The following is a 56,716-nucleotide window of genomic DNA, read 5'->3' as shown; positions in this document are numbered from 1 at the left end:
GTCGGTCTGACTACGTTCAGGCGGCCTTGCGGCGGCCTGCCGCGACGAGGCGGACCTCGGCGCGTCGCTCGGCGTGCGCGTCGCTCTCGCCCTGGGCGAGTTCGAGCGCGCGCTCCGCGCGGGTGACATCGATCTCGTCCGCCAGCTCGGCGATCTCCGCGAGCAGAGAAAGCTTGTTGTCGGCGAAGGAGATGAAACCGCCGTGGACGGCGGCCACGACGACGTTGCCGTCGGTGGTCCGGATCGTCACCGGGCCGGACTCCAGCACGCTCAGCACCGGGGTGTGGCCCGGCATGATGCCGGTGTCACCGGAGGCCGTACGGGCGACAACGATGGTGGCCGCACCGGACCACACCTTGCGGTCGGCTGCGACCAGCTCGACGTGCAGCTCAGCCAACGTGGGCTCCTAGGCTCTTGCAACGCCCGATTACTCGGGAGTTTCGGTAAGAATAACGGGCCCGCGCCCCGGAGATGAAACCGGCGGCGCGGAGATGACCGGAATCACAGTGAGTGCGCCGTGAGGGGTGGTCCCCAGGGCTCGGGGCCACCCCTCACGGTCACTCAGCTGCTACCGGCCGGTCGCGACTACTTCTTCGCGAGCTCGGCGGCGTTCTTCTCGAGGTCCTCGATGCCACCGCACATGAAGAAGGCCTGCTCGGGGACGGAGTCGTACTTGCCGTCCGCGATCGCGTTGAAGGCCTCGATGGTCTCCGACAGCGGCACGGTCGAACCCTCGACACCGGTGAACTGCTTCGCCACGTAGGTGTTCTGCGAGAGGAAGCGCTCGATCCGACGGGCACGGTGGACGGTGAGCTTGTCCTCCTCGCCCAGCTCGTCGATACCGAGGATCGCGATGATGTCCTGGAGGTCCTTGTACTTCTGCAGGATCCCCTTGATGCGGAGCGCCGTGTCGTAGTGGTCCTGCGCGATGTAGCGCGGGTCCAGGATGCGGGACGTGGAGTCCAGCGGGTCGACGGCCGGGTAGATGCCCTTCTCGGAGATCGGACGGGAGAGAACCGTCGTCGCGTCGAGGTGGGCGAAGGTGGTGGCCGGCGCCGGGTCGGTCAGGTCGTCCGCGGGGACGTAGATCGCCTGCATCGAGGTGATCGAGTGACCGCGGGTCGAGGTGATGCGCTCCTGGAGGAGGCCCATCTCGTCGGCCAGGTTCGGCTGGTAACCCACCGCGGAGGGCATGCGGCCGAGCAGGGTCGACACCTCGGAACCGGCCTGGGTGAACCGGAAGATGTTGTCGATGAAGAGCAGAACGTCCTGCTGCTCGACGTCGCGGAAGTACTCCGCCATCGTCAGAGCGGACAGGGCGACGCGCAGGCGGGTGCCCGGCGGCTCGTCCATCTGGCCGAAGACCAGCGCGGTCTTGTCCAGAACGCCCGAGTCGACCATCTCGTGGATGAGGTCGTTGCCCTCACGGGTGCGCTCGCCGACACCGGCGAACACCGACACACCACCGAAGTTCTCGGCGACGCGGTAGATCATTTCCTGGATCAGAACGGTCTTGCCGACACCGGCACCACCGAACAGACCGATCTTGCCACCCTGGACGTACGGGGTGAGCAGGTCGATGACCTTGATACCGGTCTCGAACATCTCGGTCTTGGACTCGAGGTCCTTGAAGGCCGGGGCCTTGCGGTGGATCGGCCAGCGGACCTCGACCTGGGACTCGAACTCGTCCTTGTCGACGTTCAGGACCTCACCGAGGGCGTTGAAGACCTTGCCCTTGGTGACCTGGCCGACCGGGACCTCGATGGCCTTGCCGGTGTCACGCACGACCGTGCCGCGCACGACGCCGTCGGTCTGCTGCATCGAGATGCCGCGGACCAGGCCGTCGCCGAGGTGCTGGGCGACCTCGAGCGTCAGGGTCTTCGTGCCGCCGTCCGACGTCTCGACGTCGAGCTTCAGCGCGTTGTACATGTTGGGAATCGCGTCGACGGGGAACTCCACGTCGACGACCGGGCCGATGACCCGCGCGACGCGGCCCGTCGCCGTGGTCGGCTCAACAGTGGTGGTCATGTCTTATTCACTCCCCGCGTTAGCGTCGGCGAGGGCGTTGGCGCCGCCGATGATCTCGCTGATTTCCTGGGTGATCTCGGCCTGTCGGGCCGAGTTGGCAAGCCGCGTGAGCGCCTTGATGAGCTCTTCCGCGTTGTCGGTCGCCGACTTCATCGCACGACGCCGGGCGGCGTGCTCCGAGGCGGCCGACTGCAGCAGCGCGTTGTAGATCCGGCTCTCGACGTACCGCGGCAGCAGCGCGTCGAGGACGCCCTCGGCCGACGGCTCGAAGTCGTACAGCGGGAAGATCTCCGTCTTGGCCTGCTTCTCGTCGCTGAGCTGGACCTCGTCCAGCTTCAGCGGCAGCAGCCGGGCCTCGACGGCGGTCTGGGTGAGCATCGACTCGAACTTGGTGGAGACCAGGTGGAGCTCGTCCACCCCGCCGTTCTCCGCCGTGAACGCCTCGATCAGCTCGCCGGCCACCGTCTTCGCGTCACCGTAGGTCGGCTTGTCGGAGAATCCCGTCCACGACTGCGCTACCTCGCGGTGGCGGAAGTTGTAGTACGAGACGCCCTTGCGGCCGACGATGTACGTCACCACGTCCTTGCCCTCGGCCCGCAGGCGCTCGGTGAGAACGCCCGCCTGCTTGATGGCGTTGGTCGAGTAGCCGCCGGCCAGGCCGCGGTCCGCCGTGATCAGCAGGACCGCGGCGCGGGACGCCGCCGGGTTCTCGGTGGTGAGCGGGTGCTTGGCGTTGGACCGGGTGGCCACCGCCGTCACCGCCCGGGTCAGCTCATCGGCGTACGGAGTGGAGGCGGCCACCGCGCGCTGCGCCTTGACGATGCGCGACGCGGAGATCATCTCCATCGCCTTGGTGATCTTCTTCGTCGCGGTGACAGAGCGGATCCGGCGCTTGTAGACCCGAAGCTGTGCTCCCATGGGTCGTTACGTCCTTTCCCTCGCTACCGGACTCAGGCCTGCTCGCCGAGGAGCTTGCCGTCGGCGGTGGTGAAGCCCAGCTTGAAGGCCTTGATCGCCTCGGTCAGCGCGTCGATCGTGCCGTCCTCCAGCTTGGAGGTCTCCACGATGCCGGCCAGCAGGTCCTTCTTCGAGGTCCGCAGGTGGTCCAGGAACTCGCGCTCGAAGCGGCGGATGTCCGCCACCGGTACGTCGTCCAGCTTGCCGGTGGTGCCGGCCCAGATGGAGACGACCTGCTCCTCGACCGGGAACGGCTGGTACTGGCCCTGCTTGAGCAGCTCGACCATGCGCGCACCGCGCTCCAGCTGGGCCTTGGAGGCCGGGTCCAGGTCGGAACCGAAGGCGGCGAACGCCTCCAGCTCGCGGTACTGGGCCAGGTCCAGGCGCAGGCGGCCGGCGACCGACTTCATGGCCTTGATCTGGGCCGAGCCACCGACGCGGGAGACCGAGATACCGACGTTCACGGCCGGGCGGATGCCGGCGTTGAACAGGTCGGACTCCAGGAAGCACTGGCCGTCGGTGATCGAGATGACGTTGGTCGGGATGTACGCCGACACGTCGTTGGCCTTGGTCTCGATGATCGGCAGACCGGTCATCGAGCCCGCGCCCAGCTCGTCGGAGAGCTTCGCGCAGCGCTCCAGCAGGCGGGAGTGCAGGTAGAAGACGTCACCCGGGTAGGCCTCGCGGCCCGGCGGACGACGGAGCAGCAGCGACACGGAGCGGTACGCCTCGGCCTGCTTCGACAGGTCGTCGAAGATGATGAGGACGTGCTTGCCGTCGTACATCCACTCCTGGCCGATGGCCGAGCCGGTGTACGGGGCGAGGTACTTGAAGCCCGCGGGGTCCGAGGCGGGAGCAGCCACGATCGTGGTGTACTCCAGCGCGCCGGCCTCCTCCAGGGCGCCGCGGACCGACGCGATGGTCGAGCCCTTCTGGCCGACGGCGACGTAGATGCAGCGGACCTGCTTCTTCGGGTCGCCCGAACGCCAGTTGTCGCGCTGGTTGATGATCGTGTCGATCGCCACCGCGGTCTTGCCGGTCTGGCGGTCGCCGATGATCAGCTGGCGCTGGCCGCGGCCGATCGGGGTCATCGCGTCGATGGCCTTGATGCCGGTCTGCATCGGCTCGTGGACCGACTTGCGGACCATGACGCCGGGGGCCTGCAGCTCCAGGGCGCGGCGGCCGCTGGAGGCGATGTCGCCCAGGCCGTCGATCGGGTTGCCCAGCGGGTCCACGACGCGGCCGAGGTAGCCCTCGCCGACCGGGACGGAGAGGACCTCGCCGGTGCGGTGCACCGTCTGGCCCTCCTCGATCCCCGAGAACTCACCGAGGATGACGACACCGATCTCGCGGGTGTCGAGGTTCAGCGCGAGGCCGAGCGTGCCGTCCTCGAACCTGAGCAGCTCGTTGGCCATGACCGAGGGAAGGCCCTCGACATGGGCGATACCGTCCGCTGCGTCAGTAACCGTGCCGACCTCTTCACGCGAGGCCGCGTCCGGCTGGTACGACTGGACAAAGTCGGCCAGCGCGTCCCGGATTTCCTCCGGACGGATCGTAAGCTCCGCCATCAGGCTTCCCTGCTCTCCTAGTTTGCGATCCTCGGCCCGCCATTGAGGGCCGCAAGTATTCGACTCTCGGCCGGGTCTTTGCGAACCGGCCGTACGATTTACCGGCTCCCGCCATGCGGGGCCGGCGCCCGACCGAGGGTCGGATGTTGCTCGGTGCTCAGCCTTCGAGTGCCTGGCGAGCGCCTTCGAGGCGGCTCGACACGGTCCCGTCGATGATCTCGTCGCCGATCTGCACCCGGACACCGCCGCGGACCGCGGGGTCGACGTCGATGTTCAGGTGGACCTGGCGGCCGTACAGCCGGCCGAGGGCGCCCGACAGGCGCTCCTTCTGGCTGTCCGACAGCGGCACCGCGCTGGTGACCACGGCCACCACGCGACCGCGCCGGGTGGCGGCGAGCTTCGAGTAGGACTCGAGTCCCTGCTCAAGGCTACGTCCACGCGGGTTCGCGACCAGGCCGGTGACCAGCCGGACGGTGCCCGGGTTGGCCCGGCCGCCGAGCAGCTTCACGACCAGCGCGCCCTTGGCGGCGGCACCGGCCTTCGGCTCGGTGAGCGCACTGCGCAGCTCGTGCGAGCCGCTGACGATCCGGCCGAAGCGGAACAGCTCGTCCTCGACGTCGTCCAGGGCACCGGCCTTGTCGGCGGCGATGACCTCGGCGTACGCGGCGAGCTCCTCGGTGGCGTCCACCAGGTCACGCCCGCTCGACCAGCGGGAGCGGGCGAGGCCCGACACCAGGTCGATCGTCACGCCCGAGACCTGGCCGGCGAACAGCGAGCCGACCAGCGCGGCCTTGTCCTGACCGGACCGCGAGGGGTCGGTCAGGACACGGCGCAGCGACACCTCGCGGTCCAGCAGGACCGTCACGGCGGCGAGCTCCTCGGCCAGCGCGGCCGCATCCACCGAGGTGGAGTCGGTCAGGCTGTCGAGGTTCTTCCGCCCGGCGGCGAGGGCCTCACGGCTTGCGCCGATCACTTGGCAGCCGCCGTGGACGCGGCGGCCTTGGCCTCCAGGTCCTCAAGGAAACGGTCGATCACGCCACTCTGCCGGGCCGAGTCCTCCAGGGACTCGCCCACGATGCGGGAGGCGAGCTGCGAGGCCAGCGAACCCACGTCGTGACGCAGAGCCGCAGTCGCCTGCTTCTTGTCCGCCTCGATCTGGGCGTGGCCCGCGGCGACGATGGACTCGCGCTGACGCTGGCCCTCCTCGCGCATCTCGGCGACCAGAGCGGCACCCTGCTCACGCGCCTGCTCGGTGATCCGAGCGGCCTCGTGACGCGCCTCGGCGAGCTCGGCACGGTACTGCTCCAGCAGGGCCTGGGCCTCGCGCTGAGCGATCTCGGCCCGCTCCATACCGCCCTCGATGGCGTCCCGGCGGTCCGCCAGCACCTTCTCGATGCTGGGCAGGAGCTTCTTGCCGAGGAGGCCGAAGACGATGAAGAAGCAGAGCAGGCCGATGATGACCTCGGGCCATGCGGGGAGGAGAGGATTCATCTTCTCCTCTGCCGCGAAGGCGACCACGGGGTTCATATCAGAACCTTTCGTCGAAAAGGCGTGCGACAGGAATTAGGCGCCGGTGCCGTAGACAAACGGCATGACGATGCCGATGAGGGCGAGCGCCTCGGTCAGCGCGAAGCCGATGAACATGTTGGAGCGGATGAGACCGGCAGCCTCGGGCTGGCGGGCCATGGCCTGCACACCGTTACCGAAGATCAGACCGACACCGATGCCGGGGCCGATCGCAGCAAGGCCGTAGCCGATGGACGCGACGGAACCGGTGACCTCAGCGAGAGCGGACATCTCTGCTAATCCTTTGCGGGGTGGAGAACCGGTGGTGGTTGGCCACCGGGAGTTCAGGGGGTTGCGGCCGGGACCGCAGTGCTCAGTGCGCCTCTTCGAGGGCACCGGCGATGTAGCTGCTGGCCAGCATCACGAAGATGTAGGCCTGCAGGAACTGGACCAGCAGCTCGAAGCCGGTGAGGCCGACGGTCACCCCGAAGGAGACCGTGCCGTAGAGCGCACCGAGAGTCGGGCTGAGCAGGTACCAGGAAGCTACGGAGAAGACCACGATCAGCAGGTGGCCGGCGAACATGTTCGCGAAGGCACGGACCGCGAGCGTGAAGGGGCGCACGATGATGTTCGAGAAGAACTCGATCGGCACCAGGATGAACATGACCCAGCCGGGGATGCCGGAAGGCCAGCAGAGGTTCTTCATTCCGCCCACGAAGCCGTGCTTCTTGAACGTGAGCGACATGTACGTGATCCACACGACCGCCGCGAGTCCGACCGGGAACGCGATGCGCGACATCACCGGGAACTGCGCGAAGGGAATGATGGACATGATGTTCATGATCCAGATGAAGAAGAACATCGAGACCATCATCGGGACGTACTTCTCGCCCTTTTTGCCGATGGTCTCCAGCACGATGCTTCGCTTGACGAAGTCGTAGCCGATCTCGCCGACCAGCTGGAGCTTCCCGGGGAGGAGCTTCGGCTTGGCAAACGCCGCCCAGAAGAACACGACGACCAGCAGAGCGCAGATCATCGCGAGCAGCATGGGCTTGGTGAAGTCCACGCTGCCGACCGTGAAGATCGGCTTGAAGTCGAACTCGTTCAGGCCGGGCGCCGGGAAGCCGCAGCCGTTGTCCCCGCCGAAGTGGCAGCTGCCCTCAGAGGCGAGGGACGTGAGTACAGCACTCACCACGGACTCCTTCGTCGTGACGCATGATTACGGCAACCTCGGTGTGTCGGCGTGGCCTGCGGCCACAGTGCGGCACTGGAACTTGATGGGTTTCTCGCCGACCCTGCGCGTCGGTGCGCTGCACCGACGCGGGATCATCGAAGACTGCGCGGATCCGGGGGGCGATCCGTCCGCCGAGCGGATGGACCAGGCCTCTTCCCGTACTCCGTTGTTGCGACGGACGATAGCAGCCCGTCAGTACCGCATAAACACCGCCCCCCTCGTTGGGGGGACAGCTCGGCCTCGTCACTGTTGACGCCCCGAGTCCGAAGGCTTGTCGGCCTTGTTTTCGGAGGCGTCGGACTGGACGTAGTAGAGCTTCGCCTTCATCGCGCCGCGCACCTGGAAGCCCGTCCAGATCAGAGCGCAGCCGAGCAGCGTGAAGCCGAAGACCTTGGTGTCGAAGAGCGTCGTGTTCTTGAACACCGCGAGAACGATGCCGACCAGCAGGATCTGCGTGGTGTAGACCAGCAGGGCCGCAGCCATCATCATCTGCGGGTTGTTCCTGGTCAGCCGATCGAGGGCGACCTGGCCGGAGCTGAAGAAGGCCATCACGAGCAGCGTCGCGAAGAGTGCGCCGAGCAGTCCCTTGCCACCGACTACGGCGGTCGAGATCACCATGGCGATGACTCCGGCGACCGCAGTGGGGATTGCGGCGCCGCGAAGGATCCGGGCGTCGGGGGACGGCATGTCGGCAACTCCGGCGGCATGTCGGGGAAACGGGGGACGGGCGCACAGTGCGGTGGGTGGCACCTACCGGGAGGGATCGCCGCAGGCCGGCCGCTTGGCGGCGAGCCCGTCGAGGGAGACCCGACCAGGGACGGAAGTCCTCCACCTGTCAGGTCTTTCGGCGCGTTTCTCGGTACTCGTGAACGGTATCACAAACTATTTGATGAGAGCTTTACCATGAATGTGTGGTACCTGTCACACCGACGGCCCAACGGTGCCGCCGTACGGGTGAAGCAGATTGACACACCATCACACGCGCCGGTCAGCCCTCGCGCGAGCCCCGTCCGCGCCCGTGTCCGCCGACCGCCGAAGCCCCGGTGCCGAGCCGTCCGAGCAGCTCCTTGTCCTTCGCCGAGAGCTCCGCCATCGCCGGTGCCGCGTCGGGCGCCTCCTGCCCCGTGGCCTGCTCCTTCGCCCGGCCGGCGGTCGCCGGCGCCTTCCTCCCGGCCTTGCCGGCGGCCTTGTCCCCGGCCTGCGCCCGGACCGGCTCGCCCGCCCTCCCGTCGGCCTCGTCCGGCGTGCGCGCGGCGGTCCCGGCGGCGGCCGGCTCCTGCTCGGCCTCCGCACCGCCGCGGCGGTAGCGGGGCGGCACGAAGGCCTGCACCGCCTGCGGGGCGTGCGGGCGGAACCGCGGGATCAGCAGCACGACGATGCCCAGCAGGCAGAACCCGGCGATGGTGAGCACCACGGTCCGGCCGGTGTCGGTGACCGAGAAGGCCACCGTGCCGAAGGCGATCAGCGCGGCCCAGAAGTACATGATCAGCACGGCCCGGCTGTGCGAGTGCCCGACCTCCAGCAGCCGGTGGTGCAGGTGCTGCTTGTCGGCGGCGAACGGCGACTTCCCGGCCCAGGTGCGGCGCACCACCGCGAGCAGCAGGTCGGCCAGCGGCAGCGCGATGACGGTCAGCGGCAGCAGCAGCGGGATGTAGACGGGCACCAGGGTGTGCACGGTGACGGCCAGCGACTCGGTGCGGTCGGTCAGCAGGTCCGGGTCGACCCGGCCGGTGATGGAGATCGCCGAGACGGCCAGCATCAGGCCGAGCATCATCGAGCCCGAGTCGCCCATGAAGATCCGGGCCGGGTGCAGGTTGTGCGGCAGGAAGCCCAGGCACATGCCGATCAGCAGCGCGCTGAACAGGACGGCGGGGGCGGCGGCGGTGATCGTGTACCCGTACCAGAGCCGGTAGGAGTAGAGGAAGAAGGCGCCCGCGGCGATGCAGACCATGCCGGCCGCGAGGCCGTCCAGACCGTCGATGAAGTTCACCGCGTTGACCATGATCACCACCAGGGCGACCGAGATCACCATGCCCTGGGTCGGGCCGACCGCCACCGCGCCGTAACCGGGCAGCGGCAGCGAGATGACCGTCACGCCCTGCCAGACCATCACGCCGGCGGCGATCATCTGGCCGCCGAGCTTGACCAGGGCGTCGACGCCCCACTTGTCGTCCAGCACACCGAGGATCCACATGATCCCGGCTCCGGAGAGCAGCGCCCTGATGTCCGAGCCCTCGACGAACGCCTTGCTCAGGTTGTCGAGTTGGGAGGCGACCAGGACGCCCGCGCAGAGCCCGCCGAACATCGCGATGCCACCGAGCCGGGGGGTCGGCTCGCGGTGCACGTCGCGGGCCCGGACCGGCGGCATGGCGCCGGCCAGGATGGCGAACTTCCGGACGGGGCCGGTCAGCAGATAGGTGACGGCCGCGGTGCAGAACAGCACCAGCAGATACTCACGCACCACGAGCCTCCAGCGTCACAGTCCGACGGGTGAATACCGAAGGTACTCCCGTGCTCTTCCGGGGTTCGAGGTGCGTCGCCACGGCACATACCTTATTGAGTTGGACGCGGTCCGTGTGCATCGCGGTTCGCCTCGACGGGTACGGACCCTTGTTCGGGCCCCGCCGCGGCGGGTGCGGAGCGGGCTCCGGCCCTCAGCTCCGGCCGGCGAACTGCCATGCGAGTTCCCGTACCCGGGCACCGATCCGGGCCTGCGGGCCCCCTTCGAGCACCTGTCCGACCAGGGCGGCGATCTCGGTGAGCTCCGTCCCGGCCATCCCCTGCGTGGTGACCGTGCCCGTCCCGAGCCGGATCCCGGAGCCCTCTGCGGCCGGCGCCGGGTCGTACGGCAGCGCGCACTTGCCCAGCATCAGTCCCACCGCGGCGCACCTGCGCTCGGCCTCCGCGCCGCTGATCCCGAGCGGGGAGACGTCCGCCGTCACCAGGTGGGTGTCGGTGCCGCCGGTGGTCGGGCGCAGTCCCGCCGCGGCCAGCCCGGCGGCCAGCGAGCGGGCCCCGGCGACCGTGCGGCGGGCGTAGTCGCGGTACTCGGGGGTGGCCGCCTCGGCGAAGGCCACCGCCTTGCCGGCCACCTCGTTCATCGCCGCGCCGCCCTGGGTGAACGGGAAGACCGCCCGGTCGACCCGGTCGGCCAGCTCGGAGGTGCAGAGCAGCAGGCCGCCGCGCGGGCCGCGCAGCAGCTTGTGGGTGGCCGCGACGGTGATGTCCGCGTACGGGACGGGCGACGGGGCCACTCCCCCGGCGACCAGGCCGACGGTCTGCGCGACGGAGGCGATCAGGTAGGCGTCGACCTCGTCGGCGATCTCCCGGAAGGCCGCCCAGTCCAGGTGGCGGGGGTAGGAGATGCCGCCCGCGATGATCGCCTTCGGGCGGTGGCGGCGGGCCAGCTCGCGGACCTGGTCCAGGTCGACCAGGCCGTCGTCTTCGCGGACGCCGTAGCCGACGAACTCGAACCAGCGGCCGGAGAAGTTGGCGCGCGAGCCGCAGCTGAGGTGGCCGCCGTGCTCCAGCGACATCGACAGCACCACGTCGCCGGGCCTGAGCAGCGCGGCGTAGGCCGCCAGCATCGCCGAAGTAGCGGACCGGGGCTGGACGTTGGCGTGCGGGGCGGCGAACAGCGCGCGGGCCCGGTCGACGGCCAGCAGCTCGGCGGCGTCGGCGAGGGTGCAGCCGGTGTGGTGGCGCCGGCCCGGGTAGCCCTCGGCGTACTTGTCGATCAGCGGGCCGCCGAGCGCGGCCAGCACCGCCGGGCTGGTGAGGTTCTCCCCGGCCAGCAGCTGCACGCTCTCGGCCCGCCGCTCGGCCTCGGCGGCCAGCAGGTCGGCCAGCTGCGGATCCGCCTGCCGCAGGGCCGGCGAGGGCCGCCATCCCCCGGCGGGGTCGCGGTTCTCGGCCCGCGGGTGTGTGCTGTCAGGGTGCGCGGTGTCGGAATGCCCGCTGTCGGAGCGACCGGTGGGGGCATCGGTGACGGTCATGGCGGACTCCCGGGCTACGGGTGCGGGCACCTCCCGGCCGAAGGCGGCGGGAGAGAGGTCCCTCCAGCGTAGGACCGGCCCGCGCGGCCGTCCTGCCGACGCGAGGCGGGTGCACCCGTCAGGGCGCAGTGCCCCCGCGGCGGGTGCGGCCAGGGGCGGTCAGCGCGGTGCCTGGACCCCGGTCAGCGCCGTGACGACCGGGTCCACGGCGTGGAATATCTCCTCGCCGCAGTTGCGGAACATCCCGATCGGCGCGCCGTAGGGATCGTCCACCTCGTCCGACTCGGGGGTCGCCGCGAGCAGCCAACCGCGCAGCGCCGCGGCCGCCCGGACCAGCGCCCGGGCCCGTTCGGTGACGTCGGCGCCGCGCCGGGGGTCGGGCAGCGTGCCCGGGTCGATCCGGCGCACCAGCCGGGTGAACTCCTTCAGCGTGAAGGTGCGCAGCCCGGCCGCGTGGCCCATCGAGATCACCTGGGCCCGGTGGTCCAGCGTCGCGGTGAGCACCAGGTCGGCCTCGACCACGTGCTCGTCCAGCAGCTCGCGGCCGGTGAAGCCGCCGCTGTCCGCCCCGTACTCGTCCAGCACGGTGGCGGCGTGCGCCTCCATCGGGGCGCCCTCGTGGCCCCAGGTGCCGGCGCTCTCCACCAGGATCCGGCCGGCCACCCGGGGGCTCAGCCGGGTGTCCAGCTCACGCCGGGTGAGCCGCTCGGCGATCGGCGAGCGGCAGATGTTCCCGGTGCAGACGAACAGGATCCGGAAGTGGTCGAGCGGCCGGGGCGCCACGCTGAGGTACGGCGATATGCCGGGCCCCGCGTGCAGGGAGGTCGCCGTCAACTGCCGGCCTCCAGGTCGGGGACGACCTCCCTCAGCTGCTCGGCGCTGATCGCGCCGGCCCGCAGCAGGACCGGGACCTTGCCCGTGACGTCGACGATGGAGGAGGCGGTCGCGTGGTCGGCCCGGCCGCCGTCCAGGTACACCGAGATGGCGTCGCCGAGCTGCTCCTGGGCCTCGTCGCAGGTGGCCGGCGACGGACCGCCGGTGCGGTTGGCACTGGAGACGGCGAGCGGGCCGGTGGCGTTCAGCAGCTCGATCGCGACCGGGTGCAGCGGCATCCGGACGGCGACGGTGCCCCGGGTCTCGCCGAGGTCCCAGCGCAGCGAGGGCTGGTGCTTGGCGACCAGGGTGAGACCGCCGGGCCAGAAGGCGTCGACCAGCTCCCAGGCCTGCTCGGAGAAGTCGGTGACCAGGCCGTGCAGGGTCGTCGGCGAGCCGACCAGGACGGGGGACGGCATGTTGCGTCCACGGCCCTTGGCGGCCAGCAGCGCGGCGACGGCGTCCGGGGAGAAGGCGTCCGCGCCGACCCCGTAGAGGGTGTCGGTCGGCAGCACGACGATCTCACCGCGGCGGATCGCCGAGGCGGCCTCGCGCAGTCCGGTGGCGCGGTCCCCTGCGTCGGCACAGTCGTAGCGGCGGCTCATCGGTGCGGTCCCCTTCCGAGATGACTCATGGCGTTGACGTCCGGGTCCGCGGCGGCGCCATGGGCGCGGTGCCCTGGGGCCCGGTCGTGGTGGTGCGGCCGGTCGCCGTGCTGCGGCCGGCCGCGGTGCCCGAGGGTCACAGCGACGCCTTCCGGGCCGTGGTGAAGCGCGGGCGGTTGTTGAGGTCGCGGTGGTCGGCGGCGTCGGTCCAGCCGCCTTCCTCGTTGAAGATCCACGGCACCTGGCCGCCCTGGGTGTCGGCGTGCTCGATCACGACGGCGCCGCCGGGACGCAGCAGCCGGGCGGCGACCCGCTCGATGCCGCGGATGGTGTCCAGGCCGTCCTCGCCGGAGAACAGCGACATCTGCGGGTCGTGGTCACGGGCCTCGGGCGCGACGTACTCCCACTCGGTGAGCGGGATGTACGGCGGGTTGCTGATCACCAGGTCGAAGCGGCCGTCCCAGGAGCGGTCGTCCTCGAAGGCGCGGGTGGCGTCCCCCGCGTGCAGGGTGACCCGGGCCCGGTCGGAGCTGGCGGCGATGTTGCGCCGGGTGTAGCGCATGGCGCCCTCGTCCAGCTCGAAGGCGTGCACCTGGGAGCGGGGCAGTTCCTGGGCCAGGGCCAGCGCGATCGCGCCGGAGCCGGTGCACAGGTCGACCACCAGCGGCTCGGCCACGTCCATGTCCCGGACGGCGTCTATGGCCCACTCGACGACCGTCTCGGTCTCGGGGCGGGGCACGAAGACGCCGGGGCCGACCTCCAGCTCCAGGTACCGGAAGAAGGCCCGGCCGGTGATGTGCTGGAGCGGCTCGCGCGCCTCGCGGCGGGAGATGGCCTCCCAGTAGCGGGCGTCGAAGTCGGCGTCCGGGACGGTGTGCAGCTGGCTGCGCTTGACGTTGTGGATGTGTGCGGCGAGTTCCTCCGCGTCGAAGCGCGGCGACGGCACGCCGGCCGCGGCCAACCGCTGGGTGGCCTGGGCCACCTCGGCGAGCAGCAGGTTCATCCGTACGTACCCCTTCCGGCGCAGCCCGGTGGTCGCATCCGGGCCGGATTGCTCAGTTCTGTTGTGCCGAGGCGAGCTTGGCAGCCGCGTCGGCGTCCACGCACGACTGGATCACCGGGTTCAGCTCGCCGTCCAAGACCTGGTCCAGGTTGTACGACTTGAAGCCCGTGCGGTGGTCCGAGATGCGGTTCTCCGGGTAGTTGTACGTCCGGATGCGCTCGGAGCGGTCCACGGTGCGGACCTGGCTACGACGCGCGTCCGAGGCCTCCTGCTCGGCGGCCTCCTGCGCGGCGGCCAGCAGCCGTGAGCGCAGGATACGCATGGCCGACTCCTTGTTCTGGAGCTGGCTCTTCTCGTTCTGGCAGGAGGCCACGATACCGGTCGGCAGGTGGGTGATCCGGACGGCCGAGTCGGTGGTGTTGACGGACTGGCCGCCGGGGCCCGACGAGCGGTACACGTCGATCCGCAGGTCGTTGGCGTGGACCTCGACCTCGACCTCCTCGGCCTCGGGGGTGACCAGCACACCCGCCGCCGAGGTGTGGATGCGGCCCTGGGACTCGGTGGCCGGCACGCGCTGCACGCGGTGCACGCCGCCCTCGTACTTCAGGCGGGCCCAGACGCCCTGGCCGGGCTCGACGGTGCCCTTGGTCTTCACGGCCACCGAGACGTCCTTGTAGCCGCCGAGGTCGGACTCGTTGGAGTCGATGATCTCGGTCTTCCAGCCGGTCCGCTCCGCGAAGCGCAGGTACATCCGCAGCAGGTCGCCGGCGAACAGCGCGGACTCCTCGCCGCCCTCGCCCGCCTTGATCTCCAGGATCACGTCCTTCTCGTCGCTCGGGTCCCGGGGGACGAGCAACAGGCGCAGGTCCTCGGTCAGCTCCGCCTGGCGGGCCTCGGCGGACTTGATCTCGGCGATGAAGTCCGGGTCCTCGGCGGCGAACTCACGGGCCGCCTCGATGTCCTCGCCGGCCTGGCGCCAGGCGCGGTAGGTGGCGGTGATCGGGGTGAGCTCGGCGTAGCGCTTGGCGAGCTTGCGGGCGTTCGCCTGGTCCGCGTGGACGGACGGGTCGGCCAGCCGCTCCTCGAGGGCGGCGTGCTCGACGAGGAGCTCTTCGACTGCCTCGAACATGGGATGGCCTACTTCCGGATCGGTCTGCGGTGGCGTCGGTGCTGGTGGATGCGGCGGTGCGGCGGTGGGACGCGAACGGCGCCGGTCCCGGTGCCCCCGTGCTGGACGGGGGCACCGGAGACCGGCGCCGTGGGAGCGCTAGGCCTGCTTGCCGCTGTGGCCCTTGCCGAAGCGGGCCTCGAAGCGGGCGACGCGGCCACCGGTGTCCATGATCTTCTGCTTGCCGGTGTAGAACGGGTGGCACTGCGAGCAGACCTCGGCGCGAATGACGCCGCTGGGCTCGGTCGAGCGGGTGGTGAACTCGTTGCCACAGGTGCAGGTCACGGAGGTGACCACGTACGTGGGGTGAACGTTGGGCTTCAAGGGGTTCTCCTAGGTTCGGGAGGGCACCGGGTCGGCGTCTGATCAGCCGCACGTGAACCGGGACCGACGGACCAGTCTGCCAGGACTGCCCGCTTCTTCCCAAACCGGGAGCCCCGGGGGGATATTCCGGGCACCCGCGACCGGGCCCTAATCCCCGGCGGCGGCCGCCGCCGAGCCGCTCGGGGAGGCGCTCGGGCGGGTGCCGGGGAGACCGCTCGGCGAGCTGCTCGGGGACGCTGCCGGGGCGGTGCCGGACGAGCCCCCGGAGGGCCGTGCGGCGGCCCCGGAGGGCGAGGTGGCGGGGTTGCCCGGCTGGACCGCCAGGACGGCCTGCGGGACGGCCTGGTCGGTCTTCAGGGCCGCCCACAGCTGGCCGGCCTGCGGCTGCTGGGAGACCACCCGGTTCGGGTCGGAGGGGGCCGTCACCACCGGCAGGGTGACCATGGCGAGCTGCTCCGGGCCGATGTCCCTGAGCGACTGCGCGAGACCGACCAGGGAGTTCACCGAGGCGAGGTCCGAGTCGGTGGTGATGCTGCTGGTCAGGGTGTCGCCGACGGACCAGAGCTTCACCGGGTTGGAGAACAGTCCGATGCCGGCGACCTGCTGCAGCACGGACTTCATCATCTGCTTCTGGAGTTCGATCCGGCCGAGGTCGCTGCCGTTGCCGACGCCGTGCCGGGTGCGCACGAAGGCGAGCGCCTGGGTGCCGTCGAGGTGGTGGGTGCCGGCCGCGAGGTCGAGGCCGCTGTCCTTGTCGTGGATGGCCACCGTGGTCGTCACGGTGACCCCGCCTATGGAGTCGATGACGTGCGCGAAGCCGGAGAAGTCGATCTCGACGTAGTGGTTCATCCGCAGCCCGGTGAGCTGCTCCGCGGTCTTCACGGCGCAGGCGGCGCCGCCGGTCTCGTAGGCGCTGTTGAACATCGCCCGTTGCACGGCGGGCACGGTCTTGCCTGCCTTGTCGGTGCAGGCGGGACGGGCGACCAGGGTGTCGCGCGGGATGGACACCACCTGCGCGCCGGAGTGGTCCTGGTTGACGTGCACCACCATGGCGGTGTCGGAGCGGGCGGTGTCGGCGGTGTCGCCGCCGGCCAGGGCGCCGTTGCCGCCCGCCCGCGAGTCCGAGCCGAGCACCAGCAGGTTGAACGAGCCGTCGGTGGCGGCCGGCGGCCGGGCGGTGCCCAGGCTGGCGTCGATGTCGACGCTCTTGATGTTGCCGTTGAACTTCCAGTACGCGTAGCCGGCCACCCCGGCGCCGATCACCGCGACGGCGACCATGGCGCAGACGGCGATCCGCAGGGCGCGGCGGCGGGGGCTGCGGCCCTTCTCGTGATCGGCCATCCGGTTCCGTCCTCGACTAGGCGGTTTTTCCCTTTTCTCCCTCTTATGGCCGATATGGCCACCCGTTCGAGCATAGGCGAAGCCGGGCGAACCGGCGGCCGGGGCGGCCGGGCCCCGGGCAGCGGCGGGGCCCGGGGCGCGGCGGGGCCGGCGGCAGGAGGAGGCGGCCGGCGGCAGGAGGAGGCGGCCGCCCCGGCCGGCCGCGGGAACGCCCGAGCCCCGGACCGCGTGCGCGGCCCGGGGCTCGGGGTGGTGCAACGGGTGTTCCCGACCGGGTGTCAGTCGCCGGACCCGGGGGTCGTCTTGGCGATCTGCATCAGGAACTCGGCGTTGCTCTTGGTCTGCTTCATCTTGTCCAGCAGCAGCTCGATCGCCTGCTGCGAGTCGAGCGCGTGCAGCACCCGGCGGAGCTTCCAGGTGACGGCCAGCTCCTCCTTGCCCAGCAGGATCTCCTCCTTGCGGGTGCTGGAGGCGTCGACGTCGACGGCCGGGAAGATGCGCTTGTCGGAGAGCTTGCGGTCGAGCTTGAGCTCCATGTTGCCGGTGCCCTTGAACTCCTCGAAGACGACCTCGTCGGCCCGGGAGCCGGTCTCCACCAGCGCGGTGGCGAGGATGGTCAGCGAGCCGCCGTTCTCGATGTTGCGCGCGGCGCCGAAGAACTTCTTCGGCGGGTAGAGCGCGGTCGAGTCGACACCACCGGACAGGATGCGGCCGGAGGCCGGCGCCGCCAGGTTGTAGGCGCGGCCCAGGCGGGTGATCGAGTCCAGCAGGATCACCACGTCGTGACCCAGCTCCACCAGGCGCTTGGCGCGCTCGATGGCCAGCTCGGCGACCACGGTGTGGTCCTCGGCCGGGCGGTCGAAGGTCGAGGAGATGACCTCGCCCTTCACCGACCGCTGCATGTCGGTGACCTCTTCCGGACGCTCGTCGACCAGGACGACCATCAGGTGGCACTCGGGGTTGTTGTGGGTGATCGCGTTGGCGATCGCCTGCATGATCATCGTCTTGCCGGTCTTCGGCGGGGCGACGATCAGACCGCGCTGGCCCTTGCCGATCGGCGACACCAGGTCGATGATCCGGGTGGTCAGCACGCCCGGGTCGGTCTCCAGGCGCAGGCGCTCCTGCGGGTACAGCGGGGTCAGCTTGCCGAACTCGGGACGGCCGCGGCCGCTCTCCGGGTCCATGCCGTTGACGGAGTCCAGCCGCACCATGGCGTTGAACTTCTCGCGGCGCTCGCCGTCCTTGGGCTGGCGCACGGCACCGGTGATCGCGTCACCCTTGCGCAGGCCGTTCTTGCGGACCTGGGCCAGCGAGACGTAGACGTCGTTGCTGCCCGGCAGGTAGCCGGAGGTGCGCACGAACGCGTAGTTGTCGAGGATGTCCAGGATGCCCGCGACGGGGATCAGCACATCGTCGTCGCCGACCTGCGGCTCGGCCGGGCCCACGTCGAAGCCGTCGCGGCGGGTGCCGCGGCCCCGGCGGTCGCGGTAGCGGCCGCGCCGCCCGCGCCGGCCGTCGCCGAACTCGTCGTCGTCGTAGCCGCCCTGCTGGACCTGCGGCTGGCCGCCGCCCTGCTGGGTCTGCCGGCCGGGCTGGCCGTCGCCCTGGGCACCGGACTGCTGCCCGGACTGGGGCTGGGCCTGGCCGCCCTGGCGCTCGGCGCGGTCCCGGCGGTTGCGGCGGTCACGACGCGACTCGCGGCCGTCACCCTCCTGGCCGGCCTGCGACTCGGCGCCGTCCTGGCGCTCGCCGCCCTCGCGGCGGTCACGGCGGTCACGGCGGTCGCGGCGGCTCTCGCTGCGACCGTCCTCCTGGCGGCCGTCGAAAGCACGGGTCTCGCCCTGCTTGACGTCCGCCTGGCGGGTCACGGCCTGCTTGGCCTCCGCCTGCTTGGCCTCGGTGGCGACCGACGCGGCGGCGGCCTCCTCGGCGGTGGGGGTGCCGGCGGCCGAGGTGGCGCGGCGGCGGGTGCGCTCGGCACGGGCCGGCGCGGCGGTCTCGGCGGCGGCCTGGACCGGGATGTCGATCTGGGTCTGGGGCTCGGCGGCCGGGGCCTCGGTGGCGGCGGCGGCACGGGTGCGGCGGGCGGGCTTCTCGGCCGGCTCGGCGGCCGGGGCCTCGGCCGGGGCGGCCTTGGCGGCGCGCTTGGCGGCCGGGGCGGCGGGCGCGGAGCCGGCGAGCAGCGGGTCGCCGCCGCTCTTCTCCTTGATGGCCTCGATCAACTGGCTCTTGCGCAGGCGCCCGGTGCCACTGATGCCCAGCGTCGAGGCGAGCTTCTGCAGCTCGGCCAGGACGAGACCGTCAAGGCCCGCGGCGGCGGTGCGACGGCGTCGTGCCGGAGCCGCGGGGGCCGCGGCTGCGTCCGGCGCCTCGGCGTCGGGGCGCGCGCCCATCAGATCGGTGGTGTCGCTCACTAAGGGTCCTTCCCTGGAGCGGACGTCGGCCTGTCTGGCTCGGCGACCGGTTGTGCTGTCCTGACCGACGCTCGTCTGCGTCGGCCCGAGGCTGTGGTCCCCCGAATGAAGGTGCCAGTCGGGAGAGAGCTGCGAGGTGCGGTGCGTGAAGCACAGGTGGTGCTCGGTCTGCGCGGTGGACCGGTGTCGTGCCGGCCCGCGCCCTCCTTGCCCGCGAAGGAGCAGGAGGAGCCCACTGCCTGCGAATCCCGGGCCCCCGTTGCGAGACGGTCGCCCGTGTTCCGCCCGGCCGGGCCTCAGATTGGAGGCCGCGGGTGGGAGTCAGGTGCCGTCACGGCTTCGGGATGCGGCCGCAATCGCGCAGGCAGGCTGCGTACGCGCTGTGGCGGGCTCCCGGAGAATCGCGGTCCCGTGCATCGCCCTGATTCCGCGGAAGCGGAACGCTGGGATCGGGACGCGGCGCACCGAGCCCCGGAGGGCACCTGGTGCAGCAATGAGGTTAACACTACCGACTCCCTCAGACATTCCCCAGCCTTGCGCTTGCCAATCGTGTCCGTACCGCCCGGCCGCTCCCGCTCGACGGCTGGACCGGCCCACCCGTCGCGGCGGCCGGCTCAGACGTCGAGCGGGAGCACCGAGGCACCCGTGCGGTCGAGTTCGAGCCGGTGCGCGGCGAAGCCCGGGCCGGCGAAGCCGATCAGCTTGTCGGCGCCCTCGGCGTCGGTGAACGCGAGCACGGTCGGACCGGCGCCGGAGATCACGGCCGGGACGCCCTCCGCCCGCAGCGCGCCCACCAGGCCCGCGCTGTCCGGCATCGCCGAGGCCCGGTAGTCCTGGTGCAGGCGGTCCTCGGTGGCGGCCAGCAGCAGGCCGGGCTGCCTGGTCAGAGCCTCGACGAGGAGCGCGGCGCGGCCCGCGTTGGCCGCCGCGTCGGCGAGCGGCACGGTCTTCGGCAGCAGGCCGCGGGCCGTCTCGGTGAGCACCTCGGTGGACGGGACGAAGACCACCGGCACCACCTGGGCGGCGGGCTCCAGCTTCACGGCCTTGGCGCTGTCCTCGTCCGTCCAGGCGATGGTGAACCCGCCGCGCAGACAGGCGGCGACGTTGTCGGGGTGGCCCTCCAGCTCGGAGGCGAGGGCCAGCAGCGCCTCGTCGTCCAGGGCGGACGGGCCGCCGATGGTGACGGCACGGGCCGCGACGATGCCCGCGCAGATCGCGGCGGAGGAGGAGCCGAGGCCACGGCCGTGCGGTATCCGGTTGGCGCAGACCACTTCGAGGCCGCGGGGCTGGCCGCCGAGGCGCTCGAAGGCGGCGCGCATCGAGCGGACGACCAGGTGGCGCTCGTCCCGGGCGAGGGTGTCGGCGCCCTCGCCGGCGATGTCCACCGAGAGACCGGAGTCGGCGACCCGGACGACCACGTCGTCGTAGAGGCCCAGGGCGAGTCCGAAGGCGTCGAAGCCGGGGCCCAGGTTGGCGCTGGTGGCGGGCACCCGGACCCGGACGGCGGCGGCACGGAACGCAGGACCGGCCATCGGCTGGACCCTCCTGAAGAACTAGGCGCTGTCGCGCGACGGGGGCGCTCCTGGACGGGGCCCGGGAGAGCGTCGGTGCAAGGTGACGGTGGGGGCGGCAGGCAGCCCGGGCGGACGCGGGCGGCGGGTGGGACGACGCGGGCTCTGCACGCAGGGCCCCGGCGGGGGCGGGCGGTCACAGTCGATGCCGCGGCCCTGGGGGCGGGCCGGGCCCGGGGCATGTGCCACACGGCCGGACCCAGAGTATCGAAGAGAAGTTCCACAGCGGTACACCCCACGGCCCACCGATCCGGTGTGTTGCCGGTTCTGGCCGGAATGCATGCCGGAATGACGGGGAATTGGGGCCGGAAATTGACACAAAAGTGTCACCCCGGAACGCCGGTGGGCCAACCCCCGAAAGAGTCGGCCCACCGGGTGAGGTCGGTCAGTCCAGCAGGCCGAGCCGGCGGGCGGCGGCCTCCGCCTCGATCGGGACGACCGGGGGCTGCGGCGCGCCCGCCACCGCCCAGTCCGGGTCCTTCAGGCCGTTGCCGGTGACGGTGCAGACGATCCGCTGGCCCGGGTCGACCAGTCCGGCCTCCGCCTTCGCCAGCAGGCCGGCCACGCTGGCCGCCGAGGCGGGCTCCACGAAGACGCCCTCCTGCGAGGCCAGGAGCCGGTAGGCGGACAGGATCTGACGGTCCGTCACCTTGTCGATGAGGCCGCCCGAGTCGTCCCGCGCGGCGATCGCGTAGTCCCAGGAGGCCGGGTTGCCGATCCGGATCGCGGTCGCGATGGTCTGCGGCTTGAGCACCGGGTGACCGTCCACGATCGGGGCCGAACCGGAGGCCTGGAAGCCCCACATGCGCGGCAGCCGGGAGGACAGACCGTCGGCGGCGTACTCGCGGTAGCCCTTCCAGTACGCGGTGATGTTGCCCGCGTTGCCGACCGGGAGGACGTGGATGTCCGGGGCGTCGCCCAGCATGTCCACGATCTCGAAGGCGGCGGTCTTCTGGCCCTCGATCCGTACCGGGTTCACCGAGTTGACCAGCGCCACCGGGTACTTCTCGGACAGTTCACGCGCAAGGGTGAGGCAGTCGTCGAAGTTCCCGTCCACCTGAAGGATCTTCGCGCCGTGCACCAGCGCCTGGCCCATCTTGCCGAGCGCGATCTTGCCCTGCGGCACCAGCACCGCCGACACCATGCCGGCCCGCACCGCGTACGCGGCGGCGGAGGCCGAGGTGTTGCCGGTGGAGGCGCAGATGACGGCCTGCGCGCCGTCCTCCTTGGCCTTGGAGATCGCCATCGTCATGCCGCGGTCCTTGAAGGACCCGGTCGGGTTGGCGCCCTCGACCTTGAGGTACACCTCACAGCCCGTGCGCTCGGAGAGCACCTGCGCGGGGACGAGCGGCGTGCCGCCCTCCAGCAGGGTGACCACCGGAGTGGAGTCGCTCACCGGCAGCCGGTCGCGGTACTCCTCGATGAGGCCGCGCCACTGGTGGGTGTGCGCAGCTCTGTCGATCACTGCGTTCATGGTGCTTCCTACTCCCCTTCAACCCGCATGATGCTGGCCACGCCCCGCACGCTGTCGAGCGCGCGGAGCTTGTCGACCGTCGCCGAGAGCGCGGCGTCGGTGGCGCGGTGGGTGACCACGACGAGCGAGGCGTCGCCGTCGCGTCCCTGCTGGCGCACGGTGTCGATGGAGACGCCGTGCTCGGCGAAGGTGGACGCCACCTGGGCGAGCACCCCCGCACGGTCGTCCACGTCCAGGCTGACGTGGTAGCGGGTGACGACCTCGTCCATCGGCTTGGCCGGCAGGCGGGTGTACACCGAGTCGCCGGGGCCGGTGGAGCCCGCGACCTTGTTGCGGCAGACCGCCACCAGGTCGCCGAGCACCGCCGAGGCGGTCGGCGCGCCGCCGGCACCCGGGCCGTAGAACATCAGTCGGCCGGCCGCCTCGGCCTCCACGAACACCGCGTTGTAGGCCTCGCGGACGGAGGCCAGCGGGTGCGACAGCGGGATCATCGCCGGGTGCACCCGGGCGGTGACCGACTCGCCGTCGGCCGAGCGCTCGCAGATCGCGAGCAGCTTGACCACGCAGCCCATCTCCTTGGCGGAGGCGATGTCCGCGGCGGTGACCTCGGTGAGGCCCTCGCGGTAGACGTCGGCCGCGGTGACCTTGGTGTGGAAGGCGATGCCGGCCAGGATGGCGGCCTTGGCGGCGGCGTCGAAGCCCTCGACGTCGGCCGTCGGGTCGGCCTCGGCGTAGCCGAGCGCGGTGGCCTCCTCCAGCGCCTCCGAGTAGCCGGCGCCGGTGGAGTCCATCTTGTCGAGGATGAAGTTGGTGGTGCCGTTGACGATGCCGAGCACCCGGTTGACGCGGTCCCCCGCGAGGGACTCGCGCAGCGGGCGGATCAGCGGGATCGCCCCGGCCACCGCGGCCTCGTAGTACAGGTCGACACCGGCGTCGGCGGCCGCGCGGTGCAGCTCGGCGCCGTCCCGGGCGAGCAGCGCCTTGTTGGCGCTGACCACCGAGGCGCCCTGCTCGAACGCCTTCAGGATGAGGTGTTTGGACGGCTCGATGCCGCCCACGACCTCGATCACCACGTCGATGTCGCCGCGGCCCACCAGGGCCTCGGCGTCGGTGGTGAGCAGGTGCTCGGGCACCCCCGGCCTGGCCCGGCCGGCCCGGCGCACGGCGATGCCGGCGAGCTCGACCGGCGCGCCGATACGCGCGGCGAGGTCGGCGGCGTCCGTCGTCATGATGCGCGCCACCTCGGAGCCCACCACACCACAGCCCAGCAACGCCACCTTCAGCGGGCGCGTACGCATCATCCGACTCCGCTCTGCATTCTTCGTGTATTCCGGCGCCCATTTCGGACGGTCGCCGAACCTTCGGTCCGTACCAGTCTCCGGGACTTTCCGCAGGGATCTACGGTCGTTCCATGATCTGAGACAAGAATTTCGTCATCCGATATCGAGACGCAGGAGATCCTCCTCCGTCTCGCGACGGACGATCACCCGGGCGGCGCCGTCCCGGACGGCGACCACGGGGGGCTTGAGGGCGTGGTTGTAGTTGCTGGCCATCGAGCGGCAGTACGCGCCGGTGGCCGGCACCGCGATCAGGTCGCCCGGTGCCAGGTCGGCGGGCAGGAACGCGTCCCGGACCACGATGTCGCCGGACTCGCAGTGCTTGCCCACCACCCGGACCAGCATGGGCTCGGCGTCGCTGGCCCGCGACACCAGGGCGACCGAGTACTCGGCGTCGTACAGCGCGGTGCGGATGTTGTCCGACATGCCGCCGTCCACGCTGACGTACGTCCGCAGGCCCTCCAGCGGCTTGACGGTGCCCACCTCGTACAGCGTGAAGGCGGTCGGGCCGACGATCGCCCGGCCCGGCTCGACGCTCAGCCGCGGCGCCCGCAGGTCGGCGGCGGCGCACTCGCGACGGACGATCTCGGCCAGCGCGGCCGCGATCTCGGCCGGCTCACGCGGGTCGTCCTCGCTGGTGTAGGCGATGCCGAGGCCGCCGCCGAGGTCGATCTCCGGCAGCTCCACCCCGTGCTCGTCGCGGACCTCGGAGAGCAGCCCGACCACCCGGCGGGCGGCGACCTCGAAGCCCGCCATGTCGAAGATCTGCGAGCCGATGTGCGAGTGGATGCCGCGCAGCTCCAGGCTCGGCCGGGCGAGCACCTGGCGGACCGCCTCGGCGGCCGCGCCGCCGGACAGCGAGAGGCCGAACTTCTGGTCCTCGTGCGCGGTCGCGATGAACTCGTGGGTGTGCGCCTCGACGCCCACGGTGATCCGGATCAGCACCGGCTGGCGGACGCCCTGGCCGGCGGCGATGGCGGCCAGCCGGTCGATCTCCTGGTAGGAGTCCACCACGATGTGGCCGACGCCGACCTTGACCGCGTGCTCCAGCTCGTCCGAGGACTTGTTGTTGCCGTGCAGCGCGATCCGCTCGGCCGGCATCCCGGCGGCCAGCGCGACCGCCAGCTCGCCCTGGCTGCAGACGTCGAGGTTGAGCCCCTCCTCGTGCAGCCAGCGCACGACGGCCTTGGAGAGGAAGGCCTTGCCGGCGTAGTACACGTCGGCGCCCGCGCCGAAGGCGTCCCGCCAGGCCCGGGCCCGGGCGCGGAAGTCGTCCTCGTCCAGCAGGTAAGCCGGGGTGCCGTGGTCGGCGGCCAGCGTCCGCACGTCCAGGCCGCCGACGGTCACCACGCCGTCCGCGCCGCGCGCGACCGTCCGGGACCACACCTTGGGGTCGAGGGCGTTCAGGTCGCTCGGCGGGGCCTGGTAGTGGCCCTCGGGCAGCACGTCGCCGTGGCGCGGGCCTGCGGGGTGGGCGGAGCGGCTCATGTCCTCTTCCTCTGACGTTCTCGGCTGGAGCGCGGGCGGATCTCGAAGCTGGTCTCGGAGCTGGTCTCGGAGCTGGTCTCGGAGCTGGTCTTGAAGCTTGAAGCCGGGCTTGAAACTTGAAGCTGGTCTTGGCGCTGGTACCGGCGCTGGTCTGGGCGCTGGTCCCGGCGCGGGCGGATCTACGGAAAGGGGCGGCGACGGCCCGGATGGACCGTCACCGCCCCGTCCGCGCGTGGGGGCGGTTACATCCGCTCGGGGGCTGTGACGCCGAGCAGCGTGAGGCCGTTGGCGACGACCGTCCGCGCGGCCTCCACCAGCCAGAGCCGGGCACGGTGGGTGTCCGTCATCTCCTCGTCGCCCTTGGGCAGGAACATGCAGTTGTCGTACAGGCGGTGGTAGACCCCCGCCACGTCCTCCAGGTAGCGCGCCACGTGGTGCGGCTCGCGGGTCTGGCCGGCCTTGGCCAGGATCCGCGGGAACTCGCCGAGCGCGCCGAGCATGTCGCTCTCCCACTGGGTGGCGAGCAGCTCGGGTTTGAAGTCCTCGGCCGCGCCCTTGTCGACGCCCAGCTCCTTGGCCTTGCGGGCCACGCCGCACATCCGGGTGTGCGCGTACTGGACGTAGTAGACCGGGTTCTCGTTCGACTGGCTGGTCAGCACGTTGATGTCGAGCGTGATCGTCGAGTCGGTGGAGGAGCGCGCCAGGGTGTAGCGGGCCGCGTCCACGCCGATCCAGTCGACCACGTCGTCGATGGTGATGATGTTGCCGGCCCGCTTGGACATGCGGACCTCCTCACCGTCACGCAGCATCTTGACGAACTGGCCGATCTTGACCTCGATGTTGCGGTCCATGTCGTCGCCCGCGCAGGCCGCGATGGCCTTGAGGCGGTTGACGTAGCCGTGGTGGTCCGCGCCCAGCATGTAGACCGAGACCTCGCTGCCGCGGTCCCGCTTGCTCAGGTAGTACGCCGCGTCGGCCGCGAAGTAGGTGGTCTCGCCGTCGGCCTTGATCAGGACGCGGTCCTTGTCGTCGCCGAAGTCGGTGGTGCGCAGCCAGATCGCGCCGTCCTGGTCGAAGACGTGGCCCTGGGCGCGCAGCCGCTCGATCGCCTTCTCCACCGCGCCGGAGTCGTGCAGCGACTTCTCCGAGAACCAGGTGTCGAAGTGCGTGCCGAACTCGGCCATCGACCGCTGGATCTCGGCGACCATCAGCTTGAGGCCCTCGACCCGGAAGGTCTCCAGTTGCTCGTCGACCGGCAGGTCGAGCACCCCGGGGATGCCCTCCACCAGCGCCTTGGCGATGTCGACGATGTACTCGCCGACGTAGCCGTCCTCGGGCGCGGGCCGGCCGTTGGCGGCGGCCTGCAGGGAGGCGGCGAACTTGGAGATCTGCACGCCGGCGTCGTTGAGGTAGTACTCGGTGGTGACGTCGGCGCCGGTCGCCTTGAGCACCCGGGCGAGCGAGTCGCCGACGGCCGCCCAGCGGACGCCGCCGATGTGGATCGGGCCGGTCGGGTTGGCCGACACGAACTCCAGGTTGATCCTCAGGCCCTTGAGCGCCTCGTTGCGGCCGTAGCCCGCGCCCGCCTCGACGATGGTGCGGGCCAGCTCGCCCTGGGTGGCGGCGTCGAAGGTGATGTTCAGGAAGCCCGGTCCGGCGATGTCGACCTTGGCGACCCCGGGCAGCTCTCGCAGGCGTGCGGCGACCAGTTCGGCGACGGCTCGCGGCGGCTTGCCGGCCGGCTTCGCGAGCTGGAGGGCCACGTTGGTGGCGTAGTCGCCGTGGTCCCTGTTCTTGGGCCGCTCGACGGTCACGTGCTCGGGCACGGTGACGGTCAGCTCGCCCGCCTCGACGGCGGTGCGCACTGCGGCCTGGACTGCCTGGGAAAGCTCTGCGGGTGTCACGACGCCAAGCGTAGGCGAGAGAGGGTGCCCGCCCGCCACCCGGTTTACCCGTTGAGACGCCGGGCCCGCCCGGGCCTCACCCGCCCCACCGGCACCCGACCGGCAGGCCGTTGCGGTTCGCGGCGCCGACGGCGGCGACCGTCAACCCCGATCCGTTCGCTGAGAGCGGAATTCCCCGGGTTCCCCGGCCGGGCCGCCGGCCGCCGGGCCGCCGATCCTGGGCGCGCCGCCACCCGGCGCACCGGCCACCGGGGCGGCCGGCCCGGCACCGAAGCCGTAGGCGAAGCCGGACGCCCGACCGCCGCCCGCGCGCAGCGCCATCAGGCGGTGCACCAGGGCCACCAGGTCCGCCGGGTCGAAGGGCTTGCCCAGATAGCCGTCCACCCCCACCGACTCGCCCCGGTCCAGATCCGCCGGGGTGCACGCGCTCACTATGGCGATCGGCAGATGACTGGTGCGCGGCGCCGCGCGGAGCCGCGCCGCCGTCTTCAGCCCGTCCAGCCGCGGCATCATCACGTCGAGAGTCACCACGTCCGGGTCCACCCGGCGGACCACCTCCAGGCACTCGGCGCCGTCGGCGGCAGTCACCACCTCGAAGCCCTCAAGCTCCAGGTTGACTCTGATCAGCTGGCGGATCACCTCGCTGTCGTCCACCACGAGGACCCGCCCGGACACTCCAGACACCTCACCGAGGGTAGCCGCGCGCCCACCGCCCCGTCCGGGCTTTCCGCACTTCCGTCACCCCCGCCGGGAGCCACTCCGACGCGTCCGTCAAAACCCGTGCACGGACAGAGCCGACGGCCTGGTAATGTTCTCCACGTCGCAGCAAGGTCGCGACGAAGAGCAGGCCCCCGTAGCTCAGGGGATAGAGCACCGCCCTCCGGAGGCGGGTGCGTAGGTTCGAATCCTACCGGGGGCACTTCGCGAGAAGTGCTGAAGAGGCCCAGCCAAGCGGTGAGTTGCCGCGAAGCTGGGCCTTCGTCATGTCCGGGGGCAGTACGGGCGGCTCGGGCCGCGACTGCCCGGCGGGGCCGTCGCCGCCCTGAAGTGGCCCGGTCGGCGCGCCTGTTCGTACGGCCCGCCCGCCGCCCCGGCCGGCCCGGTGGCGCCGGCCGCATGGATAATGATCTTGAAGCGGGCCGGCGGGTGCCGGCCCGTCCGCATGCAGTGGGGGGAAGCAGCGATGAAGGCAGCACGGGGACGGATGTCCGGGGGCGGGGCCCGGCGGGCGGTCGGCCTGGGTCTCGCGGTGGCACTGGTCGGGGCGGGCGCGGTGGGTTGTTCCAGCGGCGCGGCCGCGGGCCCCGCCGCGGCCGGCACCGCCGGGCAGTCGAAGGCCGGCAAGGCGCCGGAGGTGTTCGGCGCCGCCGGGTACCGCGGGCTGGCCCCGGGCACCGCCAAGGAGGCGGCGCTGGCCGGCGGCGAGCTGGCGGCCGCCCCGGTGTCCACGCTGGACGGCTGCGTCGACTTCTCCTATCGGGGCGGCCCCGCGCCCGACCCGGTCAGGATGGCCGCCGAGACCGCGGCCGAGGCCAAGCTCAAGGACCTGGACGCCAAGGCCGACGCCGCCGCCGCGAAGGCGGACAGCGGCCGGGCGGGGCCCGGCGCCTCGGCCCGCGAGTCCGCCGACGACGCCGCCCGCCAGGCGGAGGCCGCCAGGGCGATGGCCGAGGCGACCCGGGCCGTGGTGGACGTGGCGGCGGCGCGCGAGGCACGGGACAAGGCCTTCGCGGCCGCCGGCGGCGCCTCCTTCGGCAAGGGCGGACTGCACGAGCTGGTCGCCCCGGCGGACGCCCGGACGGCCGAGGGGATCGGCGCCGGCTCGACCGTCGAGGAGCTCGAGCAGGCCTACGCGGCGCGCGGCCTGGAACTCACCGGCGGGGGCCGCTACCGGATGCCGGCCGGCGGGCCGCCGGGCTGGGTGTACGAGTTCACCGTGGCCGCCGGGAAGGTCGGCGCGGTGGTGCTGGTCGACCGCGGGACGAAGTGCGTCTGACGGCGCGCCGGCTGCCGTAGGTGCCGGGGCGCGGCCGCCCCCGCACCGATCGGGCCTCAGGCCGTGGCACTGCCGAGGACGCGGGTCGGCGTGATCCGGATGACCAGCCGGACCTGCTCCGCCGGCAGGTCGAGGTACTCCTGGCCGGCGCCCGGGCCCTCGTACTGCTCGGCCAGGGTCACGGCGAGCCGGCGCCCGGCGTCCTCGGTGACGGTCGCCGTCCCGCGCACCTCGGCGTAGAGGTCCGGGTTCTCCCGGTCGTGGACGGTGAGGCTGACCCGCGGGTCGCGGCGGACGTTCTTCTCCTTGCGGCGCCCGGCGGCCGTGGAGACGACCACCTCGTCCCCCTCCCGTCCGACCCGGACGACCGAGGTCTGCGAGGCGCCGTCCGGGTTGAGGGTGGCGAGCACGGCCGAGTGCGGTGCGTCGAGGAGCTTGCGGACGGCGTCGTTGAACAGGGATGTCATGACCACGACCCTAGATCACGACACACCGGCCCGTCGGCCGGTTCGGCGCAGCGGGCCGGGCCGCCCGGGCAGGGTCAGCCCGCTGCCGCGACCGCCGTGGCGTAGAGGGCCGTGATGGTGTGGTCGAAGAGGGCGCTGTACGAGGTGTCCGGGGTGTCGCCGCCCTCCTGGTAGCCGCCGATCAGCCCGATGACGGCGCCGGTGGCGGTGCTGATCCAGGGGCCGCCGCTGGTCCCGCCGGTGTAGGCGGGGCAGTCGATGGCGCGCTGGTAGGCGTCCTCCTTGCTGGTGGCGTTGACGCAGGTGAGCGGGCTCTCGCCGGCGTTGGGGTAGCCGAAGAGGCGGACCTGGGCGGTGAAGCTCTCGCCGGTGCCGAGCGGGTGGGCGCCGACCACGTCCTCGATCTGCCGGCCCTGGTCGGCGGCGACCTCCAGGATCGCGAAGTCCTCGTCCTCGTCGCGGCGCTGGTCCCAGCCGGTGGTGGTGTGGACGGCGGTCACCTTCCAGCTCCCGTAAGGCGCCGAGCCGTCGCGGTAGCCGGGGGCGAAGGTCACGTCGCCGGAACTGCTGAGGCAGTGGGCGGCGGTGAGCAGCAGGTTCCTGGTGGCGCTGTGGACGACGCTGGCGGTGCAGAAGTGCCGGCCGGCCGCGACGGGGCCGTTGAACAGGGCGCCGACCTTCGCGGATTCGGCGTCGGCCGGCGCCTCGGAGGTGGTGCCCCGCTTGACGGTCGCGGTCGGCGTGGGGAGCGGGGCGGCCTCCGTGGTGGGAGTGCCGGCCGGAGCGGTGGCCCGGGGAGCGGGCGGGTCCGGGGTGGCGGGCGCGGCCGCCGTGGAGGGCTCGGCGGAGGCGGTGAGCGCGGTGTCGACCGGCGCGGCGGCCGGGGCGTCGGCGGTGGCGCGCGAGGTCAGGGCGTGGGTGCCGGCCAGGACGGCGGCGACGGCCAGCGCGGCGCAGGCGGTGGCCAGGGCCGGTCGCAGGATGCGCCGCCGCGGCGTTCGGCGGGCGTGCTGCCCGGCCCGGTGCTGTCCCATCCGGTGCCCCACTCCTGCCCCCGGTCCTGCCCCCGGCCCTGCGTCGGTTCGCTTACCGTCCGACTGTGCAGGGCCGAGCTGGGAGGGCCGTGATGCTGCGCTGGGAGTCCGATGAGAATTCCCGCCCCGGGCCGCCGCCCACGGGAGAGCCGCCGGTCAGCGGCCCTTCAGGGCGCCGGCGAGGCTCTCCGCGAGGTCCGGCGCGGTGATGAAGTCGGTGTGGGTCCCGGCGCTCGTGCAGGCGTACGCGCCGGCGATGGCACCGCTCACCACCGCCTCCTCGGCGGGCCGGCCGGCGAACCAGGCGTGCAGGAAACCGGTCACGAAGGCGTCCCCGGCGCCGTTGGTGTCGACCACCGGCGCGGCCGGCGGGAGCGCGGGGAAGTGCCGGACCGCGGCGGGCTCGTCCCGCGTCAGCAGGTGGCAGCCGTCGGCGCCGTCGGTGGCGACGACCAGCAGCGCCCGGCCCTCGGCGAGGATCCGCCGCATGACCTCCTCGTGGCGTCCCCGGCAGCCCGCGACGGACAGGAAGACCAGGTCGGAGTTGACCGCGTAGTGGTGGTGGTGGGGGTTGTGGCCGTCCCAGTCGTGCAGGTCGGTGGAGCTGGTGAGGCCCAGCCGGCGGATGTCCTCGTACATGTCGCGGTTGGGGCCGGTGATGGAGAGGTGCACGTGCCGGGCCTGCTGGAGGTGCGGCAGGTAGAAGTCGCTCGGCAGGCGCAGGTCGGCGGGGTGGCGGCCGTCGTAGAAGGAGAAGCGCCGGCCCGCGGCGTCCACCAGGTTGACCGCGCGCGGCGTCCCGTACGGGGTGTGGAGGTGGCTGAACGGCAGGCCGCGGCGGGCGTACTCGGCCAGGATCAGCTCGGCCTGCGGGTCGTCGCCCAGGAAGTCGACGAAGGCGGTGCGCAGCCCGAGCTGGTGGGCACCGAGGGCCACGCCGTTGCCGGTGTGGGCGACGTAGTCGCGGATCGGCGGGGCGTACACCGAATCGCCGTCCGGGACCTCCAGCCGGTCGACCCTGACGATGGTGTCCACGCCGGTTCCGCCGACGACGAGCAGGTCGAACTCAGGCACGGTGGTGGCCCCTTCGGCTGTTGGCTGGGTGCTCCGCCGGAGCACGCGGCTGATCCGCAGCTGGAGTCAAGCAGCCGGGCGAGGTGCATGCAATATCTTTCTGCAACTTTCAAGCGATCTCCTGCGAGCAGTGCGGGCGGGCGGCGGGGGCACGGAGTGCGCCCGGACACCGAGCGGGCCCGGGGCTCGCGCCCCGGGCCCGCAGGCCTCGGCCGGTCGGTCCGGATCTCAGGATTCCGATCTGAGCGGGTCGGGGTTCAGGGTGTCGGGCCGTCGGGAGCCCGCCGCCGGGGAGTCGGCCGCCGGCGCGTCCGCGCGCGACCGGGCCGCCTCCGGGTTCGCCGCCCGGGCGACGTGCGGGTCCGGCTGCGGCTGCCGGCCGGCCGCCGCCCCGGCGTCCGCCTCGGCCCCCGGCCCGGCGGGTGCGCCGCCGGTGGCCTCGCCCGGCGCCGGCCGGTGGTTGATCATCAGGAACGCGATCAGGGCGGCCGCCAGCAGGATGACCATCGCGACCGTGGTGGCCACGGCGTAGCCGTGCACCGCGCCCTGGGCCTGGACCAGCGGGTCGGTGGCGACCCGGGAGGCGAGGTAGGTCGCGGTGACGCTCGCCGCGATGGTGTTCAGCAGCGCCGTACCGAAGGAGCCGCCCACCTGCTGGGCCGAGTTGATGGTGGCCGCCGCCGCACCCGTCTCGCGGGGTGCGACGTTCAGGGTCGCGAGGCTCATCGAGGGCATGAACACCATGCCCATGCCGAAGCCGAGCAGCAGCTCGCCCGGCAGCACGGTGGCCACGTAGGCACTGGTGACGGTGATCTGGGTCAGCACGGCCAGACCGCCGGCGGCCAGCAGCAGGCCGGTGGCGATCAGGTTGCGCGACGGCACCCTGGTCATCAGCCGCGCGGCGATGCCGGTCGAGCTGAGCACGATCGCTCCGGTCATCGGCAGGAACGCGACGCCGGTCATCACCGGCGAGTACCCCTTGATGATCTGGAGGTAGTAGGTGAGGAACAGGAACACGCCGAACATGCCGATCATGGCCAGGCCCACCGACAGGGCCCCGCCGCCACGGTTTCGCTCGGCCACGATGTGCAGCGGCAGCAGTGCGTGCGGGTTGCGCTTCTCCACCAGGACGAAGACCAGCAGCATCAGGACGCCCAGGCACAGCGAGCCGAGCACCAGCCAGTCGCCCCAGCCGCGGTTCACGGCCTCGGAGGTGCCGTACACGATGGCGAGCAGGCCGCCGCAGCCCAGGAAGGCGCCCGGCAGGTCCAGCTTCACCCGGCGGCCCTTGGCGATGTGGTCGGGGACGAGGAGGTAGAAGGCGGCGATCGCGGTGACGATGGCGATCGGGGTGTTGACGAACAGGCACCAGCGCCAGTTCAGGTACTCGGTCAGCAGGCCGCCGGAGATCAGGCCGATCGCGGCGCCGCCGCCGGCGATGGCACCGAAGATGCCGAAGGCCGTACTGCGTTCCTTGGGATCGGAGAAGGTGGTCGAGAGCAGGCCCAGCGCGGACGGCGCGAGCAGTGCGCCGAAGGCGCCCTGGAGGGCGCGGGCCGCGAAGAGCATGGTCGGACCCTGGGCGCCGCCGCCGAGCGCGGAGGCCGCCGCGAAGCCCAGCAGGCCGATCACGAAGACCCGTTTTCGGCCGAAGAGGTCGCCGAGCCGGCCGCCGAGCAGCAGGAGCCCGCCGAAGGCCAGGGTGTAGGCCGTGATGACCCACTGGCGGTCCGCGTCGCTGATGCCCAGGTCGGTCTGGGCCGACGGGAGCGCGATGTTCACGATGGTGATGTCGAGGACGATCATCAGCTGGGCGATGGCTATCACGGCCAGCGCCCACCAGCGGCGGGAGTCCGCCGTACGACCGCCGGGGGGAGGTTGCGAAGACACTGGGAGAGCCTTCCGGAGGGTTCGGAGAGGACACGCAGTCGTCTTCCAGGCAAACTCTCGGACGGCCGATTGGCAAGGAAAAATGTGACCAAATGTTCCGAAATGGGACTTAAGACCCAGTTCGCTTAAACCACCCCCGTCTCCGGGACCGGTCGCCGGCCCGGCCCCGGGACCGAGCCCCCGGGACCAGGGACGTACGACCGGGGGCCGCCCCCGGTGGGAGCCCCGGCAGGGCTCCCACCGGCCGGCACCGGCTACAGCGCGGTGAGTTCGGCCACCAGGTCGTCCAGGCCCAGCGAGCCCTGCGAGAGTGCCGCCATGTGCCAGGCCTTGAGGTCGAAGGCCTCGCCGCGCGCCTCGTGCGCCGCCTTCGCCGCCGCGCGCCCGCTCAGCCAGGCCCGCTCGCCGAGCTTGTAGCCGATGGCCTGGCCCGGCAGGCCCAGGTAGCGGACCAGCTCGCTGTCCAGGAACTCGGCCGGCAGCCCGCAGTACTGCCCGAAGAACTCCCGGGCGTCGTCCGGCAGCACCGGCTCGCCCGGCTTGTACGGCGAGTCGGCCGGGAAGTCGAGGCCGACGTGCATGCCGATGTCGACGATCACCCGCAGCGCCCGCATCATCTGGGCGTTGAGGTAGCCCAGCCGGTGACCGGGGTCGGTCAGGTAGCCGAGCTCGTCCATCAGGCGCTCGGCGTACAGCGCCCAGCCCTCCAGGTTGGCGCTCACCCCGCCCAGGCTCACCTGGTAGGTCGAGAGCCGGTCGGCGACGTAGTTCCACTGCGCGAGCTGCAGGTGGTGGCCCGGCACGCCCTCGTGGTACCAGGTGGAGACCAGGTCCCAGACCGGGAAGGCCTCCCGGCCCAGCGTCGGCAGCCAGGTCCGGCCCGGCCGGGTGAAGTCCAGCGACGGCGCGGTGTAGTACGGCGCGGCGGCGCTGCCGGCCGGGGCCAGCCGGGACTCGACCCGGGTGACCGGCTCGGCCAGGTCGAAGTGGGTGCCCTGGAGGTCGGCGATCGCCTGGTCCATCAGCCCCTGGAGGTACTCGCGGGCCGCCTCCTCGCCCTTGATCGACGGGCCGTCGGTCTCCAGCCACTTCATCGCCTGCATCGGCGTCGAACCGGGCCGTACCTTCTCCGCCTCGACCCGCATCTGGGCCGCCAGCTCGTGGAACTGCTGCCACGCCCAGCCGTACGCCTCGTCCAGGTCGAGGTCGGAGCCGGTCCAGTAGCGGACCCAGCGGGCGTACCGCTCGCGGCCGACGGTGTCCGGCGCCGCGGCCGCGGCCGGGCCGTAGACGTCGCGCAGCCAGTCGCGCAGCGTCGCCAGCGCGTCGGCCGCCGCCACCGCGATCCCGGTCAGGGTGGCCCGCTGCTCCTCCGGGGCCGCCTGCACGAACTCGCCGAACCAGCCGCCGGGGGTCGCCGGGTCCAGCCATTCGCCGAACTGGCCGACCACCGTGGTGACCTGGCGCGGGCCCGAGAGGAGACCGCGGGCGACGCCCTCCTCCAGGGTCTCCCGGTACTGGGCGAGCGCCACCGGCACCCGGGCCAGCCGGCGGCCGACCAGTTCCCAGTCCTGCGCGGTGGCGGTGGCCATCAACGTGAAGACCTCCCGCACGTTGTGCACCGGCGAGCCGAGGTTGCGCACCGCGCGCAGGTTCTCGCCCGCCTCGTGGACGGCGAGTTCGGCCGTCAGCCGCTCGCGCAGCAGCCGGGCGCAGCGGCGCTCGGCCTCGTCCCGGGAGGCACCGGCGGCCTCCGCGGCGTCGAGTCGGGCCAGGGTGCGACGGCCGAGTTCGGCGATCTCGCGGTCGCCGGCCGGGGAGAGGTCCGGCAGCCTGTCGTCGTCGGGGTTGAGGCCGAGATAGACCGCGGTCAGCGGGTCGAGCTCGGCGAGGGCCTGGACATAGGAGTCCGCGATGCGGCGGGGGGTGGTGCCGCCTTCGTGAGAGTTGATCAGTTCTTCAACCATCTGGACATCCTGTCGCGTCCGGGGCCGAATGCAACCCTCCCGGGGCATCGTCCGGCGCCCCGGAGCACAACTCGGCACGGGTACGGGCCCCGGGTGCCGGGATGCCGGAACCGGGCCCCGCGCACCGGGTCGGATCGGACGGTCCCCCACTACGCTGGCGGCCATGGAAGCCAGCTCAGCGCCAGACCCGTCCTCCGCCGAGGCCCGCCCCCGGCGCGCCGGATACCGGCGGCTGCCGGTGCAGCAGCGACGCGAGCAACTCATCGCCGTCGCCCTGGAGCTGTTCGCCTCCCGGCCGCCCGAGGAGGTCACCCTCGACGACGTCGCCGAGGCCGCCGGCGCCTCGCGCCCGCTGGTCTACCGCTACTTCGCCGGCGGCAAGCAGCAGTTGTACGAGGCGGCGCTGCGCAGTGCCGCGGAGGAGCTGATCAGCCGCTTCAAGGTGCCCAAGGAGGGCACCCCGACCCAGCAGCTGGCCACCGTGCTGGACCACTACTTCGACTTCGTCGCCGAGCACCACGCCGGCTACGGGGCGCTGCTGCGCGGCGGTTCGGTGGTGGAGACGACGCGGACCTCGGCGATCGTCGACGAGGTCCGGCGGACGGCGCTGCGCCGGACGCTGCGGCACCTGGGCGTGCGGCAGGCCGGCCCGCGGGTGACGATGCTGGTCCGGTCCTGGATCTCGGTGGTCGAGGGCGCCTCGCTGACCTGGCTGGACGAGGGCCGGCAGATCCCGCCGGCGGAGCTGCGCGACTGGCTGGTGGACCAGTTCGTGGCGATGGGCGCGGCCTCGGCCCTGCACGATCCGCAGACCGCGCAGGTGCTGGGCGGGCTGCTGGCGCTGGAGCGGCCGGACGGGCCGGCGGCGGCGCTGGCCGGGCAGTTGCGGGAGCTGATGACGGCGCGGAACGGGACGGCGGAGCGGGCCGGGACGGCTTCGCGCTGAGAAGTCGGGCGCCGGGTTTCGGGCGGCGGGCTTCGGGCGGCGGGCTTCGGGCGGCGGGCATCGGGCGTCCGGCATCACAGGGCGAACGGCGGCGGACGTCAGAAGGCGGGCGACGAGCGGCGGCGGGCTGGTCCGAGGGGCCCCGACCCCCGTGCCCGGGGTCGGGGTCGCAGTGCCGGGCCCGGTGGTCAGGCCTTGCCGAGGACCTGCCGCTGGCGGCCGAGACCGTCGATCTCGATCTCGATCACGTCGCCGGGCTGCAGGAACGGCGTCCCCGGGTGCCCGAGCGTGACGCCGGCCGGGGTGCCGGTGACGATCACGTCGCCGGGCTCCAGCACCATGAAGTGGGTGAGGTAGCGGACGATCTCCAGCACCGGGAAGATCATCTCGGCGGTGGAGCCGTTCTGCCGCAGGTCGCCGTTGACCCAGGTCCGGACCGGCAGCCGCTGCGGGTCCGCCACCTCGTCGGCGGTCACCAGCCAGGGCCCGAGCGGCGTGAAGGTCTCCGCCGACTTGCCCTTGTCCCACTGGCCGCCGCGCTCGAACTGGAAGGCCCGCTCGGTGACGTCGTTGGCCACCGTGTAGCCGGCGACGACCGCCGCCGCGTCCTGGTGGGTCTCCAGGTAGCGGGCGGTCCGGCCGATCACGATGGCCAGCTCGGCCTCGTAGTCGGTCTTCTCGCTGCCCCGCGGCACCAGCACCTCGTCGTAGGCGCCGACCACGGTGTTGCTCGGCTTGAGGAACACCACCGGCTCGGTGGGGATCTGCGCCCCCGCCTCGGCGGCGTGGTCGCGGTAGTTCAGGCCGATGCCGACGACCTTGCCCGGGCGTACCACCGGCGCGCCGACCCGCTGCCCGGCGATGTCGGTCACCGGCAGCGCGCCGCCCGCCACCGCGCGGGCCAGCTCGGCCGGGTCCAGCCCGGCGAGGAAGGCGCCGTCGATGTCGGGCGTCCGGCCCGAGAGGTCGTACGCGGTGCCGTCCTGGCCCAGTACGACCGGGCGCTCAGCGCCGGGGAGGCCGACACGGAGGAGCTTCATATGACCGTCACCACCTGGTTCATCGCATCTCACCGGGCAGGCCGCACAGCGCACCCGGTCTATGCATCCGAGGTATATCAACCGCTGCCACCTGCGAACCAGACTGCCCGGGTCGGCGAATTCCTATCAATTCCTCCAAGTGCCCGGACCCCCGAATAGGTCGCCCGTACGGTTGACAAGCCCCGGCCGGCCTTGCGCGGCCGGCGCGGCGGGCCCTCGCGGCGTCCGTGGCGGCCGGGCGCACGTGCACCCCGTCGGGGCCGATGGCGGGCTCAGGTCTCCCGCTCGGGGAGGTAGTCCTGCTCGGGGACGCCGAAGGTCCAGGCCACGCCGGCCCGCGCCGTCCGGGTGGCCGGCGGCACCCGCAGCCAGTACGTCCGGAAGGTGCCATCCGGCTCTGCCGTCGAGTTGACCACCTCGACCATCACCACCGGCTCGTCGTCCGGCAGCTGGATCCGCCAGAGCACGCCGGTCTCGTCGCGGTGCAGCGGCTCGGCGCCGGAGTCGGCGAGGTAGCGGTCGTAGCCGTAGTGCTCCAGCATGACGCGGCGCAGCTCGGCGTTCTCCTCCTCGCGGATCCGCTCGGTGGTCAGGCCGTCCAGCCCGGCCAGGAAGTCCTCGGGCACCGGCATGCCGCGCCAGGCGTGCAGGGCGAACCCGTCGGGGTAGGCCAGCGCGGGGCCGTCCGCGCGGTCCAGCCGGCCGGCCTCGTCCCGGTGCAGCGTGGTCGGGCGGGCGGCGACCAGGGCGACCCGCTCGTACGGCCACCACCAGCCGGCGTGCCGGGCGACGGCGGCGAGGCCCGCCAGCCCGGCGAGGTCCCCCTCGAAGCCGGGGCCGGCCGCGTCGAAGACTGCCAGCCAGGGGGCGTCGTGCTGCCCGAGCACCGCGTCCAGCAGCGCCGACCGGACGGCGCGGACGGCCGCGGTGGCCCGCACCCGTACCGTGCCGTCGGCCTCCGCCTCGGCCTCGGGGGCCAGCCGGTCGGTCAGCACGCCCTCGATCCGCCCGGTCAGGGCCTGGGTCTGCGGCCACAGCTCGCCGCCGGTCAGCGCCCAGAGTCCGGCCCAGCCGGCCCCGCCGAGCCGCTCGCGCACCAGCCGGCGGGACCGCTCCCAGGGCGCCGTGCGGACCGGCTCGCGCACGCTCGGCCCGGCCGCGCCCGGCTCGGCCGCCACCCCGGCGTCGGCCAGCCGCCGTCCGGCGGCCGCGAGGACCGCAGCGGCCTGCGCGGCGCCGGGCCCGGCCAGCACGGCCTGCGCGCCGCCGCCGAGGATCAGCGCGGCGGCGAGCGCCTGGAGCGGCGAGTCCAGCCGCACCACGGCCGTCGGTTCGGCGAGCCCGGCGGCCCGGTAGGCCGCCCGGACCGCCTGCTCGGCCGCCGCCCGCTCGCGCGGGGCGTCGGCGGCCGGCGCGGTGGCGACGGCGGCGCGGCGCCAGTAGGCGGCCACCCGGGCGGGGTCGGCCGGCGCGGTCGCGGGGGCCCGGCCGGGCCGTTCGGTCTGCTGGGTCATCGTCCTGCTCCTGATTCCTGCGTCCTGGGGGTGGGCGGCTGCTGCGCGGCCGCTCTCAGTCGGCCACGACGCGGACGGCGCCCGGCAGGTACTCGCGCTGGCGCACCACCCGGTACCAGCCCTTGGGGAGCGGGATCACGGCGTGCTCCTCGTGCACCACCCGGCCGCCCTCCGTGAGGTGCAGCCAGGCGGTGGCGAACGGGCCGGGCTCCCGGCGGAGTTCACCGGGGCCGACCACCGCGTGCGCGTGGCCGGTCACCTCGCCCAGCGCCAGCACCAGCCGGCCGCGGGCGTCGCGCGGCTGCCCGGGCAGGCCGGCCACCCGCTGCGGGACGGCCGCCTCCTCCACCGGAACGATCAGCACATCACCCTGCCGGTACACGGCGCCTCCCCGCACTCGCTGCCTTCTTGACGACACGGCAGACGCTACGGGCGGGGTACGACAACGGGCCCCGGGGGCCGCCCGGGCGGACCGCCCGGAAGGGCTGTCGGCGGCACCTGGTAGACAGGGGTCAGCCCCCTTCCAGCCCGAGGAGACGCGCCATGGCGATCGGCCGGCACATCGAGGAATTCCACGGCCTGCCCGTGTTCAACGTGGAGGCCGCGCTCGCCGACGGCAAGCCGCTGCCCGCCGCCGGGGAGGTCGCCTGGCGCCTCCACCTGGACTACGACGCGGACGAGAGCTTCGAGCAGCTGTGGGAGACCTTCCTCGGCGCCGTCGACAGCACCGCCGTTCGGGCCGTGGTGATCGGCTCCTGGTGGGGGGACGACGGCATGGACCCGCTCACCGAGCCGCTGGCGCTGATCGTGCGCAGCGCCGGGCGGCTGCCCGCGCTGCGGGCCCTGTTCCTCGGCGAGGTGACGTACGAGGAGAACGAGATCTCCTGGATCCAGCCGGCCGACCTCACCCCGCTGCTGGAGACCTACCCGCGGCTGGAGGAGCTGGTCGTCCGCGGCGCGTACTCGACGTACGGCGAGGTCCCGCCGCCGTACCTGCGGCCGCTGCGGCACGAGCACCTGCGCACCCTGCGCTTCGAGTCCGGCGGCCTCTCCGGCACGGTCTCCCGGGCGATCGCCGCCTGCGAGCTGCCCGTCCTGGAGCGGCTCGAACTCTGGCTCGGCACCGAGTGGTACGGCGCGGACACCACCCTCGACGACCTCGCGCCGCTGCTCGACGGCTCCGGCCTGCCCGCCCTGCGCCACCTCGGGCTGGAGAACAGCGACCTCAGCGACCAGTTGGCCGCAGCCCTGGCCGGCGCACCGGTGGTGGCCCAGCTGTCGACGCTCAGCCTGGCCCTCGGCACCCTGAGCGACCAGGGCGCGGCGGCCCTGCTGGCCGGCCAGCCGCTCACCCACCTCGCCGCCCTCGACCTGCACCACCACTACCTCTCCGAGGAGATGCGGCAGCGCCTGCAGGACACCCTGGGCGCGGCCGGCACGGCGCTGGACCTCTCCCAGACCCAGAACCTCGACGACGACCGGCCGTACGTCGCCAACGGCGAGTGACCCGGCAGCCCACCGGAGGACCGACGGACGGCCCCCGCCCATGACACCGGCCCCGGCCCCGGCCACCGACCCGACCGCCCCGCGGCTCACCGTGCTGGGCAACCCCGGCCACCGGCGGGTGACGCTGTTCGCCGCCGCCGTCCGGGCCGCCGGGCTGCCCGAGCCCGCCGTGCTGCCCTGGTCCCGGGTGCTGCGCGGCGGGTACCGGATCGAGCCGGGCACGCTGCTGCGGGTGGACTCGCCCGGCGAGGACGAGACGGTCGACCGGCTGCTGCGCGGCGCCGCGCTGGGCCCCGGGTACGCGCCGACCAGGGTGGAGGGCACGGCCGCCTGGTACGCCGGGTTCACCGCCGCGCTGGCGGGGGTGGCCGGGGCGGTCCGGGCCGCCCCCGGGGCGCGGCTGCTGGCCGACCCGGCCGAGATCGCGGTGATGTTCGACAAACGCCGCACCCACCGGCTGCTGGCCGGCGCGGGCGTGCCCGTCCCGCCCGCCCTCGACCAGTCGCCGGGGCCCGTCGCCGACTGGGCGGACCTGAAGGGGCGGCTGGCCGCGGCGGGACTGCGCCGGGTCTTCGTCAAACCCGCCCACGGCTCCTCCGCCTCCGGGGTGCTGGCCCTGGAGTTCGGCCCGCGCGGGCGGCTCTCGGCCACCACCTCGGTCTCCTGGCGGGACGGCGAGCTGCACAACTCCCTGCGGGTGCGCCGGTACCAGCAGGAGGACGCGATCGCGGCGATCGTGGACCGGCTGGCGCCGGACGGCCTGCACGTGGAGCGGTGGATCCCGAAGTCCGCCCAGGGTGGCCGGGCGGCCGACCTGCGGGTGGTGGTGATCGCCGGCCGGGCCACCCACCTGGTGGTGCGCACCAGCACCGGCCCGATGACCAACCTCCATCTCGGCGGCGCCCGGGGCGACACCGAACTGCTCCGCGAGGCGGCCGGACCGCACTGGGCCACACTGCTGGAGACCGCCGAGCGCGCGGCCGCCTGCTTCCCCGGCTCCCCGGCCGCCGGCGTGGACGTGCTGCCCGGTGCCGACTGGCGGCGCTACCTGGTCGGCGAGGTGAACGCTTTCGGCGACCTGCTGCCCGGTCTCACCGGCCTGCCCGGCGGCCCCGCCGAAGGGCTCGACACCTACGCGGCCCAGCTCGCCGCCGTGCTCGCGGGAGGCACTGCGCTCCCGAACACTGACCTGCCGGGCACTGACCTGCCGGGCGCTGACCTGCCGGGCGCTGACCTCCCGGGCCCGGGAGGCGGCGCCGGGCCCTCCCCCGCCGCCGCCCCACCCCGTACCGCCGTCCCGTCCGCAGGCCATGGAGCCACCCCGTGAGCGACCCCGTCCCCTCCCCGGCCCCCGCCGTGCCCCCGGCACCCGACATGAACGAGATCGTCGGCAGTCACGACCTGCTGCTGGTCACCCTCGACACGCTCCGGTTCGACGTCGCCCGCGAGCTCGCCGAGGCCGGCCGCATCCCGCACCTGGCGGCCGTCCTGCCCGGCGGCCGCTGGGAGCGCCGGCACTCCCCCGGCAGCTTCACCTACGCCGCCCACCAGGCCATCCTGGCGGGGTTCCTGCCGACCCCGGCGCGCCCGGACGGCCCGCACCCGCGACTGTTCGCCGCCCGCTTCGCGGGCTCCGAGACCACCGAACCGCGCACCTGGGTCTTCGACACCCCGGACCTGCCCTCCGCCCTGGCGGCGGCCGGGTACCGGACGGTCTGCATCGGCGGCGTCGGCTTCTTCAACAAGCAGGGCCCGCTCGGCTCGGTACTGCCGGGGATGTTCCAGGAGAGCCACTGGGAGCCCGAGTTCGGCGTCCCCTCGCCGGTCTCCTTCGAGGCGCAGGTGGCCCGCGCCGAGGAGGTCGCGGCCGGGCAGCCCGCCGGGCAGCCGCTCTTCCTCTTCCTCAACGTGGCCGCTCTGCACCAGCCGAACTGGTTCCACCTGCCCGGCGCCACCCGGGAGCACGGCGACAGCCGGGCCAGCCACGCGGCCGCACTGGAGTACGTCGACCGGCACATCGGGCGGCTGTTCGCCGCCATGAGCCGGCGCCGGCCGTGCTTCGCCGTCGTCTGCTCCGACCACGGCACGGCGTACGGCGAGGACGGCTACACCGGGCACCGGATCGGCCACGAGGTGGTCTGGACGGTCCCGTACGCGCACTTCGTCCTGCCCGGCCCGGCCGAGGAGCCGGCCGCCCCCGACGCAGCCCCCACCCTTGCCCTGTCCGGCCCCGACGCACCCCCCGACCGGCACCTTCCCGGCCCCGCCCAGGAGACGCAGCCCCGATGACCACCACCCTGCCGCTGCTGACCGGCGCCCCGTCGGCGGACTCCCCGTACCGCAGCTACGTCTACGCCTACCCGCACAAGACGGCCTACCGCCGGCTGCCGGACCGCCCCGCGCTGCGCGAACTCTGGGCGGGCGAGCCGCAGCACGCGCTCTCGCTCTACCTGCACATCCCGTTCTGCGAGGTGCGCTGCGGCTTCTGCAACCTGTTCACCCGGATCGGCAGCCCCGACGGCCTGACCACCGCCTACCTGGACGCGCTGGAGCGGCAGGCCGAGGCAGTGCGCGGAGCCCTGGACGAGGGCGCCCGGTTCGCCCTGGCGGCCTTCGGCGGCGGCACCCCGACGTACCTGAGCGCCGCCGAGCTGGAGCGCCTGTGCGACATCGCCGAGCGGCGGATGGGCGCCGACCTGCGGGCGATCCCGCTCTCGGTGGAGGCCTCGCCGGACACCGCCACCGCCGACCGGCTGGAGGTGCTCGCCGACCGCGGCACCACCCGGCTCAGCCTGGGCGTGCAGTCCTTCCTGGACGAGGAAGCGAAGTCGGCCGTCCGCCCGCAGAAGCGCGCCGCGGTCGAGGCGGCGCTCGGCCGGATCCGCGCCGCCGGCTTCCCCGTCCTCAACATCGACCTGATCTACGGGATCGAGGGGCAGACCCCGGCCAGCTGGCTGCGCTCGCTGGACGCCGCCCTCGCCTGGCAGCCCGAGGAGCTGTACCTCTACCCGCTGTACGTGCGCCCGCTGACCGGCCTCGGCCGCCGGGCCGGCGAGCACGACTCGCGGGCCTGGGACGAGCAGCGCCTCACGCTCTACCGCGCGGGCCGGGACCACCTGCTCGCGCACGGCTACCAGCAGGTCTCGATGCGGATGTTCCGCCGGGCGGGCTCGCCGCAGGCCGGCACCGACGAGTACAGCTGCCAGAGCGACGGCATGGTGGGCCTGGGCTGCGGCTCCCGCTCGTACACCGCCGGCCTGCACTACTCCTTCGACTACGCGGTGGACGCCACCCAGGTCCGCTCGATCATCGACGAGTACGTCTCCACCACCGACTTCGGGCACGCCGAGTACGGGCACCGGATGGACGCCGGGGAGGCCCGCCGGCGCCACCTGGTGCAGTCCCTGCTGCAGGCCGACGGGCTGGACCTCGCCGACTACCGGCGGCGGTTCGGCACGGCCGCGGCGGACGACTTCGCCGCCGAGCTGGCCGCGCTGCGGGCGGCCGGCCGGCTCGCCGACGCCCCCGGCCGGCTCCTGCTCACCCCCGAGGGCCTGGCCCACTCGGACGCCGTCGGACCGGACCTCTTCTCCCCCGCCGTGCGTGCCCTGATGGCCGCCTACGAGGCGAAGTGAGCGCCCGCCGGCCCGCCGACCTGGGCATGCCCGCGTTCCACCCGCCGGCCGACCGGAGCGCACCCGGCCCTTCCGCGTCCGCGCCCCTGGACCTGACGATCCTGTACCGGGGCCCGCTGGCCTCCTGCGACTACGACTGCCCGTACTGCCCGTTCGGCAAGCGGCGGGACACCCCCGACCAGTTGCGCGCCGACCGGGCCGCGCTGGACCGGTTCGCCGGCTGGGTCACCGGGCAGCGCGGCGACACCCTTTCGCTGCTGTTCACGCCGTGGGGCGAGGGCCTGGTCCGCTCCTGGTACCGGGAGACGCTGGCCCGGCTGAGCCGGCTGCCGCACGTGCGCCGGGTGGCGATCCAGACCAACCTCAGCTTCCGCACCGACTGGCTGGCCGACGCCGACCTCGCCACCCTCGCCCTCTGGGCGACCTACCACCCGGGCGAGGTCACCCACGAACGGTTCCTGGCGAAGTGCCGGGAGCTCACCGCGCTGGGCGTGCGGTACAGCGTGGGCGTGGTGGGCGAACCCGAGCACCTGGAGCCGGCCCGCCGGCTGCGCGCGGAGCTGCCGCCCGAGGTCTACCTGTGGGTGAACGCCGCCGAGGGGCGCACGTACACCGACCCGGAGGCGGCCAGCTGGACCGACCTCGACCCGCTCTTCGCGTACAGCCGGACCCCGCACCCGAGCGCGGGGCGCCCCTGCCGGACGGGCCGCACGGTGATCTCGGTGGACGGTGCGGGCACGGTCCGGCGCTGCCACTTCGTCCGCACCGAGCTGGGCAACCTGTACGACGGCTCGTACCGCGCCGCGCTCGGCCCGCGTCCCTGCGAACTGGCCTTCTGCGACTGCCACATCGGGTACGTCCACCTGGAGACGCTGCCGCTGTACGAGGTCTTCGGCGAGGGCGTGCTGGAGCGGATCCCGCACGACCGGTGAGGCGGCGGCCCGGCGGCCGGCGAGGCGGCGGCCGGGCGGCGGCGGGTCAGCGCTGCCGGGGGCCGCGGGGCGGCGCGCCGCCGAGCAGGACGGTACCGAGCGACAGGGCGCCGCCGGCCGCCGGGCCGCCGACCGGGCCGCGGCGGGCGAGTTCGCGCTCCCATCGGGCCAGGTCACGGGCGGCGTCGGCGCGGGCGTCCGCACCGGCCGCGCCGGCCCCGGGCGCGCCGGCCGGCGGGGCCGCCAGCTCGCGCAACAGGTCGACGGCGAGCAGCAGTTCACCGGAGCGGGCGAGCCAGAGCGCCAGGTCGTGGCAGGTCCGCAGGGTGCGCGGATCGGCCGGGCCGCAGACCCTGGCGAACTCGGGCAGCACCTGGCGCAGCAGCTGGACGGCCTCGACGGCGTTCCCGTCGGTGCCGCGAGCCCAGGCCTGGTCGGCCCGCTCGCGCAGCTCCTCCGGGCTCGGGCCGGCCGGAGCGGCGGGCGGCACCGGCCCGGCCTCGACCGCCACCAGCCGGCGGCGGACCTCGGCCGCGTCGGCCGGCCGGTCCGCCGGGTCCTTGGCGAGCAACTGGAGGATCAGCGCCGAGAGTTCGGGGTCGGCGCCGGGCGGGGCGGCGGGCGTCTCGTTGAGGTGCTGGTACATCAGGGTGACGGCGTTGTCGGCCCGGAAGGGCTTCTCGCCGGAGCAGAGCTGGTAGAGCACGCAGCCGAGCGCGTAGAGGTCGGCGCGGCCGTCCACCGCCCCGCCGGACCACCGCTCGGGCGAGAGGTAGTGCGGGCTGCCAATCACGCTGCCGGTGCTGGTGAGGCCGGCGGCCTGGGTCTCCAGGCGGGCGATGCCGAAGTCCAGGACCTTGGCCTCGTCGTCCACGGTGATCATGATGTTCTCGGGCTTGATGTCGCGGTGCACCACGCCCGCGCGGTGGGCCGCGTCCAGCGCGCCGCAGACCTGGCCGGCCCAGCGCAGGGCGAGCCCCCGCTCCGGCACGCCGTCCTTCAGCACCTCCGCCAGCGAGCGGCCCCGCACCAGCTCCATCACCAGGTAGTGGGTGGCGAAGCCGCCGTCGCGGACCTCCCCCAGGTCGTACAGGGTCACGATGTGCGGGTGCGGGAGGTTGCCGACCGTACGGGCCTCGGCGACGAAGCGCCGCACCTCCCGCTCGTCGGCGGCGTTCTCCTCGGCGATCACCTTCACCGCGACCGGGCGTCCGACCTTGGCGTCGAAGGCCTCCCAGACCACCCCGAAGCCGCCCCGGCCGATCCTGCGCACCATTCGGTAGCGACTGTCCAGTACGTCCCCGACCTGCATGACCGCCCCCGACTCCGCCCGATTCGAACGAGTTTCACGATAGCGCCGGGGGCGGCCCGGCGGACGGCGGACGGGTCGCGACCCGCCGCCCGACCCCGGGCGCGCGCTCGCGCTCGCGCGCCCGGCCGGCCCCTCCCTCCCGGCCTAGGGGGCGACCTTGGGCAGCCCGGGCGGGTTGATCTCGGAGGCCTTCACCCCCTCGTTCTCCAGGCCCCAGCGCTTCAGCGCCTGCCCGTAGGTGCCGTTCTTGATGATCTCGTCCAGCGCCTGGTTGAGGGCCTTCACCAGCCCGTTGTCCTTCTTGGTGGTCGCCGCGATCTTGCCGAGGACATCGGCCCCGCCACCCGAGTAGGTGCCGATCACCTCGGTCTCCCCGGTCTGGACGGCGTGGAAGGCCGCGGTCGGGTTGGGGCCGAGGTAGGCGTCGATCCGGCCGGAGGACAGTGCCAGGTAGTAGTCCGTGGAGTTCTGGTAGTACTTGATGTCCACCGGCTTGAGCCCGGCCTTGACGTTCGCCTCGTTCCAGGAGACCAGCAGCTTCTCCTGGTTGGTGCCGGAGCTGACGGCGATGGTGTGGCCAGCCACGTCCTTGGGCCCGGTGACCTTCCAGCTGCCGCCCTTCTTGGCCTCGAAGCCGAGGATGTCCAGCCGGTAGGTGGCGAAGTCGTACTTCTCCTTGCGCGCCTCGGTGACGGTGATGTTGCTGAGCCCGACGTCGTACTTGCCGCTGTCCAGGCCGACGAAGATGTTCTCCCAGGAGACGGGGGCGAACTCGACCTTGAGGCCGAGCACGTTGCCGACCAAGGAGGCGATGTCGGGCTCGACGCCGATGACGGTCTTGTCGTCGTTGGCGTAGAAGGCCAGCGGCGGCACGGTGACCAGCGCTTCGACGACCGTCAGGGTGCCTTTCTTTCTGATCTCTTCCGGGACGAGCGCCGCGATGGCGTCCACCTTCGGCGTGGTGACCCGGTTCTGCTCCGGCGTGAGGTTCACCGCGACACCGTTCGGGGCGGACGTCCCCTTGGGCGCGGCGAGGTCCGCGGCCGCGTCCGGGGAGCTGCCGCAGGCGGTCGTCAGGGCGAGCAGGGCGGCGAGCGGGGCGGCGGCCAGCAGGGCGCGACGGGGTAGGGACATGGCGGAACTCCTTACGAGGGCAGGGATCTTGAGGCGCGGGGGTCGGGGCCGGGACTTCGCAGGCGTGGGCCGGGGCGCCGGGGCCTGCCCGGCAGGCCCCGGACCGGCCCTACAGGACCTTGGAGAGGAAGGCGCGGGTGCGCTCGTGCTGCGGGTCGTCCAGCACCGCGGCGGGCGGGCCCTGCTCGACGACCAGCCCGCCGTCCATGAAGACCACCGTGTCGGCGACCTCGCGGGCGAAGCCGATCTCGTGCGTCACCACGATCATGGTGGTGCCGGTGCGCGCCAGGTCCTTGATCACGTCGAGCACCTCGCCGACCAGCTCCGGGTCCAGCGCCGAGGTCGGCTCGTCGAACAGCAGCACCTTCGGCTCCAGCGCGAGCGCCCGGGCGATCGCCACCCGCTGCTGCTGGCCGCCGGACAGCTGGCGCGGGTAGGCGTCCGCCTTGTCCGACAGGCCCACCCGGGCGAGCAGCGCCAGCGCGGCCCGGCGGGCCTCGGCCTTCGGCTGCCGCCGCGCGCTCACCGGCGCCTCGACGATGTTCTCCAGCACCGTCAGGTGCGGGAAGAGGTTGAAGTTCTGGAACACGAAGCCGATGCCGGTGCGCTGACGCAGCACCTCGCGCTCCTTCAGCTCGTGCAGCTTGCCGCCCGAGCGCCGGTAGCCGATCAGCTCCCCGTCGATCGCCACGAAGCCGCGGTCGACCTTCTCCAGGTGGTTGATGGCGCGCAGCAGGGTGGACTTGCCCGAACCGGACGGCCCGAGCACCACCGTCACCGAGCCGGCGGGGACGACCAGGTCGACGCCGCGCAGCACCTCCAGGGCGCCGAAGCGCTTGTGCACGCCCCGGATCTGCACCATGGCGTCGCTGGTGGTCGTGGTCATGGGCGGCCTCCGATGGACGGTGCGGTGCGGCCGGCCGGCGGGGTGCGCCGGGTGGCCTGGATGTTCCGGACGAAGCCGCGGGCCCGCTGCAGCGGGGTGGGCGGCGGGGTGCGCTGCGCGCCCCGGGCGAAGTAGCGCTCGACGTAGTACTGGCCCATCGAGAGCAGGGTGGTCAGCAGGATGTACCAGACGGTGGCGACCATCAGCAGCGGCACCACCCGGCCGGTCCGGCCGTAGATCACCTGGACCTGGTAGAAGAGTTCGCCGATCGCCATCACGTAGACGATGGAGGTGCCCTTGAACAGCGAGATGACCTCGTTGGCGGCGGCCGGCAGGATCCCCCGCATGGCCTGCGGAAGGACGATCCGCCAGGCCTGCCGGAGCCGGGGGATGCCCAGCGCGGACGCGGCCTCCAGCTGGCCGGCGTCCACGGCGATGATGCCGCCGCGGATGATCTCGGCGGCGTAGGCGGCCTGGTGCAGGGCGAGGCCGAGCACGGCGGCGCCCATCGCGCCGAGGACGCCGATGGTGTCGAAGGACCACACCGTCGGCCCGAACGGGATGCCCACCCCGAGGCGCTTGTAGAGGTAGGAGAGGTTGAACCAGAAGACCAGCTGGACGATCAGCGGGATGGACCGGAAGGCCCAGATGTAGGCCCAGCCGATGGTCTGCAGGATCGGGCTCCGGGAGAGCCGCAGGGCGGCCACCCCCGCGCCCAGCAGGAAGCCCAGGGCCGTTCCGTAGAAGGTCAGTTGGAGGGTGATCCAGACGGAGCGCAGGATCGTCGTGGTGCTGAAGAAGGCCCGGAAGGTGGGCCAGTCCCAGCCGGGGTTGGTGGCCAGGCCGTGGGCGAACTGGGCCAGCACGACGACGGCGAGGACGCCGGCCGCCCAGCGCCAGGGGTGGCGGGCCGGGACGATCGGCAGGTTCTCCGGGTCGTCCGGCGACCCGGTGGGCGACTCCTCGGCGGGCGACTCCTTGCGGACGAGGACGGGCACGGGGCCGGCGCCGACCGCGTCGACACGGGGATCGGCATCGGCATCGGCGTCGGCATGGGCATCGGCGTGCTCGGGCGACGGCCCGGGGCTCACGGGTCTTCCAGGTGCTGCGGGCGTACCGCGCCCTGCGGACACGGCCGGGTCCGCGGGCGCGCCCGGGTCCTCGGCCGTGCCGGGGCCGGACGCGGTGCCGGTGGTGGCGGTCATGGGGGGATTCCTCCGAAGCGCTGACACGGGATCACGGGTGCTCGGGCGGGCTGATCAGGGATTCCTTGATCGCGGAGTCGGCGACTCCCCACTTCTTCAGGATCCGGTCGTACGTGCCGTCCTTGATCAGCTGGTTGACGGCGCCCTGGAAGGCGGGCGTCAGCGCGGAGCCCTTCTTGAAGGCGAACCCGACGTCCAGCCGGTGGAACTCGCCGAGGAACTTCGTCCCGGCGCTCTCCTGGGCGGCCTGGTAGCGCAGGCCGTTGATGGTCGACATCACGATGTCGATCCGGCCCTGCTGCAGGCCCGTGAGGATGGCGCCGTTGTCGGAGAAGGCCTTCACCTCGTACGGCTTCTTCCCCGCGTCGGCGCAGACGTTCTTCTTGCTGTTGAGCGTGGTCTCGAAGGTGGTGCCGGCGCCGACCCCGACGGTCAGGCCGCAGAGCTGGCCGACCTCGGTCACCGCCTGGACGGTGGTGTTGTCCTTCTTGACCGCGAAGCCCTGGCCGTCGTCGATGTAGGTGACGAAGTCGATGGTCTTCAGCCGGGCCGTGGTGACGCCGAAGTTGCCGGTGCCGAAGTCGTACTTGCCGCTGTCCAGGGCGGGCAGGATGGTCTCGAACTTCGCGTCCTCGCGCTCGACCGCGACCCCGAGCACCTTGCCGACGGCGTCGGTGAAGTCGATGTCGATGCCGGCCGGCTTCTTGGTCGCCTGGTCCGGGTAGTAGGCGGTCGGCGGCGTGCCGATCGCACTGCCGACCTTCACGCTGCCCGCCTTGCGGACCTCCTCCGGCAGCAGCGCGGCGATGCTGTCGACCTTGGCCACCGCGGAGACGACGTCCTGGTCGGGCGCGATCCCGGCGGCCGCGGCGGCCGGCTTCGCCGGGGCGGCCGGGTCGGACCCGCAGGCGCTCAGGGCCAGCACCGGGAGCAGGGCGGTGGCGGCGAGCAGGCCGCGTCGGCGGTTGGTGGCTCTCACAGGGATGGCGCCTTTCGGTGAAGTCCGGACATCAGGAGGGGAGTCGGGCGGAGCGGGTGCGGGGCTCGGTGGGCCTGCGGGCGGGGAGCGCTGCCGCGGCCGCCCCCGCGGCGGCCGGCGGCGGTGGTCACGCCTGGACCGCGATCAGCTGGTGCCGGTCCCGCTCGGCGCGGGCCTGCCGGGCGGCCTTCTCGGCGTCGCGCTTGGCCACCTCCTCGCGCACGATCGGGATGACGTACCGGCCGAAGTCGACGGCGTCGTCGAGCAGGGCGTAGCCGCGCGCGGAGAGGATGTCCACGCCCAGGTCGTAGTAGTCGAGCAGGGCCTGCGCGACCGTCTCCGGGGTGCCGACCAGCGCGTTGGAGTTGCCCGCCCCGCCGGTGGCGGCGGCGGTCGGCGTCCACAGGGCGCGGTCGTAGCGCTCGCCGGCCTCGGCGATCGCGAGCAGCCGCTGGGAGCCGGTGTTCTCCGGCGCCGGGGCGCTGCCGGCGGCACCGGCCGGCTGCCGGCGGACGAACGCGCCGGAGCGCCGGCGCTCCTGGATGGCGTCGACCGTCCGGTAGGCCTTCTCCCAGGCGAGCTCCTCGGTCGGCGCGATGATCGGCCGGAACGCGACCTGGATCCGCGGCTGGTCGGTGCGCCCGGCGGCGCGGGCGGCGGCGCGCACCGTCTCGATCTGCTCGGCGGTCTGCGCCAGCGGCTCGCCCCAGAGGCAGTAGATGTCCGCCTCGGCCCCGCCGGCCGCGTAGGCGGCGGGCGAACTGCCGCCGAAGGAGACGTTCGGGCGCGGCGACTGGACGGGGAAGACGTCGGAGACGAAGTCGTTGAAGCGGTAGTACTCGCCCTCGTGGTCGAAGGCCTCCTGGCTGGTCCAGGCCCGCTTGACGATCCGGATGTACTCGCGGGTCCGGTCGTAGCGCTGGTCCTTGGTCAGGAAGTCGCCCTCGCGCTGCTGCTCGTGGTCGTTGCCGCCGGTGATGAAGTGCACGGTGAGCCGGCCGTCGCTGATCCGGTCGAGGGTGGCGAAGGTCTTGGCGGCGAAGGTCGGGTAGGAGACGTTCGGCCGGTGGGCGAGCAGGATCTGCAGCCGGTCGAGCCTGGCGGCGATGTACGCGGCGGCGGGCGCCGGGTCCGGGGCGCCGGCGGCGTAGGCGAACAGGACGCGGTCCCAGCCGTGGTCCTCGTGGGCCCGGGCCAGGCGCAGGGTGTAGTCGCGGTCGAAGGCGGCGGTGGTCCGGGGCGTGGTCTCCGAACCGTCTCCGGTGGCGGCGATACCGAGGAATTCGACGGGCATGGTGCTGACCTTTCGTTCTCTGCGGGGGTGGCCGCGGTGGGACGGCGCGAAACCCCATCGCCCTTGGCTCGCAAGGGGGTTCGCGATCGGTGCGGACGGGTCCGGGCGGCCGGATCCGGGTACGGCGGGGCACCGCGCGGCCGGGCGGGCGGCGCGTTCGGGCAGGCGGGAGCGGATCGGGGAGCGGTGGCAGGGCGGGAGCGGCCCGAGGCGGGGCCCCTTGGCGCACGTGCGGCGGAGGTCGGACGGGACGGCCTGCGGGAAGGAGGCGGCAACGCGTGACGGGGTGGGGCTGGAGTGAGGAAGGCGGCAGCGTGCGCCTTGTGGCCGTCGGCTACGGACGGCTTCCCGGCCCGCGTCGGGGCACCGAGGGAGGGGTCTCCGAAGAGGGAGAAGGGCCGGTCAGAGGGCCCGCTGCCGGGTCAGCCGCGACACGCCGCGGACCACACCCGACCGAAGTCGATGTGGTCGCGGGTGACCAGGGGCTGCTCGGCGTACATGGGGCAAGTTGAGCAGTGAATGGTGGACTTCGTCAACCACTGTCCATTCCCCGCTCCAGGGGCCACCCGGGCCGCGGCGCCGCCGGAACTCGGGCGGATCTCGGGCGGCCATCGGGCGGCCCTCCGCTGCGGGCGCACCCGGCCCGGCCGGAGTTCAGGGCCAACACACCGACGCCGTATCGGTTCTGACGCAGCGCCATGACATCGCCCTTGACACGGACCGATCGTGCACACGTACGATTCAGGCGGAGTGAGTGCACGCCGGCCGCGTTGAGGGACGCGGTACGCGCGACGGCAAGACGTGACGACGCCCGCCTGCCCGCACCTCCCCGCCTGGAGCCCGCCTCATGGCCACGCCGCAGGACGTCCTGCCACCGTCCGGACCGCCCCCGCTCGGCAAGACCCCGCTCAGCAGCACCCCGCTCGGCAAGACCCCGCTCAGCAGCACCCCGCCCAGCAGGACCCCGACCGCCGAGGCGGAGACGCTCACCGGTCCGCCCGCCACACCCTCCTCACCCGTCCCACCCGCCGACGCCACCGACCCCGCCGACCTGGCCATCGACGCACCGGTGGTCGCCCGCCGGCGCCCCTGGCAGTGGGTGTCCGCCGCGGCCGCGCTGCTGCTGCTCGCCATGGCGGTGAACTCGGTCGTCCGCAACAAGGCGTTCCAGTGGGACGTGGTGGCCGCGTACTTCACCTCCACCTCGGTCCTGGACGGGCTCGTCCTCACCCTCTGGCTGACCGCCGCCACCCTCACCCTCGGGTTCGTGCTCGGCACCGTGCTGGCGACCATGCGGCTCTCCGGCAACCCGGTGCTCCGCACCCTCAGCTGGGGCTACATCTGGCTCTTCCGCTCCACCCCGCCCCTGGTCCAGCTGCTGTTCTTCTTCAACATCGGCGCGCTCTACCCGACCCTGGGCCTCGGCATCCCGTTCGGCCCGGAGTTCATCACCTTCCGGACCGTCAACCTGCTCGGCCCGACCCTCACCGCCGTGATCGGCCTGACCCTGCTGGAGGCCGCCTACGCCGCCGAGGTGGTGCGCGGGGGCATCCTGTCCGTCGACCGGGGACAGCTGGAGGCCGCGCAGGCGCTCGGGCTCGGCCGGGGCCGGGTGCTGCGCCGGATCGTCATCCCGCAGGCCATGCGCTCGATCGTGCCGACCGCGGGCAACATGCTGATCAGCGCCCTGAAGGGCACCAGCATCGTGAGCGTGCTGGCCGTCTCCGACCTGCTCTACTCCGTCCAGCTGGTCTACAACCAGACGTACCAGGTGATCCCGATGCTGGTCGTCGCCACCATCTGGTACCTGGTGGTCACCACCGTGCTGTCCGCGGGGCAGTTCTACGTCGAGCGGCACTACGCCCGCGGCGCCACCCGCGAGGGCCTGCCGCCGACCCCGCTGCAACGGGCCCGGGCCGGCCTGCGCCGGCTGCAGCGGCGCGTCGACGCCGAGGAGGCCAGGTGAGCACCCTGGTGATCGTCGGCGCCGGACCGAGGGGCACCGGCCTGCTGGAGCGGATCGCCGCCAACGCCGCCGAACTCCTGCCCGCCGACCGGCCGTTGCACATCCACCTGGTGGACCCCTACCCGCCGGGCGCCGGCCGGATCTGGCGGCACGAGCAGTCACCGCTGCTGCGGATGAACTCGATGGCCGAGGACGTCACGATGTTCACCGACGAGCGCTCGACCATCGAGGGGCCGGTCCGGCCGGGGCCGTCCCTGGCCGAATGGGCGGCCCGCAGCGAGGAGTTCGCGCCCTACCGGGAGCCCGAGGACCCGGACGTCCGGGCGGAGCTGCGCGCCCTGGCACCGACCGACTTCCCCACCCGCCGGGCCCAGAGCGCCTACCTGGAGTGGGTGCTGCGCCGCGCGGTGGCCGACCTGCCGCCGCACGTCACGGTGAGCCTGCACCGCGACACCGCCCAGGAGCTGACCGGCCCCGCCGACGGGCCGCAGCTGGTCCGGCTCACCGGCCGCACCCTGAGCGCCGACCACGTCGCCCTCACCATCGGCCACCTGGACTCCGCTCCCGACCCGCGCCATGCGCCGATGGCCCGGTTCGCCGCCCGGCACGGCCGGTTCCACCTCGCGCCGGCCTACTCCGCCGACGCCGACCTGTCGCCGATCGCCCCCGGCGAGCACCTGATCCTGCGCGGCTTCGGCCTCGCCTTCGTCGACCTGACGGCGATGCTCACCGAGGGCCGGGGCGGGCATTTCGAGGAGACCGGCGCCGGCCTGGTCTACCACCCGTCCGGCCGGGAGCCGGTGATCCACGTCGGCTCGCGGCGCGGCGTGCCGTACCACTCGAAGACCGACTACCGGCTGCAGGGCCCGCCCGCCCCGCTCCCGCGGTTCTTCGACCGGGCCGCCGTGGACGAGGTGCTGGCCAAGCCGGGCCCGCTCGAACTGCGCCGTGACTTCTGGCCGTTGATGGCCAAGGAGATCGGCTTCGGGCACTACCACGAGCTGTTCCACGCCCACCCCGAGCGCACCACGGTGAGCTGGCCGGACTTCCTCGCCGCCTACGACCGGCTCGACTGGTACTCGCCCACCCTGGCCCGGCTGACCGCCGCCGCCGTCCCCGACCCCGCCGACCGGCTGGACTTCGAACGCCTGGACCACCCGCTGGCAGGGCTCGAACTCGACTCCCCCGAGGATCTCCAGCGGCACCTGCGCGCCTACATCACCGCCGACGCCGACCGCCGGGCCGACCCGGCGCACAGCGCCGACCTCGGCGCCTTCCTGGCCCTGCTCTCGCTCTTCGGCCAGCTGCCCCGGGTGATGGCCTCCGGACGGCTCACCGCCCGCTCGGTGGGCGAGGAGCTGGACGAGTGGTGGTTCGGCTTCTTCAGCTACCTCGCCTCCGGCCCGCCGGGGTTCCGGCTGCGGCAGCTGCTGGCCCTCTCCGAGGCCGGGGTGGTGCGCTTCCTGGGGGCCGGCATCCGGGTCGAGGCGGACGAGGCCACCGGCACCTTCCGCGCGAGCAGCCCGACCGTGCCCGGGCACACCGTGACCGCCACCGCCCTGGTGGAGGGCTACCTCCCCAAGCACGACCTGTCCCGCACCCGGGACCCGGTACTGCGGCAGCTGCACCGGGACGGCCGGATCGCCGAGGAGGTGGTCGACGACGAGGAGCACACCCACCGTTCGGGCCTGGTCACCATCTCCCCCGCCGACAGCCGCATCCTGGACCCTTCGCTGGGCGGCGCACCGCACCCGCGGCGCACCGCGCTCGGCCCGCACACCAGCCTGCGGGCGGCGGCCGCGTTCGCCCGGCCGCGCACCGACTCCCCAGGCTTCCGGCAGAACGACGCGGCCGCCCGCGCCATCCTGCGCGACCTGGCCGGGCCCGGGGTCGTCCCCGACCCGCCGCCGGGCCCCGCGGCCCGGCAGGGGGCGGGCGACCTGGCGGTCGCGGCGGCACCCTGAGGACCGACCCGCCCACCCGCGCCCCGGGCGGCGACCGGCCCGGGCCTGGACCCGGCCCGGACGGGGCCCGGATCAGGCCCTAGCCGTCGGAGCCGCCGTACAGCGGGGCGAGGCACACGTCATCGGCCTCGTTGCAGGTCACGTTGCAGGCCTGCCGCTCCTCGTAGGTGGGGAAGTTCTGGTCGTCGCACTCCTGCTCGCAGGAGGTGTAGCGCCGGTCGCACTCGATGATCAGCTGCCGCTGCTCCTCGGTCCACATGGGGCGGATCGGGTGGCCGGCGACAGCCGGCCGCGGCGCGGTCGGGTATCGGAAGGCGCTCCGGGGGAGGGAGGCCTCGGCGTGGAAGCCGGGCAGGGTCATGGTGACGCTCCGTCCTGGCGGCCCGGCTCCGGGAGCCCGTGGTCACCGGTCGGCGGCCCGCACCGCCGCGCGGGCCTCGTTGCGAGGTGCCGTCCGAACGGCCGGCCCTCCCTGCCAGGCTACGCTCGCCCGGCCGTTCGGGGCAGGTCCGGCCACGCCCTGCCGCCGGCTGTGACGATACGTCAGAAGTCCCCGGCGGGGGGCCGGTCCGCAGCGGGCGGGGTGGCCCCGAGGTGCGTCCGGGGCTGATCCGGCGCAGGCTGGGAACAGCGGACGACCGCGGCTCCCGGCCCAGGGACCGGAGGCCGGCTCACCCTCGCGGGCGCACGCTGCCGCGGGCAGCGCGCGTGCGGACCCCGACAGTCCGGCGCGATGGGCCGCCGGGTGGCGTCCGTGCGTCCGGATCCCCGGTGCCGGTGCCGGCGCCGGCGCGGCCGCGTGCCGTCGGAGGTGCGCCATCGGAGGTGCGAAGAGGATGAGCCGGGGCCGGAAGCGGGCCGAGCCCGACCAGGCCGACGCGGGGCCGCCGCGTCGGGTGCGGATCCCCGGATTCGTGCCGGACGAGGACACCGGCCTCGGGGACGTCGTCAGGCGCGTGACGTACACGATGGGGGTCCGGCGGCCCTGCGGGGGCTGCGAACGCCGCGCCGCGGCACTGAACCGACGGGTGGTCCTGGCCAGGCGGCCGGACCGCGGGCAGTGAGGGCGGCCCCGGACGGGACACCTCGCGTGCGACGCACCGGGCGGACCGCCCGGGCATAGGAGTCACTGATGGATCAGGAATACCGGGACTTGACGGACGAGCGGCCGGCGGACGAACCCGT

Annotated in this window: 49 protein-coding genes and 1 tRNA gene (1 of these 50 cut by a window edge); 11 read left to right on the top strand and 39 right to left on the bottom strand. The window is 73.0% G+C overall.

From position 1 onward, the window contains the following. Positions 1–16: 16 nt before the first annotated feature. From J2S46_RS26030 to J2S46_RS25915, 24 genes are all read right to left on the bottom strand, one after another. Positions 17–397 carry a F0F1 ATP synthase subunit epsilon gene (locus J2S46_RS26030; protein ID WP_190209409.1) on the bottom strand — a complete coding sequence of 127 codons (381 nt, stop codon included), beginning with the start codon at positions 395–397 and terminating at the stop codon, positions 17–19. A 188-nt stretch (positions 398–585) separates the two neighbouring features. Continuing rightward, positions 586–2,028 carry a F0F1 ATP synthase subunit beta gene (gene atpD, locus J2S46_RS26025; RefSeq protein ID WP_191289505.1) on the bottom strand — a complete coding sequence of 481 codons (1,443 nt, stop codon included), beginning with the start codon at positions 2,026–2,028 and terminating at the stop codon, positions 586–588. Between the two features lie 3 nt (positions 2,029–2,031). Then, positions 2,032–2,946 (bottom strand): F0F1 ATP synthase subunit gamma, encoded by a 915-nt coding sequence (locus tag J2S46_RS26020; protein ID WP_191289504.1) that lies wholly within the window; start codon positions 2,944–2,946, stop codon positions 2,032–2,034. A 32-nt stretch (positions 2,947–2,978) separates the two neighbouring features. Continuing rightward, positions 2,979–4,553 carry a F0F1 ATP synthase subunit alpha gene (gene atpA / locus J2S46_RS26015; protein ID WP_073926119.1) on the bottom strand — a complete coding sequence of 525 codons (1,575 nt, stop codon included), beginning with the start codon at positions 4,551–4,553 and terminating at the stop codon, positions 2,979–2,981. A 157-nt stretch (positions 4,554–4,710) separates the two neighbouring features. Then, positions 4,711–5,526, bottom strand: a complete 816-nt coding sequence (locus J2S46_RS26010; RefSeq protein ID WP_190209412.1) for a F0F1 ATP synthase subunit delta — start codon at positions 5,524–5,526, stop codon at positions 4,711–4,713. Further along, entirely contained in the window at positions 5,523–6,080 is a 558-nt protein-coding gene (locus tag J2S46_RS26005) for a F0F1 ATP synthase subunit B (protein WP_190209413.1), read from the bottom strand. Before J2S46_RS26005 ends, J2S46_RS26010 begins: the two co-directional genes overlap by 4 nt. A gap of 36 nt (positions 6,081–6,116) precedes the next feature. Further along, the gene (gene atpE / locus J2S46_RS26000; RefSeq protein WP_190209414.1) at positions 6,117–6,350 is read right to left on the bottom strand and encodes an ATP synthase F0 subunit C; all 234 of its coding nucleotides are present in this window, start codon (positions 6,348–6,350) and stop codon (positions 6,117–6,119) included. 82 nt (positions 6,351–6,432) lie between these two features. Then, positions 6,433–7,251, bottom strand: coding sequence for a F0F1 ATP synthase subunit A (gene atpB / locus J2S46_RS25995; RefSeq protein WP_370882244.1), 819 nt, complete (start codon positions 7,249–7,251; stop codon positions 6,433–6,435). Between the two features lie 285 nt (positions 7,252–7,536). Beyond that, positions 7,537–7,980, bottom strand: coding sequence for a Cg1360 family ATP-synthase-associated protein (locus J2S46_RS25990; protein WP_191289502.1), 444 nt, complete (start codon positions 7,978–7,980; stop codon positions 7,537–7,539). 301 nt (positions 7,981–8,281) lie between these two features. Beyond that, positions 8,282–9,754, bottom strand: coding sequence for an MraY family glycosyltransferase (locus J2S46_RS25985; RefSeq protein WP_191289501.1), 1,473 nt, complete (start codon positions 9,752–9,754; stop codon positions 8,282–8,284). A gap of 193 nt (positions 9,755–9,947) precedes the next feature. Then, complete coding sequence (gene glyA / locus J2S46_RS25980; protein ID WP_191289500.1) at positions 9,948–11,288, bottom strand: serine hydroxymethyltransferase; 1,341 nt, start codon at positions 11,286–11,288, stop codon at positions 9,948–9,950. Between the two features lie 159 nt (positions 11,289–11,447). Continuing rightward, on the bottom strand, positions 11,448–12,089 hold the full coding sequence (locus J2S46_RS25975; protein WP_073926347.1) for an arsenate reductase/protein-tyrosine-phosphatase family protein: 642 nt from the start codon (positions 12,087–12,089) through the stop codon (positions 11,448–11,450). A gap of 29 nt (positions 12,090–12,118) precedes the next feature. Beyond that, positions 12,119–12,766: an L-threonylcarbamoyladenylate synthase gene (locus J2S46_RS25970; protein ID WP_073926125.1), complete on the bottom strand. Its 648-nt coding sequence runs from the start codon at positions 12,764–12,766 to the stop codon at positions 12,119–12,121. A 136-nt stretch (positions 12,767–12,902) separates the two neighbouring features. Next, positions 12,903–13,769 carry a peptide chain release factor N(5)-glutamine methyltransferase gene (gene prmC, locus J2S46_RS25965; RefSeq protein WP_073926126.1) on the bottom strand — a complete coding sequence of 289 codons (867 nt, stop codon included), beginning with the start codon at positions 13,767–13,769 and terminating at the stop codon, positions 12,903–12,905. Positions 13,770–13,821: 52 nt separating this feature from the next. Further along, entirely contained in the window at positions 13,822–14,898 is a 1,077-nt protein-coding gene (gene prfA / locus J2S46_RS25960) for a peptide chain release factor 1 (protein ID WP_190209420.1), read from the bottom strand. A 138-nt stretch (positions 14,899–15,036) separates the two neighbouring features. Then, positions 15,037–15,261 (bottom strand): 50S ribosomal protein L31, encoded by a 225-nt coding sequence (gene rpmE, locus J2S46_RS25955; RefSeq protein ID WP_073926128.1) that lies wholly within the window; start codon positions 15,259–15,261, stop codon positions 15,037–15,039. 147 nt (positions 15,262–15,408) lie between these two features. Beyond that, positions 15,409–16,602 (bottom strand): LCP family protein, encoded by a 1,194-nt coding sequence (locus J2S46_RS25950; protein WP_191289499.1) that lies wholly within the window; start codon positions 16,600–16,602, stop codon positions 15,409–15,411. 278 nt (positions 16,603–16,880) lie between these two features. Next, positions 16,881–19,016: a transcription termination factor Rho gene (gene rho / locus J2S46_RS25945; protein WP_191289498.1), complete on the bottom strand. Its 2,136-nt coding sequence runs from the start codon at positions 19,014–19,016 to the stop codon at positions 16,881–16,883. A gap of 614 nt (positions 19,017–19,630) precedes the next feature. Further along, positions 19,631–20,548, bottom strand: coding sequence for a homoserine kinase (gene thrB, locus J2S46_RS25940; RefSeq protein ID WP_191289497.1), 918 nt, complete (start codon positions 20,546–20,548; stop codon positions 19,631–19,633). A 424-nt stretch (positions 20,549–20,972) separates the two neighbouring features. Next, positions 20,973–22,061 carry a threonine synthase gene (gene thrC / locus J2S46_RS25935; protein ID WP_073926132.1) on the bottom strand — a complete coding sequence of 363 codons (1,089 nt, stop codon included), beginning with the start codon at positions 22,059–22,061 and terminating at the stop codon, positions 20,973–20,975. Between the two features lie 8 nt (positions 22,062–22,069). Then, positions 22,070–23,362, bottom strand: a complete 1,293-nt coding sequence (locus J2S46_RS25930) for a homoserine dehydrogenase (protein WP_191289496.1) — start codon at positions 23,360–23,362, stop codon at positions 22,070–22,072. Positions 23,363–23,494: 132 nt separating this feature from the next. Continuing rightward, a complete protein-coding gene (gene lysA, locus J2S46_RS25925; protein WP_191289495.1) occupies positions 23,495–24,886 on the bottom strand; it encodes a diaminopimelate decarboxylase in 1,392 nt (463 codons plus the stop codon). A 242-nt stretch (positions 24,887–25,128) separates the two neighbouring features. Next, on the bottom strand, positions 25,129–26,790 hold the full coding sequence (argS, locus tag J2S46_RS25920) for an arginine--tRNA ligase (RefSeq protein ID WP_191289494.1): 1,662 nt from the start codon (positions 26,788–26,790) through the stop codon (positions 25,129–25,131). A 141-nt stretch (positions 26,791–26,931) separates the two neighbouring features. Beyond that, positions 26,932–27,474, bottom strand: coding sequence for a response regulator (locus J2S46_RS25915; RefSeq protein ID WP_191289493.1), 543 nt, complete (start codon positions 27,472–27,474; stop codon positions 26,932–26,934). Between the two features lie 163 nt (positions 27,475–27,637). Here J2S46_RS25915 and J2S46_RS25910 point away from each other — a divergent pair. After that, a tRNA-Arg gene (locus J2S46_RS25910) sits at positions 27,638–27,709 on the top strand. Between the two features lie 264 nt (positions 27,710–27,973). After that, positions 27,974–28,786, top strand: coding sequence for a hypothetical protein (locus J2S46_RS25905; RefSeq protein ID WP_229912609.1), 813 nt, complete (start codon positions 27,974–27,976; stop codon positions 28,784–28,786). A gap of 56 nt (positions 28,787–28,842) precedes the next feature. Here the strand turns inward: J2S46_RS25905 and J2S46_RS25900 are convergent, their stop codons facing one another. The 5 genes from J2S46_RS25900 to J2S46_RS25880 form a co-directional block, all read right to left on the bottom strand. Further along, positions 28,843–29,253, bottom strand: a complete 411-nt coding sequence (locus J2S46_RS25900; RefSeq protein ID WP_191289492.1) for a PPOX class F420-dependent oxidoreductase — start codon at positions 29,251–29,253, stop codon at positions 28,843–28,845. Positions 29,254–29,327: 74 nt separating this feature from the next. Then, positions 29,328–30,287 (bottom strand): trypsin-like serine peptidase, encoded by a 960-nt coding sequence (locus tag J2S46_RS25895; RefSeq protein ID WP_191289491.1) that lies wholly within the window; start codon positions 30,285–30,287, stop codon positions 29,328–29,330. 156 nt (positions 30,288–30,443) lie between these two features. Next, positions 30,444–31,361, bottom strand: coding sequence for a carbohydrate kinase family protein (locus J2S46_RS25890; RefSeq protein WP_191289490.1), 918 nt, complete (start codon positions 31,359–31,361; stop codon positions 30,444–30,446). A 228-nt stretch (positions 31,362–31,589) separates the two neighbouring features. Then, positions 31,590–33,251, bottom strand: coding sequence for an MFS transporter (locus J2S46_RS25885; RefSeq protein WP_229912608.1), 1,662 nt, complete (start codon positions 33,249–33,251; stop codon positions 31,590–31,592). Between the two features lie 254 nt (positions 33,252–33,505). Beyond that, on the bottom strand, positions 33,506–35,218 hold the full coding sequence (locus tag J2S46_RS25880) for a DUF885 domain-containing protein (protein WP_191289489.1): 1,713 nt from the start codon (positions 35,216–35,218) through the stop codon (positions 33,506–33,508). A gap of 163 nt (positions 35,219–35,381) precedes the next feature. On the opposite strand from J2S46_RS25880, the gene J2S46_RS25875 reads away from it, so the two are divergent. Beyond that, the gene (locus J2S46_RS25875; protein WP_191289488.1) at positions 35,382–36,164 is read left to right on the top strand and encodes a TetR/AcrR family transcriptional regulator; all 783 of its coding nucleotides are present in this window, start codon (positions 35,382–35,384) and stop codon (positions 36,162–36,164) included. A gap of 188 nt (positions 36,165–36,352) precedes the next feature. Here the strand turns inward: J2S46_RS25875 and J2S46_RS25870 are convergent, their stop codons facing one another. From J2S46_RS25870 to J2S46_RS25860, 3 genes are all read right to left on the bottom strand, one after another. Next, positions 36,353–37,204: a fumarylacetoacetate hydrolase family protein gene (locus J2S46_RS25870; RefSeq protein ID WP_191289487.1), complete on the bottom strand. Its 852-nt coding sequence runs from the start codon at positions 37,202–37,204 to the stop codon at positions 36,353–36,355. Between the two features lie 272 nt (positions 37,205–37,476). Then, on the bottom strand, positions 37,477–38,718 hold the full coding sequence (locus J2S46_RS25865; RefSeq protein WP_229912607.1) for a DUF6745 domain-containing protein: 1,242 nt from the start codon (positions 38,716–38,718) through the stop codon (positions 37,477–37,479). Between the two features lie 55 nt (positions 38,719–38,773). After that, positions 38,774–39,100 (bottom strand): DUF8820 family protein, encoded by a 327-nt coding sequence (locus tag J2S46_RS25860; protein ID WP_191289486.1) that lies wholly within the window; start codon positions 39,098–39,100, stop codon positions 38,774–38,776. A 161-nt stretch (positions 39,101–39,261) separates the two neighbouring features. On the opposite strand from J2S46_RS25860, the gene J2S46_RS25855 reads away from it, so the two are divergent. The 5 genes from J2S46_RS25855 (at position 39,262) to J2S46_RS25835 (ending at position 44,791) form a co-directional block, all read left to right on the top strand. Then, the gene (locus J2S46_RS25855; protein WP_191289485.1) at positions 39,262–40,224 is read left to right on the top strand and encodes an STM4015 family protein; all 963 of its coding nucleotides are present in this window, start codon (positions 39,262–39,264) and stop codon (positions 40,222–40,224) included. A gap of 40 nt (positions 40,225–40,264) precedes the next feature. Continuing rightward, complete coding sequence (locus tag J2S46_RS25850; protein ID WP_191289484.1) at positions 40,265–41,551, top strand: STM4014 family protein; 1,287 nt, start codon at positions 40,265–40,267, stop codon at positions 41,549–41,551. A gap of 47 nt (positions 41,552–41,598) precedes the next feature. Beyond that, the gene (locus tag J2S46_RS25845) at positions 41,599–42,513 is read left to right on the top strand and encodes an STM4013/SEN3800 family hydrolase (protein ID WP_191289600.1); all 915 of its coding nucleotides are present in this window, start codon (positions 41,599–41,601) and stop codon (positions 42,511–42,513) included. Next, positions 42,510–43,859: an STM4012 family radical SAM protein gene (locus tag J2S46_RS25840; RefSeq protein WP_191289483.1), complete on the top strand. Its 1,350-nt coding sequence runs from the start codon at positions 42,510–42,512 to the stop codon at positions 43,857–43,859. Before J2S46_RS25845 ends, J2S46_RS25840 begins: the two co-directional genes overlap by 4 nt. Before the next feature lie 86 nt (positions 43,860–43,945). Further along, complete coding sequence (locus tag J2S46_RS25835) at positions 43,946–44,791, top strand: STM4011 family radical SAM protein (RefSeq protein WP_191289599.1); 846 nt, start codon at positions 43,946–43,948, stop codon at positions 44,789–44,791. A gap of 46 nt (positions 44,792–44,837) precedes the next feature. On the opposite strand, the gene J2S46_RS25830 is transcribed toward J2S46_RS25835, so the two are convergent. From J2S46_RS25830 to J2S46_RS25805, 6 genes are all read right to left on the bottom strand, one after another. Continuing rightward, positions 44,838–46,103, bottom strand: a complete 1,266-nt coding sequence (locus tag J2S46_RS25830) for a serine/threonine-protein kinase (RefSeq protein ID WP_191289482.1) — start codon at positions 46,101–46,103, stop codon at positions 44,838–44,840. Between the two features lie 144 nt (positions 46,104–46,247). After that, positions 46,248–47,237, bottom strand: coding sequence for an ABC transporter substrate-binding protein (locus tag J2S46_RS25825; protein WP_191289481.1), 990 nt, complete (start codon positions 47,235–47,237; stop codon positions 46,248–46,250). Positions 47,238–47,346: 109 nt separating this feature from the next. Next, a complete protein-coding gene (locus tag J2S46_RS25820; RefSeq protein ID WP_307351315.1) occupies positions 47,347–48,123 on the bottom strand; it encodes an amino acid ABC transporter ATP-binding protein in 777 nt (258 codons plus the stop codon). Continuing rightward, positions 48,120–49,049: an amino acid ABC transporter permease gene (locus tag J2S46_RS25815; RefSeq protein ID WP_229912625.1), complete on the bottom strand. Its 930-nt coding sequence runs from the start codon at positions 49,047–49,049 to the stop codon at positions 48,120–48,122. Before J2S46_RS25815 ends, J2S46_RS25820 begins: the two co-directional genes overlap by 4 nt. Before the next feature lie 310 nt (positions 49,050–49,359). Next, positions 49,360–50,307 (bottom strand): ABC transporter substrate-binding protein, encoded by a 948-nt coding sequence (locus J2S46_RS25810; protein WP_191289479.1) that lies wholly within the window; start codon positions 50,305–50,307, stop codon positions 49,360–49,362. Between the two features lie 127 nt (positions 50,308–50,434). Beyond that, positions 50,435–51,601 carry an LLM class flavin-dependent oxidoreductase gene (locus tag J2S46_RS25805; RefSeq protein ID WP_191289478.1) on the bottom strand — a complete coding sequence of 389 codons (1,167 nt, stop codon included), beginning with the start codon at positions 51,599–51,601 and terminating at the stop codon, positions 50,435–50,437. Between the two features lie 847 nt (positions 51,602–52,448). Here J2S46_RS25805 and J2S46_RS25800 point away from each other — a divergent pair. Together J2S46_RS25800 and J2S46_RS25795 are read left to right on the top strand one after the other, a co-directional pair. After that, positions 52,449–53,567, top strand: coding sequence for an amino acid ABC transporter permease (locus tag J2S46_RS25800; RefSeq protein WP_229912606.1), 1,119 nt, complete (start codon positions 52,449–52,451; stop codon positions 53,565–53,567). Further along, complete coding sequence (locus J2S46_RS25795) at positions 53,564–55,531, top strand: FAD/NAD(P)-binding protein (protein WP_191289477.1); 1,968 nt, start codon at positions 53,564–53,566, stop codon at positions 55,529–55,531. The genes J2S46_RS25800 and J2S46_RS25795 overlap by 4 nt, the downstream gene beginning before the upstream one ends. Before the next feature lie 79 nt (positions 55,532–55,610). On the opposite strand, the gene J2S46_RS25790 is transcribed toward J2S46_RS25795, so the two are convergent. After that, entirely contained in the window at positions 55,611–55,892 is a 282-nt protein-coding gene (locus J2S46_RS25790; protein ID WP_191289476.1) for a hypothetical protein, read from the bottom strand. 771 nt (positions 55,893–56,663) lie between these two features. Between J2S46_RS25790 and J2S46_RS25785 the strand changes: the two genes are divergently transcribed. Beyond that, on the top strand, positions 56,664–56,716 hold the 5' end (the start) of the coding sequence (locus tag J2S46_RS25785; protein ID WP_191289475.1) for a cyanobactin maturation protease PatG family protein. Its footprint extends 901 nt past the window's final position; only the first 53 of its 954 coding nucleotides appear in the window; its start codon is at positions 56,664–56,666; its stop codon lies off the right edge, out of view.

Source organism: Kitasatospora herbaricolor (genome assembly GCF_030813695.1).
GTDB classification, from domain to species: domain Bacteria; phylum Actinomycetota; class Actinomycetes; order Streptomycetales; family Streptomycetaceae; genus Kitasatospora; species Kitasatospora herbaricolor.
This window is presented reverse-complemented; position numbering and strand designations above follow the sequence as displayed.

Excerpts from the sequence above, each read along its gene's own strand:
- atpD (WP_191289505.1), bottom strand. The coding sequence starts at position 2,028 with ATGACCACCACTGTTGAGCCGACCACGGCGACGGGCCGCGTCGCGCGG.
- J2S46_RS26020 (WP_191289504.1), bottom strand. The coding sequence starts at position 2,946 with ATGGGAGCACAGCTTCGGGTCTACAAGCGCCGGATCCGCTCTGTCACC.
- atpA (WP_073926119.1), bottom strand. The coding sequence starts at position 4,553 with ATGGCGGAGCTTACGATCCGTCCGGAGGAAATCCGGGACGCGCTGGCC.
- J2S46_RS26005 (WP_190209413.1), bottom strand. The coding sequence starts at position 6,080 with ATGAACCCCGTGGTCGCCTTCGCGGCAGAGGAGAAGATGAATCCTCTC.
- atpE (WP_190209414.1), bottom strand. The coding sequence starts at position 6,350 with ATGTCCGCTCTCGCTGAGGTCACCGGTTCCGTCGCGTCCATCGGCTAC.
- J2S46_RS25990 (WP_191289502.1), bottom strand. The coding sequence starts at position 7,980 with ATGCCGTCCCCCGACGCCCGGATCCTTCGCGGCGCCGCAATCCCCACT.
- glyA (WP_191289500.1), bottom strand. The coding sequence starts at position 11,288 with ATGACCGTCACCGATGCCCCCACCGGTCGCTCCGACAGCGGGCATTCC.
- J2S46_RS25970 (WP_073926125.1), bottom strand. The coding sequence starts at position 12,766 with ATGAGCCGCCGCTACGACTGTGCCGACGCAGGGGACCGCGCCACCGGA.
- prmC (WP_073926126.1), bottom strand. The coding sequence starts at position 13,769 with ATGAACCTGCTGCTCGCCGAGGTGGCCCAGGCCACCCAGCGGTTGGCC.
- prfA (WP_190209420.1), bottom strand. The coding sequence starts at position 14,898 with ATGTTCGAGGCAGTCGAAGAGCTCCTCGTCGAGCACGCCGCCCTCGAG.
- J2S46_RS25950 (WP_191289499.1), bottom strand. The coding sequence starts at position 16,602 with ATGGCCGATCACGAGAAGGGCCGCAGCCCCCGCCGCCGCGCCCTGCGG.
- thrB (WP_191289497.1), bottom strand. The coding sequence starts at position 20,548 with ATGGCCGGTCCTGCGTTCCGTGCCGCCGCCGTCCGGGTCCGGGTGCCC.
- thrC (WP_073926132.1), bottom strand. The coding sequence starts at position 22,061 with ATGAACGCAGTGATCGACAGAGCTGCGCACACCCACCAGTGGCGCGGC.
- J2S46_RS25930 (WP_191289496.1), bottom strand. The coding sequence starts at position 23,362 with ATGATGCGTACGCGCCCGCTGAAGGTGGCGTTGCTGGGCTGTGGTGTG.
- lysA (WP_191289495.1), bottom strand. The coding sequence starts at position 24,886 with ATGAGCCGCTCCGCCCACCCCGCAGGCCCGCGCCACGGCGACGTGCTG.
- J2S46_RS25905 (WP_229912609.1), top strand. The coding sequence starts at position 27,974 with ATGAAGGCAGCACGGGGACGGATGTCCGGGGGCGGGGCCCGGCGGGCG.
- J2S46_RS25900 (WP_191289492.1), bottom strand. The coding sequence starts at position 29,253 with ATGACATCCCTGTTCAACGACGCCGTCCGCAAGCTCCTCGACGCACCG.
- J2S46_RS25895 (WP_191289491.1), bottom strand. The coding sequence starts at position 30,287 with ATGGGACAGCACCGGGCCGGGCAGCACGCCCGCCGAACGCCGCGGCGG.
- J2S46_RS25880 (WP_191289489.1), bottom strand. The coding sequence starts at position 35,218 with ATGGTTGAAGAACTGATCAACTCTCACGAAGGCGGCACCACCCCCCGC.
- J2S46_RS25875 (WP_191289488.1), top strand. The coding sequence starts at position 35,382 with ATGGAAGCCAGCTCAGCGCCAGACCCGTCCTCCGCCGAGGCCCGCCCC.
- J2S46_RS25870 (WP_191289487.1), bottom strand. The coding sequence starts at position 37,204 with ATGAAGCTCCTCCGTGTCGGCCTCCCCGGCGCTGAGCGCCCGGTCGTA.
- J2S46_RS25865 (WP_229912607.1), bottom strand. The coding sequence starts at position 38,718 with ATGACCCAGCAGACCGAACGGCCCGGCCGGGCCCCCGCGACCGCGCCG.
- J2S46_RS25855 (WP_191289485.1), top strand. The coding sequence starts at position 39,262 with ATGGCGATCGGCCGGCACATCGAGGAATTCCACGGCCTGCCCGTGTTC.
- J2S46_RS25850 (WP_191289484.1), top strand. The coding sequence starts at position 40,265 with ATGACACCGGCCCCGGCCCCGGCCACCGACCCGACCGCCCCGCGGCTC.
- J2S46_RS25845 (WP_191289600.1), top strand. The coding sequence starts at position 41,599 with ATGAACGAGATCGTCGGCAGTCACGACCTGCTGCTGGTCACCCTCGAC.
- J2S46_RS25840 (WP_191289483.1), top strand. The coding sequence starts at position 42,510 with ATGACCACCACCCTGCCGCTGCTGACCGGCGCCCCGTCGGCGGACTCC.
- J2S46_RS25830 (WP_191289482.1), bottom strand. The coding sequence starts at position 46,103 with ATGCAGGTCGGGGACGTACTGGACAGTCGCTACCGAATGGTGCGCAGG.
- J2S46_RS25825 (WP_191289481.1), bottom strand. The coding sequence starts at position 47,237 with ATGTCCCTACCCCGTCGCGCCCTGCTGGCCGCCGCCCCGCTCGCCGCC.
- J2S46_RS25820 (WP_307351315.1), bottom strand. The coding sequence starts at position 48,123 with ATGACCACGACCACCAGCGACGCCATGGTGCAGATCCGGGGCGTGCAC.
- J2S46_RS25805 (WP_191289478.1), bottom strand. The coding sequence starts at position 51,601 with ATGCCCGTCGAATTCCTCGGTATCGCCGCCACCGGAGACGGTTCGGAG.
- J2S46_RS25800 (WP_229912606.1), top strand. The coding sequence starts at position 52,449 with ATGGCCACGCCGCAGGACGTCCTGCCACCGTCCGGACCGCCCCCGCTC.
- J2S46_RS25790 (WP_191289476.1), bottom strand. The coding sequence starts at position 55,892 with ATGACCCTGCCCGGCTTCCACGCCGAGGCCTCCCTCCCCCGGAGCGCC.